Origin of the sequence: Actinomyces respiraculi, assembly GCF_014595995.2 — a bacterium.
Lineage (GTDB): Bacteria > Actinomycetota > Actinomycetes > Actinomycetales > Actinomycetaceae > Actinomyces > Actinomyces respiraculi.
This window is the reverse complement of record NZ_CP063989.1, coordinates 173015-229172: the sequence shown is the minus strand read 5'-3', so window position 1 is coordinate 229172 and position 56158 is coordinate 173015. Positions and strand designations below refer to the sequence as shown.

The following is a 56158-nucleotide window of genomic DNA, read 5'->3' as shown; positions in this document are numbered from 1 at the left end:
GCCATGCCCTGTTCGAGGCCGTCCCAGATCGCACGGAAGACGCCCGCGGGCATGTCCTCGTGGCGCACGACGTTGTGCGGGCGGCCGACGAGGCCACCACGCGGGTAACCGGACAGCCGCATGAAGGTGGAGTTCGCTCGGCGGATGCGGCCCCGCGCGTCCGTGGTGGAGAAGAAGATCTCGTCAGCGAGGTAGGTGCGCTCGCCCACGGGGGCGAGGGTCTCGGGGGTGCGTCCTGCGGCGGCGTCGGCCATGAGGACCTTCCTTGGCGAAGTGGGATGTCGGACCTGGCTTGAGGTTACCCGGCGGCGGTCGGCACCGCAGGAACACGGCGTTCCGACGGCGCCCCGACGTCCCAGCGGCCGCGCAGACGGGCACCGCTGCCCTTGACCGGATGCTGGACACTACTCAGGCTGGCCTCATGACAGTCCGCTCCACCAGCCCTCTCGTACGCCGACGCACCCTGCTGACCGTGCCGCCGCTGCTGACCGTGCTGGCCGCCTGCGGGCAGGCCCCCAACCAGATGGGCACTGCACTCGACCCCGCCACGGTGCTGTCCTCGCGGGCTGAGCCGCGTGTCCTGGCCCTGACGGACGCCCCGTACGTGGGGGCGGCCGTCTCCGCCTGCGACGAGCTCGGTGCCGTGATGCTCTCGCACCGCCTGTCCGAGGACCCGGCGAGTAACGCCGTCGTCTGCCCCGTCGGTGCCGGGTTCGCCCTGGCGATGCTCTACGCCGGGGCCACCGACCTGCCCAACGAGGTCACCCACCTGCTCGGCTTCGAGGCGGCCGCCTCCTACCCCAACGGCCTGCCAGCCGAGCGCGACACCTCGTGGTCTGCCCTCCAGCAGAGCATGCAGCGCCTCGACAGCCCCTCCGCACTGGAGGGCTTCGACCCCGAGGAGCTGCCGGAGCGGCCCCTCCTCCACGTCGCCGACCGCCTGCTCGTCGTGCGCCCTCAGGACCCGAAGGCGGGCGGCACGGTACGCCAGGACTACCTCGACACCGCCACGACCTGGTACGGCGCTGAGGTCATGGAGACTGACCTGGACCACGCCAAGGAGTCCCTCGACGCCTGGGCAAACCTCCACACCGGTGGCCTCGTGCCCACAAGCGCGATGACGGTCACCGAGGACACGCGCCTGGTCCTGCAGAACGCCGTGCTCCTGGCTGCCCGCTGGCAGCAGCCCTTCGACGCCGACGCCACCGAGGAAGGCGACTTCCACCGCGCCGACGGCACGACCTCCAGGGTCTCCTGCATGACGCAGATCGCGTGGTTCCCGGTCGTCTTCGGCGAGGGCTGGCGCGCCCTGCGCATGCTCTACGCCAACACCGACAGCACGCTCGCCATGGACCTCATTCTTCCCGACGACGTCGTACACCCGGCGGACCTGCCCGCCGAGACCTGGGCCGAGGCCAGTGCCCTGCTCGAGTCCGAGGCCCAGAGCACCGAGGCCCAGGTGCGGCTGATGCTGCCGCGCCTGGACCTGGCCCCCGGGCCGATCAACCTCAAGGACGTGCTCTCCAGCATCGGCGTCGAGCTGGGCAGCCTGCCACACATCGGCGACGAGCTGGGGGTGGGCGAGGCCATCCAGCAGGTGCGCCTGCGCGTGGACGAGGAGGGCACCGTCGGGGCGGCGCTGACCGAGGTCAACGTGGGGGTGTTGGCGGCGCCGCTGCCCGAGGAGGAGCCCATCGGCTTCTCCTGTGACCACCCCTTCGTCCTGCGGGTGGTTGACCGGGCCAGCGGGGTGTGCGTCTTCGAGGCCGCCGTCCTCGACCCGGCGGCCGAGTGAGGGACGCCGGGGGAACCGGCCGCGAGCAGGGCGGGTCCACTGGCCCGTCCTGCCCCTGCCGGTGGGGAGGCGCGCGTAATCTCGGTAGTGCCGCACACCCCTCGTTCAAGGAGACGCCATGACCGTTGAGATCGTTCGCCAGTCCAGCCCCGAGCTCGTCGAGGCGATGGGCCGGCTCATCCCCCAGCTCTCCCGCACGGCCCCCGCCCTCACGGCCGAGCGGTGCGAGGCCCTCGTGTCCCAGCCGGGCGTGTTCCTCTTCGTCTACCGCTCCTCGCGGCGGGCCGACGACGGCACCTACCCGATCCTCGGCATGCTCACGCTGGCGACCTTCACGATCCCCACCGGCCTGCGCGCCTGGGTGGAGGACGTCGTCGTCGACTCCTCTGCCCGCGGTCAGGGGGCCGGACGTGCCCTGGTCGAGGCGGCGGTCGCGCACGCCGGGCAGATGGGGGCGCGGACCGTGGACCTGACCTCGCGCCCCTCGCGCGAGGCGGCCAACCGCCTGTACAAGCGCGCGGGCTTCGAGCTGCGCGAGACGAACGTCTACCGCTTCACCGGCAAGTGAGCAGGTGAGCCCGGGCGCCGCTCAGACAGCGCCCGGCTCCCCGGTGGCCTCGTAGGCCAGGTACCGGTCCACGAGCGCGGCGACCGAGGGCGTCGTGTCGTCACAGGCGGCGACGACGTCTTGCGGGGCACCGCCCATGGCGACGGCGACGTCGGCGACAACGTGCATCGACATGTCGTTCCAGGAGTCCCCGACGGCGATCGTGCGTAGCGTCTCGCCCTCGTGAGCCCCGCCGGGGGCCATGATCATGGCGAGAAGCTCGGTGAGCCCCGCGCCCTTGGAGACGCCGGCCGGGATGAGGTCCATGAAGTCCTGGTTGCGCGCACCTGTGAGGTGGGCGCCCCAACGCTCGGCGATGATCGCCTCGATACGGTCCGCGGCCGAGGGGTCGCCCAGGTGCAGGGGGATGCCGATGACGGCGCGGCCCGCAAGGTCCGCGGTGGTGGAGTCGGTGAAGGCGGTCAGAAGCGCGGTGCCGTCGAGGTGCGTGTGACGCAGGCGCAGGTCACCGGAGATGGTCGTGCAGAAGATCGTGATGGGGTCCTCGGCGCTGAGCACGTCCAGGACCTCGTCGACGAGCCCGTCGGGCAGGCTGCGCGCCGCCAGAACGCGGTCGGCGGCGTCGAGAAGGACGGCACCGGTGTACAGGACGGCGTAGTCGTAGGCGATGCCCGTGCCGTCCAGGGCGCTGGCCAGCGCCGTGATGGAGCGGCCCGTGTTCACGACCACCAGGTGCCCGGCCTCCCGCCAGCGGGCGAGGGCTCGGGCGTCGGCGTCGCTGATGCGACCGTCGAAGAGAAGCGTGCCGTCCATGTCCGTGGACAGCACGAGCCGGGGGTGGGCCGGGGTGCCGAGGGTGTGGTCCGACGGCGGCCGCCCCGTGGGCCCCGGCGGCCGACGGTCACGCCCAGGCACGTCAGGACTCGGGGACATTGCGCTCGAGCTCGGCGATCCAGGCAGCGGCGGAGGCGTCCGAGGGCATGCGCCAGTCCCCGCGCGGGGACAGCGAGCCGCCGGAGACCACCTTGGGGCCGTTGGGCAGGGTGGAGCGCTTGAACTGCTGGGAGAAGAATCGCCGGAGGAACAGCAGCTCCCACGTCCTGATGGTGGCCAGGTCGTAGGAGACCTTCTCCTGCTCGGGGATCCTTGCGGGCCAGGTGCCGGTGGAGGCGTCGGCCCAGGCCTTCTGAGCCAAGAAGGCGATGCGTGAGGGGCGCGCACCCTGACGCAGGATGTGCCACAGGGTGAAGTCATGCAGGGCGTAGGGGCCGATCGTCGCCTGCGTGGACTGCATGGGCTCGCCCTCGCCCGCGGGCACGAGCTCGGGGCTGATCTCGGTGGCGAGGACGGCCAGCAGGGCCTGGCTCACCTCCTCGGAGAACAGCTCCTCGGAGGCGACCCAGCGGATGAGATGCTGGATGAGGGTCTTGGGGATGCCGGCATTGACGCCGTAGTGGGCCATGTGGTCCCCGACGCCGAAGGTGCACCAGCCCAGGGCGAGCTCGGACAGGTCCCCGGTGCCGAGCACGATGCCGCCGCGCTGGTTGGCGATGCGGAAGAGGAAGTCGGTGCGCAGGCCGGCCTGGACGTTCTCGAAGGTGACGTCGTAGACCTCCCGGCCGCGCTCGCCCAGCCCGTAGGGGTGGCGCATCTCGGTGAGCATCTGGGTGGCGGTGGGCCGGATGTCCAAGGTCTCGACGTGGCAGCCGAGCGCGGTGGCCAGACGCAGGGCGTTGGCCTTCGTCTCCTCACTCGTGGCGAAGCCCGGCATCGTCAGGGCGTGGATGTGCTCGCGCGGCAGCCCGAGCTCGTCCACGGCGCGGGCCGCCACGATGAGCGCCTGGGTGGAGTCGAGCCCACCCGAGACGCCGATGATGATCTTGGGGCAGCCGATGGCGCGCAGGCGCTGGACGAGACCGGCGACCTGGATGGAGTAGGCCTCGCCGCAGTCCTGGGCGAGACGGTCCGGATCGTCGGGCACGAAGGGGAAGCGGTCCAGCGAGCGCAGCAGCCCAATGTCCGTGCGCGGGGCGCTCAGGCGCTCCTCGGTGACAGTGACGGTGCGGAAGCTGCTGGTGCTGGCGAAGGTCGCCGTGGTGCGCAGCTCGGGGCGGGTGAAGGTCTCCCGGTTGTCATCGAAGGTGCTGCGGCGCAGGCGCTCAGCGACCAGTCCTTCGATGTCGACGTCGACAACCGTGGCGCGCGGTCCCTGGGGGAAGCGCTCGGTGGAGCCCAGGAGCTGGCCGTTCTCGTAGACGAAGGTCTGGCCGTCCCAGGCCAGATCGGTGGAGGACTCGCCCTCGCCGGCGGAGGAGTAGACGTAGGCGGCGAGGTTGCGGGCGCTGGAGGCGCAGGCCAGCAGCTCGCGGTCCCGGGTGCGCCCGACCGTCACGGGGGAGCTGGAGATGTTGACCAGGACGGTGGCGCCCGCGAGCGCGGCGAAGGTGGAGGGCGGGGCGGGCACCCACATGTCCTCGCAGACCTCGACGTGGAAGGTCAGTCCCGGCACGCTCTGGACATCGAAGAGGAGGTCGGGGCCGAAGGGGACGAAGGCCTCACCGGCGTCGTCGTCCTCGATCTGCCGCTCCGACGGCGGGGCCTGGACCCCACTCAGGCTGATCCACGTATTCGCCTCGACGCTGTCCCCGGGCGCGAAGTAGCGCCTTTCGTAGAACTCGCCGTAAGTGGGCAGGTAGGCCTTGGGCACGACGCCCAGGACCTCTCCCCCGGCGATGACGACGGCGCAGTTGTAGAGCCGGTTGCCCACGTGCAGGGGTGCGCCGACGACGATGACCGGGAAGAGCTCGACGCTGGCGGCGCGGATGGTCTCGATGGCGGCCAGGGCATCATCGAGCAGGACGTCGCTGAGGAAGAGGTCGTCCACGGAGTAGCCGGTGAGTCCCAGCTCGGGGAAGGCGGCCAGCGCCACGCTCTGCTCGCCCAGGGCGCGGGCCTGGGCGATGATCGCGGTGGCGTTGGCCGCCGGGTCCGCCAGGTGCACTGGCAGGGTGACGGCGGCGATGCGGGCGAAGCCCTGGTCGTAGGCGGAGTGGAAGACGATCGGCGGCCGGTCGGCGGCTGCGGTGCTCATGGGGCTAGTCTGACACGGGGCGCGACACGGTCACGGCCCGTGAGCGGGACCATGGCCGGGGAGGGAGGATGGGCGCATGAGTGCCCCCATCTCCGGCTCCTACCCGCCCGTCCCCTGCTCGCAGCCGGTCGGGCCCGATGATTTCACGGTCTTTGCACACCGGGGTGCCAGCGCGCTGGCGCCTGAGAACACACTGGCGGCCTTCCGTCGGGCCGGCGCGGAGGGCGCCGCCTGGGTGGAGCTCGACGTCGACGTCATCGGTGACGGCACCGTCGTCGTCATCCATGACTCCAGCCTCGACCGCACGACGAACTGCCACGGCTCCTACTACGACCTCACGGCCGCGGACCTGGCGGATGTTGATGCCGGCTCCTGGTTCACCACGCCCGACGGCGCCCGCCCCTACACGGGCGAGAGCCTGCCAACCCTTCAGGCCGCGCTTGAGGTGGCCGGCGAGGCCGGCATGGGGGTCAACGTCGAGCTCAAGTCCTGCGAGGCGGGCGCCGCCGCCTGCCGCCGCCTGGTCGACGGCGTCGACGCGCTGCTGGAGGCGCACGCCGAACGTTGGCCGTCCTTGCCGGTCATGCTGTCCTGCTTCAACCCGCTGCTGCTGGATCGGATGGCCAAACGCCGGCCCGGCACACCGCGCGCCCTGCTCACCAAGGACGGCCTGCTGCTGGACACCTGGCGCTCCTACGTCGAGGAGATCGGTGCCGTGGCGGTCAACCCCGCCAACCTGACGCTGGAGCGCGGCCGTGTGGAGGAGATCCGCTCCCTGGGCTACGGGGTCAACGTGTGGACGGTCAACACGCTCGAGCGTGCGCGGGAGCTGAGCTCCTGGGGGGTGACCGGGATCTTCACGGACCGGGTCCACGAGCTCGGCGCCCTGGGGCGCGGTGGGGGCCGGTCTCAGGCGCGGTAGACCTGCTTGAGTCCCTCGGAGTAGACGCGCATCTCCTCAACCATGCCGGTGCGCAGGAGCTCGGGGGCCTCGGTGCCCGCCGTCGTCGAGCACAGCCACTGCAGCTGGAGCCCATCGCTCAGGGCGGTCACCGTGCGGGCGATGACGGCCGAAGGGGCGTCGGCGCGCACGAGGCCGTTGGCCTTGCCGCGCTCGAAGGCGCGCTCGAAGCGCTCGATGGTCATGGACAGGTGGGTCGTGACCCAGCTGTGCGCGGGGTGCTCGGCGTCGAGGACGGCGACGGCGGTCGCGGTGTAGATGGCGACGAGACTGCGGTGGTGGGAGTTGTGCTCAACGACGCGTACGAAGGCGTCGAGCAGCTTCCAGGGGTCCTCGTCGAGATCGGGATCCTGGAGCAGGGTGGCGACCATGTCGCGGTCGCGGCGCTCCAGGACCTTGGCGAAGAGCTGCTCCTTGGAGGAGAAGTGGTGCAGCAGGCCCGCCTTGGAGATATCGGCGGCCTGGGCGACCTCCGCGAGGGAGGTGCCGGCAAAGCCACGGGCTCCGAAGAGTGCGACGGCCTCGTTGAGGATGCGCTCGTGCTTGTCCTCGCTGCCGGCACGGGGGCGGCCGGGTCCGCGTCGCTGTGTGGGTGCGGCGGGGGCGGGGTCGGCTGTGGCGGTCTCGTCAGCGGTCATGGCTCGCATTGTCGCACTCGGCCGGTTGTCTGATGTGCAGTTGGCCCCGGTCGTGGGGTTACGACGATCACGGCGCCCTGCCGTCGTCGGCCATCGTTGATGACGACGCGTCCGGGCGTCGACGGCGACGGCGACGGCGGGCGGCGCCGTCGACCACCATCGTTGACGACGACGGCGGTGCGGGGCCCCACGCAGGTGGGACCCCGCACCCGGATCAGACGGCGCTGGGGGCGCTGGGCGCCGAGGCCGCGGAGCGCGCCGGGCCCGGGCGGGCCGTGAGGACCAGCCCCTGGAGGACGTCCTCGGCCACGTCCGCGACGACCTCCTGGCCGTCAGCGACCTCACCGGAGAGGATGAGGCGCGCCAGACGGTCACCGATCTCGCGCTGGACGAGCCGACGCAGCGGGCGTGCGCCGTAGACCGGGTCATAGCCCTCGTCCGCAAGCCACTCCCGGGCCGCCGGCGTCACCGTGAGGGTCAGGCGGCGGTCCGACAGGCGCCGGGCCATGCCCTCCAGCTGCAGGTCCACGATCTGGCCGAGCTCGTCCTTGCTCAGCGAGTCGAAGACCAGCGTCTCGTCCAGCCGGTTGAGGAACTCGGGGCGGAAGGAGGTGCGCACCGCGCCCATGACGGCCTCGTGCCTCTCCTGCGGGGACATCAGCGGGTCCCCGAGGAACTGGCTGCCGAGGTTGGAGGTCAGGACGAGGATCACCTGGCGGAAGTCGACGGTGCGGCCCTGCCCGTCGGTCAGGCGGCCGTCGTCGAGCACCTGCAGGAGGATGTCGAAGACCTCCGGGTGGGCCTTCTCCACCTCATCGAGCAGGATGACGCTGTAGGGGCGGCGCCGCACGGCCTCAGTGAGCTGGCCACCCTCCTCGTAGCCGACGTAGCCCGGAGGGGCACCGACGAGGCGGGCCACGGAGTGCTTCTCCGAGTACTCGCTCATGTCGAGGCGCACGATGGCGCGCTCGTCGTCGAAGAGGAAGTCCGCCAACGCCTTGGCCAGCTCGGTCTTGCCGACACCGGTGGGGCCGAGGAAGAGGAAGGACCCGGTGGGGCGGTCGGGGTCGGAGACCCCGGCGCGCGAGCGGCGCACGGCGTCCGAGACCGCGGCGACAGCCGCCCTCTGGCCGACGAGGCGCTCACCGATGACCTGCTCCATGCGCAGGAGCTTCTCGGTCTCGCCTTGCAGCAGGCGGCCGACCGGGATGCCGGTCCAGGCGGCGATGACCTCGGCGATCTCAGTGGGGCCGACCTTCTCCGCGATCATCGGCTCGACGGCCCCCGCGACGGCACCGGCGTCGGCCGCCTCGGCCTCGGCGATCTGGCGCTGAAGGGCCGGCATCTCGCCGTAGCGCAGGCGGCCGGCCTCCTCGAAGCGGGACTCGCGCTCGGCCAGGTCCGCCTTGGTACGCAGCTCGTCGAGGGCGGCACGCAGCTCACCGACCTTGTTGTGCCCGGCCTTCTCCGCCTCCCAGCGGGCGGTGAGGGCGGTGAGGGCCTCGGTGGCGTCCGCGAGCTCGGCGCGCAGCCGCTCCAGGCGCTCGGTGGCGGCCGCCTTCTCGACGGCGTCAGCGGAGCCGGGCGTGTCGGCGTCGGCCCCCTCGGACTCCAGGAGGTAGGCCTCCTCCATGCGCATGCGGTCCACGCGGCGGCGCAGCTCGTCGATCTCGACGGGGCTGGAGTCGAGCTCCATGCGCAGGCGCGAGGCCGCCTCGTCGATGAGGTCGATGGCCTTGTCGGGCAGGTTGCGGTCCGTGATGTAGCGGTCCGACAGGCGGGCGGCGGCCACGAGGGCGCCGTCGGAGATCGTCACGTGGTGGTGGGCCTCGTACTTGGGGGCGATGCCGCGCAGGATGGCGACGGTGTCGGCCACACTGGGCTCACCGACGAAGACCTGCTGGAAGCGGCGCTCGAGCGCGGGGTCCTTCTCGATGTTCTCGCGGTACTCGTCGAGGGTGGTGGCGCCGACCAGACGCAGCTCACCGCGCGCGAGCATGGGCTTGAGCATGTTGCCGGCGTCCATGGCACCCTCCGAGCCACCGCCCGCGCCGACGACGGTGTGCAGCTCGTCGATGAAGGTGACGACCTCGCCGTCGGAGTCCTTGATCTCCTTGAGGACGGCCTTGAGGCGCTCCTCGAACTCGCCACGGTACTTCGCGCCCGCCACCATGCCGGACAGGTCGAGGGAGACCAGACGCTTGCCGCGCAGGGACTCGGGGACGTCGCCCGCGACGATGCGCTGGGCGAGGCCCTCGACGACGGCGGTCTTGCCGACGCCGGGCTCGCCGATGAGGACCGGGTTGTTCTTCGTGCGGCGCGACAGCACCTGGATGACACGGCGGATCTCGGCGTCACGGCCGATGACGGGGTCGAGGCGTCCCTCCCGGGCGGCCTCGGTGAGGTCGGTACCGTACTTCTCGAGGGTCTTGTAGGTGCCCTCGGGGTTGGCGGAGGTGACACGGCCGGAGCCACGGACCTCGGGCAGGGCCGCGCGCAGGGCGTCGGCGGTGGCACCGGCCTGAGCCAGCGCCTTGGCGGCGGGGTCGGTGGCCTCGCCCTCGGCGAGGGCGAGCAGCAGGTGCTCGGTCGAGATGTACTCGTCGTCCAGGGCCTTGGCCACGTCCCCGGCCCTGTCGAGGGCGGCGAGCAGGGCGCGCGAGGGCTGGGGGCGGCCGGTGGTGGCTCCGGCGGAGCTCGGCAGACCGGTGAGCGTGCGGCGTGCGGCGGCACCGACGGCGGTGCGGCCCGCATCGCCGACGGCGGCGGCCAGCAGCGCCGGGGCGACGCCGTCGGCCTGGGACAGGAGCTCGGCCAGGAGGTGGACGGTCTCGATCTGGGGGTTGCCGGCCGCGGCTGCGGCCTGCATGGCACCGCTGACCGCCTCCTGCGAGCGAGTGGTGTAGTTGGTGTCCATACGGACCTCCTTCGGGCTGGGTGTCGTCTCCGACCGACTCAACCCTCGCAGAGTTGAGTCTATTCCACTCAACCCTTGTGACCGTCGGCTCCGGCGGCGTCCACGGGGCCGTGGGCCCGTCGCCCGGCGACGCGAGCCGACCTCACGGCGGCCGCCTCACCGCGTGGATGACGCAGGCGCCCAGAACTGGCACGATTCTGCCGAGGCCGCCGTCGTCCGACGTCGTGCCACCCGACGGAAGGAGACTGACATGGGACGTGACGACCTGGCGAAGAAGGCCGGCGAGGCCCTGAGTTCCGACAAGGTCGAGGAGCTGAGCGACCAGGTGCTCGATGCCGCAGCCGGTGCCGCCAAGAAGGCGACCGGCGGCAAGTTCGGCGACCAGATCGACGCCGCCCGCGACACCGTCGACGGCAAGATCGGCACCGACTGAGCCGACCCGCCGACTGTCGGCGCCGTGGCCTTCCGGTCACAGGAACGAGGGCCCCGCACCGTGTGGTGCGGGGCCCTCGTGCGCTCGCGGTCAGCCGTCCGCAATTGCTGCCCGCGGCGTCTCCTGGACGCCTCCTGCTCGCCTACTGCGCGTTGAGCGCGGCGGTCGGAGGCGTGCGTGCGGCCCGTACGGCCGGGTACACCCCAGCCAGGGCGCCGATGACGATGGTGGCTCCCAGGCCGCCGGCGACGGCGATCACCGGCAGGGAGAAGGGCCAGCCGTTCGCACTCGCCATCCCGGCGGTCACCCCGATGCCGATCACGCAGCCCAAGGTGCCTCCCAGGGTTGACAGCAGCAGCGCCTCGGCCATGAACTGCACGAGGATGTGGCCGCGCATGGCTCCCAGGGAGCGTCTGAGCCCGATCTCCCGACGGCGCTCAAGCACCGAGATGATCATCGTGTTGGCGACCCCGATGCCACCGACGAGCAGGGCGATGGAGCCCACGCCCAGCAGCAGGCTGGTGAAGGCCTGGTCGGCCGCATTCTTGGCCTCCAGCGCGTCCGAGGGGCGCGAGACCTTGACCTCGTTGGCGCTCTGGGGCGAGATCGACGGTGCGAGCAGGTCGCGCACCTGGTTGACGGCGGAGTCCGCCGTGCGGGTGTAGAGCGTCGTCGGATTGCCCTCGTGCCCCAGCAGGCTCGTGGCGACGCCCTGGCCGATGAGGGCCGCGTTGTCGAGCTCGGGAGCCAGGACCACCGGCTTGAGGATGCCCACCACCGTGAACCAGCGGCCGCCGAGCCACACCTGGGTGCCCGGGGTGACGACACCCAGGCGCCGGGCCGCCGTCTGCCCCAGGACCGTGGCCGGGTACTGGCTCGTGGCCTCGTTGAGCCAGGTACCGCGGTCGATCTGTCCGGCGACGACGTCGAGCAGCGACAGGTCCGCCGCCATGGTCGTGATACCGCCGGAGGCGTTGCGGTCGATGAGCGGGCTGCGGTAGACCAGCGAGTTCTTGACGACACCGGTGCTGGAGGCGCTCTCCACCTTGTCGATGAGCCGGACCTTGCCGACGGCATCCTGCGGCAGCGGGGAGGAGTTGCCGAACAGGTCCTGGCCTGCGGTCGTCGTCAGCAGGTTGGTTCCCAGCGAGTCGAGCTGGGCGGTCAGCTGTGCCCGGCTGGAGGCCGAAATGCCGACCACCGCGATCATCGCGGCGATGCCGATGGCGATACCCAGGGCGGACAGGAAGGCGCGGGTCGGACGGGCCTTGATGCCGGTGCCTCCCAGGCGCAGCACGTCCGACAGGCGCAGCCGTGAGCGCCGCAGCGACCGGGACGCGGAGCGGTGCGAGGCCTCGACAGCCTTGGCGGGCTTGTCAGCCGTGGCGACCGTGACGGCCGCGTCGTCAGCGGAGCGGTCAGGACCGGGCAGCGACGCCATGAGCGACCTCCTTCTTGCTTGAGTCCCCCACGATGCGGCCGTCGCGGATGGCGATCTGCCGGGGCAGCTTGGCGGCCAGCTCGTTGTCGTGGGTGATAACGATGATGGTGGTGCCCTGCTCGTGGAGCTCGTGCAGCAGCTCGACGATCGAGGCCCCGGAGGTGGAGTCGAGGTTGCCCGTGGGCTCGTCGGCGAGCAGCAGCGGCGGGTCTCCGACGACGGCGCGGGCGATGGCCACGCGCTGACGCTCACCACCACTCATCTGGTGAGGGCGGTGGTCGAGCCGGTGGGCCAGGCCGACGCGCTCCAGGGCGATGCGGGCGCGTCGGCGCCTCTCGGCGCGGGGGATACCGCTGTACAGGAGGCCGTCGGCCACGTTGTCCACCGCGTTGACGCCGTCGGCCAGGTGGAACTGCTGGAAGACGAAGCCGATGCGGCTCGAGCGCAGGGCCGAGAGCTTGGCGTCCGACAGGGAGCCGACGTCGAGGCCGTCGATCTCGACGGTGCCCGAGCTGGGCCGGTCCAGGGTGCCGATGAGGTTGAGGAGGGTGGACTTGCCTGAGCCCGAGGGCCCAACGACGGCGACGAACTCGCCGTAGTCGACCTCCAGGCTCACGCCTGCACAGGCGGCGACGGGCGGTTCCCCGTAGGTTCGTCGCACGTCACGCAGGGACAGGATGGAGCTCATGTCTGCGGCACCACCACTCGGTCCCCCTCGGCGATGTCGTCGCCGGAGACCTCGACGCGCCCGCCTGCGAACAGGCCGATGGTGACGGGCACCTTGCGGGTCGTGCCGTCGGACTCGACGATCTCGACACCGAACTGGTCGGGGGTCAGGGCCAGCAGAGCGCCCACCGGCACCGACAGGACGTCCTCGCGCGTCTCGCTGGGCAGGGCGACAGTGACCGAGACCTCCTGGAAGCTGGCGGTCGCGGAGGTGTCGTCGAGCGTGACGGTGATGGGGATGACCCGCTCCTTCGTCTCGGAGCCGCCCGAGTCCGAGCCCGAGCCCGACTCCGAGCTCTTCTTCTCGATGGGGGTGCCCACCTCGCTGATCGTGCCGGTCGTGCTCGTGGCGTCGGGCAGCGTGATGGTCACGGCGGTGCCGACGACGGCGAGCCGCTGGTCGGAGAGCTTGACGTTGGACTCGACCACCTGGGTGGTGGAGGTGACGTCACAGATCTCGCTGCCGGCACCGATCTGGTCCCCCAGCCGGGCACTGACCGTTCCCACGCGCAGGTCCCCGGGGACGAAGACCATCCGCCCCAGGGGGATGGTTCCGGTCTGGGCCAGCCCGACCGCCTTCTGCCACTTCATGATGGCGTTGGTGGTGTACCAGGTGAAGCGGTTGTCGGGTTCGTAGTCGAAGTAGCCCATACCCCGGAGGATGGTCTCCAGCTGCCGGATGTCCTCACCGTTCTCCATCCCCGCCTCGAAGCTGCGCCAGGCGGGAATAGCGCCGTGCATGAGGTAGGCGTACTCACTACCCGTGCTGTAGATGACATCTCCGTGCGTGAGCACCGTGCCGGAGCTCGGCACCTGGACGAGGACGCCGTCGAAACTGGACTTGAGCTTGTGCGGATCGGCGTAGCGCAGGGTGCCGGTGACAGAGGTCTCGCCCTTGAGGTCGCCCCGGGTGATCGTGTCCGTGGCGCCCGTGAAGGCAGTGGCCGTCGGCGTCGGCTCGGGGGCGAAGGGTCCGGTCTTGGTGGCGAAGGTGCCTGCGCCCGCGCCCGCGGCCAGGACCGCGACGGTCCCCAGGGTCAGGAAGGTCCGGCGCCGGGTGCGGCGCGCCCCGCCCAGCTCGGCCTCCGAGCCGGTCGAGGCGTCGTCGCCCTGCGTGGAGATGGTGGTCGTGTTCATGTATGTGCCTGTCTCAGTGTGTCCTCGCGGCCGCTGGGCCGCGTACGTCGTCGATTGCGCGGGGGCTCCGCGTCACTTGTCCCCGAGGTCGGAGAAGCAGCGGTTCATCACGTCCTGGGGGATCTCCTCGTTGAGCTGGAGGCCCTTGCCGACCTCCGGGTCGGGGACGTCGTAGCCGGCGTCACGAAGGCACTGGGCGGCCTTCACCATGTCCTGCTGCGTGCTGGGGTCGGAGAGGTCCTCCGCGCCCGGGGCGGGGCCGACGACGTCCTCGCACTCCTTGACGGCCGCGTAGGCGGCGTCGTTCTCGGGGAACTTCATGTTGCCGTCGGCGTCGGGGTCGGAGACGTCGATGCCCTTGTCACGCAGGCACTGGGCCATCCGCAGCAGGTAGTCGTCGGCGCTGGCGGCGGAGGCCGAGGCCTGGGCGGTCTCCTCCGTCTTGGAGCCGGAGCATCCGGTCATGAGCCCGACGGCGCACGCGGTGCAGGTGAGCAGGGCGGCGGCGCGGGTGATGATCCGGGTGTTGAGGCTCGTCTTCATAGGAAAGGGTCCTTTCGGCAGAGTAGGGGCAGTGCCCCCTTGGTCGAGACGCAGCCAACCGGCCACGGTGTTGTCGGAGCGTTCAAGGATTCGCTTATGTCGCCGTAACACGTGGCGCCGGCGTCGAGGCTGGGCGACAAGGCGGGCCGCAAGCGGGTAGACAAGGGCGCATCACCTCGACCGGGGCGCACCGGGCCCGGCCCTGCGGTGCGAGACCGACCAAGACCACAGCGAAGGAGACAGGACAATGCGCGTGCTCGTCGTGGAGGATGAGGAGTACCTCGCCGAGGCCGTGGCCACGGGGCTGCGGCGTGAGGCGATGGCGGTGGACGTCGTCGGCGACGGGGCCAGCGCCCTGGAGCAGGTGGCGACCAACGACTACGACATCATCGTCCTGGACCGTGATCTTCCTATCATCCACGGCGACGAGGTCTGCCGACGGGTGGTCGACGAGTACCCCGAGGTCCGCATCCTCATGCTCACCGCGTCCCGGACCCTGGACGCGCGTGTGGGCGGCTTCGAGCTGGGGGCGGACGACTACCTCACCAAGCCCTTCGAGTTCCCCGAGCTGGTGGCGCGGCTGCGGGCCCTGGGGCGGCGCAGCCAGCCCGCACGCACCCCGATCATCGAGGCGCACGGGGTGCGTCTGGACCCCTTCCGTCGGGAGGTCACCCGCGACGGACACTTCATCCGCCTGAGCCCCAAGGAGTTCGCGGTCCTCCAGGTCCTCATGGAGGCTGAGGGCGGGGTCCTCAGCGCCGAGACGCTTCTGGAGAAGGCGTGGGACGCCAACGCGGACCCCTTCACCAACTCCACCCGGGTGACGATCTCCCACCTGCGCCGCAAGCTCGGTGAGCCGTGGGTCATCCAGACGGTGCCCGGCGCGGGCTACAGGTTCACCGCATGAGCGGGCAGGAGGTGGTGGCCGACGACGGACGGCACGCGGCCCAGCAGGCCACCGCGGACCCGGGCAGGAAGGAGCGCTCGCGTCGCCCCAAGCGCCTGAGCATCCGCACCCGCTTGACGCTGACCTACTCCGGCCTGGTGACGGCGGCCGGCGCGGTGCTCATCGCCCTCGTCTACGTCTACACCCGCTACGTCACGCTCCGGATCGAGGTCAGCGCGCTCGTCGGCGACGCCGCCGTCACCCCGGCCCTGCCGACCGGCGAGGCCACCCAGGTCGACACGAACATCTTCGAACTGCTCGGCTCCATCTTGCGTTCGGCCGTCGGCGTACTGGCGCTGCTCGTCGTGCTCTCGGGAACCGTGGGCTGGGTCCTGGCGGGGCGGATGCTGCGGCCGCTGTCGTCGATGAACACGGCCGCTAAGCACGCCGCCTCGGGAGACCTCAGCCAACGCCTGGCCCTGGCCGGACCGCGTGACGAGATCCACGACCTGGCGGACACCTTCGACCACATGCTGGCCTCCTTGGAGCGCTCCTTCTCCGTGCACCGGCGCTTCGCCGCCAACGCCTCGCACGAGCTGCGCACGCCGCTGGCGACGACCCAGACCATGATCGAGGTGGCGCTGTCCGACCCACGTGCCTCGGCCGAGGACCTGCGCCGGGTCCTGGGCCGGGTGCTGGAGACCAACCGCTCCAACCGGGAGACGATCGACGCCCTGCTGGACCTGGCGGACGCCCAGTCGGGCAGGCTCGCCCGCGAGGACGTGGACATGGAGGCAACGGTCCGTGACGCCCTGGGGCTCGTCGCCCCGCAGATCGCCGAGCGCAGGCTGAGGCTGTCCACCCACCTGCTGCCCGCCCGGGTGCCCGGCGACCCGGTGCTGCTGCGTCAGAGCGTGGCCAACCTGCTGCGCAACGCCGTGCGCTACAACACCGACGGCGGGCGCATCACGGTGGGGATGGCGCACCTGGCCGACGGCGTGCGGCTGACGATCCGCAACGATGGCGCCCCGGTCCCGCCCGAGAGCATCGAGTCCCTGCGTGAGCCCTTCGTGCGCGGCGAGGGCCGGGGCCGTACCCGGGGCTCGGGGCACGGCCTGGGCCTGGCCATCGTCACCGCGGTGGCCACCGCCCACGGCGGCCGGCTGAGCCTGAGCGCGAACCCCACAGGCGGGATGACGGCCGTCCTGGAGATTCCCGGCGAGGAGGCCCAGTCCGAGCCGCAGCCCTGAGCGGCCTAGGCCTGTGCGGCGGAGCGGCCCGCGGCCCCGGGGAGCCGTCGTCCGGCGGCGAGGACCTGCACCTCGCCGTCGGCGGCGGCGGCGAAGATCCGCTGGACCGCCGCCTGACGCAGCCGCAGCAGGCGGTTCTCGCGCTCGAGCTCCTCGACCTGGCGCTCAAGGTCGAGGACACGGCGGATCCCCTCGAGGTTGACGCCCTCCTGGCTCAGGGCCTGGACGCGGCGCAGACGCTCGACGTCGCGGTGCGAGTAGCGCCGTCCGTGGCCGGAGGCGCGGGCCGGGGAGACCAGACCGAGGCGGTCGTACTGGCGCAGGGTCTGCGGGTGCATGCCCGCGAGGTCCGCGGCCACGGAGATGACGTAGACCGCCCTCTCCTCGGCATCCTCCGCGAGGAAGGACATGCCCTGTCCGGTGCGACGGCGGCTCACGTCCTTGCCTCCTCACGCAGCGCGGCACGCGGGTCGGTCTCACCCATGGCAGCATCGAAGGCCTCCAGGGCCTGCCTCGCCTGGGCCGAGAGCTTGCGCGGCACCGCCACCTGCACGGTGACGAGCAGGTCCGACGTGCCCTTGGGCAGCGTGATGCCCTTGCCGCGCAGGCGCATCACCGTGCCGGACGGGGTGCCGGCCTTGATCTTGACGCGCGTGCTCGTACCGTCCAGCAGGGGAACCTCGACCGTCGCGCCGAGGGCCGCCTCTGTGAGGGTGACGGGCAGGTCCATGCGCAGGTTCGTGCCGTCGATGGAGTAGACGGGGTGCTTGTCGACGTGGACCGTGATGACCATGTCCCCGTTCTCCCCGCCGGCCTGGCCGGGGCGGCCCTTGCCGCGCAGGCGGATCCGCTGGCGGTCGTGCACACCCGCCGGGATGCGGGTGGTGATGGTGCGTCCGTCGGCCGTCAGCTCGACCGTGTCTCCCTCAACGGCCTGGCGGAAGCCCAGGCGCACGTCGGTGAGGACATCGGGGCCCTTGCGGGGCTCGGGCTGGGAGCTGAAGCCCCCGAAGCCCCCGAAGCCGAAGGGGCCGGGCTGCCCGCCGCGGCGGGTGGGGCTGGGTTGGCCGCCGAACTGGCGCAGCAGGTCGTCGATGTCGATGTTCTGCGCGCCGGCACCACCGCCGAACATCGAGAAGATGTCCTCGAAGCCTCCCCCGCCGGCGCCACCGGCGGTGAAGCGGGGGCCGCCGCCCGCCATGGAGCGGATGGCGTCGTACTGCTTGCGGTCCTTGGCGTCGGACAGGACCGCGTAGGCCTCGCCGACCTCCTTGAACTTCTCCGCGGCGACGGCGTCGTCCGGGTTGCGGTCCGGGTGGTACTTCTTGGCGAGCGAGCGGTAGGCCTTCTTGATGGTGTCGGAGTCGGCGTCCTTGGCGACGCCGAGGACGGCGTAGAAGTCCTTGTGCATCCAGTCCTGGCTGGCCATGTCACCACCTCCTGTGTGATGTGCTCGTGGTTTCGACTCTCTGTGTGTCGTGAAGGAAGGGACGGGGGTTGTCGTGCGGGGCCCGCTCGAGCGGGCCCCGCACGTGGGGAATCAGGCCGGGTTGGTGACCTGGACGCGGGCGGCGCGCACGACCTTGTCCCCCAGGCGGTAGCCGGGCTGGAGGACCATCGCGACGGTCGGCTCGCTCACCTCGTCGGACTCGGTGGCCATAAGCGCCTCGTGGAGCGTCGGATCGAAGACGTCGCCGACCTCGCCGAAGCGCACAAGCCCGAACTTCTCCCCGAGGATCGACTCGAGCTTGGCGGCCGTCGTCGCGAAGGGGCCCGTGAGGTCACCGTGCTGGTCGGCCAGCGCAATCTCGTCGAGGACGGGGATGAGCGCCTCGACGACGCTGGCGCGACCGGTCTCGCGGTGGCCGGCGGCGGCCTCACGCGAGCGACGCACGAAGCCCTGGTACTCCTGCTGGAGGTTGTACAGGTCCGCGCGGGCCCGGGCGAGGTCATCCGTCAGCTGAGCGGCCTCGGCCTGGGCGGCGGCCAGCGGGTCCACCGGGGCCTCACCGTCGGTGCTCTCGTCACCGTCTGCGGCGGGGGCCGCCTCGACGGCGCCGGACTCATCCAGCTCGGCGCCGTCGAAGGCGGACTCCACGGCCTCAGCGAGGGCGGGGTCGATGGGCTCGTCCTGCCCGGGGGCCGGGGTGCTCACTTGGAGCCCTCGGTGCCCTCGTCGTCGACGATCTCGGCGTCGACGATGTCGTCATCCTCGGTCGGGGCCTCGGAGGCGGCGGAGGCCGCAGTGGCCTGCTCCTGGGCATAGATGGCGTCGCCGATCTTCTGGGCCACCGAGCTCAGCTTCTCCTGGGCGGAGCGGACGGCGTCGATGGAGTCACCCTCGAGGGCCTTCTTGAGCTCGTCGACCGCGCCCTGGACCTCACTGTGGACATCCTCGGGGAGCTTGTCCTTGTTGTCCTTCAGCAGCTTGTCGATGGAGTAGGCCTGCTGCTCGGCGGCGTTGCGGGTCTCGGCCTCCTCGCGGCGGCGCTTGTCCTCCTCGGCGTGGGCCTCGGCCTCCTTGACCATGCGGTCGATGTCCTCCTTGGGCAGCGCGGAGCCGCCGGAGATCGTCATCGACTGCTCCTTGCCGGTGCCACGGTCCTTGGCGGAGACGTGCACGATGCCGTTGGCATCGATGTCGAAGGCGACCTCGATCTGCGGGATGCCGCGGGGGGCCGGGGCGATGCCGGTGAGCTCGAAGGTGCCCAGCGGCTTGTTGTCGCGGGCGAACTCACGCTCACCCTGGTAGACCTGGATGAGCACGGAGGGCTGGTTGTCCTCGGCGGTGGAGAAGACCTCGGAGCGCTTGGTCGGGATGGCCGTGTTGCGGTCGATGAGCTTGGTCATGACGCCGCCCTTGGTCTCGATGCCAAGGCTCAGGGGGGTGACGTCGATGAGCAGGACGTCCTTGCGGTCACCCTGGATGACACCGGCCTGCAGGGAGGCGCCCAGCGCCACGACCTCGTCCGGGTTGACGCCCTTGTTGGGCTCCTTGCCGCCGGTGAGCTCGCGCACGACGTCGGAGACGGCCGGCATGCGGGTGGAGCCGCCGACGAGGACGACGTGGTCGATCTCCGACAGGGAGACGCCGGCGTCCTTGATGACGTTGTGGAAGGGGATCTTGGTGCGCTCGATCAGGTCCGCGGTCATGTCCTGGAACTGGGCGCGGGTCAGGCGCTCGTCGAGGTGGATCGGGCCGGCCTCGCTCATGGACAGGTACTGCAGGTTGATGTCGGTGCTGGTCGCGGTGGACAGCTCCTTCTTGGCCTGCTCGGCGGCGTCCTTGAGGCGCTGCATGGCGATCTTGTCCTTGGACAGGTCCACCCCGCTCTTGTCCTTGACCTGCTTGACGAGCCAGTCAACGATGCGGGCGTCCCAGTCGTCACCGCCGAGGCGGTTGTCGCCGGAGGTGGAGCGGACCTGGATGGTGGAGAAGCCGTCCTCGTCCTTGCCGACCTCGAGCAGGGAGACGTCGAAGGTGCCGCCACCGAGGTCGAAGACGAGGATGAGCTCGTCCTCCTGGCCCTTGTCCAGGCCGTAGGCGAGCGCCGCAGCGGTGGGCTCGTTGACGATGCGGTCAACGGTCAGGCCCGCGATGGTGCCGGCCTCCTTGGTGGCCTGGCGCTCGGCGTCGTTGAAGTAGGCGGGGACGGTGATGACCGCGTTGGTGACGGGCTCACCGAGGTAGGCCTCGGCGTCGGCCTTGAGCTTGGCGAGGATGCGGGCGCTGATCTCCTGGGCCGTGTAGGTCTTGTCGTCGATCTTGACGTCCCAGTCGGTGCCCATGTGGCGCTTGACGGAGGAGATGGTGCGCTCGACGTTGGTGACGGCCTGGCGCTTGGCGATCTCGCCGACGAGGACCTCGCCGGACTTGGAGAAGGCGACGACGGAGGGGGTGGTGCGCCCGCCCTCGGCGTTGGGGATGATCGTGGGCTCGCCGCCCTCGAGGACGGCGATGGCGGAGTTGGTGGTTCCAAGGTCAATGCCGACGGCGCGTGCCATGTGGTGCTCCTAGATGAAGAGAGTTGAGTCGTATGCGCTCAGAATTGTTCTTGAGCCGAGTCTTGTCAACTTCGGACGTCGCAATCTTGAGTCTGACTGGCTCAACTTTATGGCCCCCGAGGTTATTCCCGGGGCTTCCGCGCGAGCGTGTCCTGTCGGCATCGTCCTGCCGACCGATCCTGCGAACCCAGCGCTATGGAACAGTGTGCGCATGGAGCCCATCGTCACCGCGCGCGACCTCGCCGTCGGCTACGGCACCGAGCCCGTGTGCTCGCCTGCCACCTTCACCCTCGAGCGCGGCCAGGCCCTCTTCCTGGTCGGGGTCAACGGCGCGGGCAAATCCACCCTCCTGCGCACCGCCTGCGGCCTGCTTCCCCCGCTCGGAGGGCAACTCACCGTCCTGGGTCACACGCCCGACCCCCGCTCCACCGCCTTCCGGACCGCCGTCGCCCGCGACCTCGGCGATGAGTCCTTCTTCCCCTTCCTCACCGTGCGCGAGCACCTCGAGCTCGTCCAACTCGGTCACGGTGCCACCGCTGACTTGGAGGCCGTCATCACCGGGCTCGGCCTGTCCGCCATCGCACAGGCCCTGCCCAACCGCCTCTCCTCCGGCCAGCGCCGACGCGCGGTCCTGGCCTCCGTGCTCTTGCGCCCGCGCCGTCTGCTCGTCCTCGACGAGCCCGAGCAGCGGCTCGACCACTCCACCCGGGTGATGCTCGCCGGGCGGCTCGTTGCTGAGCGGGAGGCGGGCGGCACACTCCTTGTCGTCTCCCACGACCCCGCCCTCGTGGACGCTGTGGCCACGCACGTCCTGCTCGTCGGCGAGGACACGCGCCCGCTGACGGTGGACGAGGGGGTCGAGGCCATCGAGGAGGGTGCCCTGTGAGTACAGACGGCGACGCCCGCCCTCACGCCGTCGGCACACATCCGGGTGGCACACATCCCGGCGGCGATCCCGACGGCGGGGCACCGGACCTGCTCGTCATCGCCCGCTGGACCCGGCAGGCACAGCGACGACGCCGTCGGTTCACCCGCCCCCTCAGCCACCACCTCGGTAACGCCTACAGCATCATGCTGTCCATCCTCGTGCTCGGCACCGTCGTGTTCCACCTGCTCGTCGACACGGGCGTGGACGGCATGAGGGGGCTGCCCGGCCTGGAGACGGAGGCGGCGCTGCCGCTCGACACCGACAACCTCGTCGCCTGCGCGCTCCTCGTCCTCGGCGCCGTCGCCGTCGGGGCACTCAGGCGGCTGGGGCCCGTCTTCCTACGCCCCGAGCAGGTGGCCTGGTGGCTGGCGCTGCCCGGGGGCCGACGGCGGCTGCTCACCCGGGTGCTTGTGCGCGCTGTGCTCGCCCCGACCATCGTCGGGGCCTTCGGCGTCGGGACCCTGGTGACCATCCTGCTCGGGGGCGGGGTGGCCGGCCTGCTCACCTGGGCGCTGCTGGCCGCCGGGACCGCAGTCGCAGCCGTCACCGCGGCGGCCACCTCCCAGATCACGCGCACCCGCGCCCTGCCCGCCCGTCTCGCCCTCCTTGTCGTGGCGACGGCACTGCTCGGCGTGGCGCTCATCGCCGGGCCCGGGACACCAACCGTTGCCCTGGGCGGGCTCGGCGTCGTCCTGCTCGTCTCGGCCACCACCGCGCTGCTGCTCGTCACCCGCGGGATCGAGGCCGTCCCAGACGCCGAGCTGGCCAAGACGAGCCGACGCGCCTTCGGGGTGGGCGTGGCCACGCTGTCGATGGACACCCGTGAGATCGGCCGGCTCATGGCGCCCGAGCCGCTGCAACCCCGGCGCTCGGCGCGGATGCCCCTGGCGCGGGCCGGGCGTCGGCTGACGGGCCGGTGGGGTGCCGCGACGCGCACCATCCTCGGTGTCGCCCAGGCCGACGCGCTACTGCTGGCCCGCCAGCCCTGGCGGCTGGTGCAGGTCGCGGTCGGCGCCGGCCTGAGCGCCCTGCTGCTTGTGCCCGGGATGCACTGGGTGGCCAACACGGCCGTCATGCTCGCCGCTGCGGTCCTCGCGGCCCTCGCAGTGGGCGACCCGGCCCGGCGGGCGGCCTTCGAGGGCGGGCCGGACGCCTCGTGGCCGACCTCCCCCAGGTGGGTGCGCGCCGGTCACCTTGTCGTGCCGGTGGCCTGCCTCATGGTGTGGGGCGCGGTGCTCGGCGCGGTGCTCACGCTGGCAGGCGCCGGGCAAGCAGGCGCTGCCGGTTGGCTCCTCGGGGCCGGGCTGCTCGCCGGCGTCGGGTGGGGCGGCGTTGCCGTGCGCTCGGCCATGCGCACGGCCCCGGACTGGTCGGAGTTCATCGCCACCCCCATCGGCCCGATCCCGGACGGGTTCCTGCGCTCCTTGTCCCAGGGGCCGGACGCCGCGGCCATCGTCGCCTGGCCTCTCGTCATGGTCCTGCTCGGCGCGGGCGCGGGCCCCAAGCTGGTGCTGGCGCAGGCCGTGGTGAGCGCCTTCGCCGTCGTCCTGGCCCTGTGGACGGCCGAGGGCGACTGAGCGCTCAGACGTCCTCGGTCAGAACCTCCTCGACGTCGACCACCCCGGCCCGCATGGCGGTGAGGACGAGCTGGACCCGGTCGCGGCTGCCCGTTTTGGCCAGCAGGTGGGACACGTGCGTCTTGACCGTCGTCATTGACAACCACAGCCGGTCACACAGCTCCTGGTTCGTCAGCCCCAGCGCAATGAGCCGCAGCACCTCGCGCTCCCTCTCGGTCAGCCCGTCCACCAGGCTCGGCACCGGCCCGACCCCGCCCGCGGCGGCGTGCACCGAGGCCGTTCCCCGGCGCACCGCCGTGAGCAGGCGCCGCGTCGGGCCCGGCGAGATGACGCTGTCACCGGCGTGGACGGTGCGGATCGCGGCGAGCAGGTCCGCGGGCGGGGTGTTCTTGAGCAGGAAGCCGGCCGCCCCGGCCTCGATCGCCCCGAGGACATAGCCGTCGGTGTCGAAGGTCGTGAGGATGACGACCCGCCCCTGGGCGCCCGCCGCCACGAGCCGCCGGGTCGTCTCGATGCCGTCCATACCCGGCATCTGCACATCCAGGAGCAGCACGTCCACCGGGTCGCTCTCGGCCCGGCGCAGCGCGGTGGCGCCGTCGGCGGCCTGCCAGATGACCTCCATGTCCTCCTGGGCGGACAGGATCATCGCCAGGCCTGCGGTGAGCAGGGGCTCGTCGTCGGTGAGGGCCACACGGACCGGGACCCCGGCGCTCATGCCGCGCCTGCGCTCACGGGCACGACGGCGTGCACCCGCCACCCGCCGTCGGGACGGGTGCCTGCGGTCAGGGTGCCGCCGACGGCGTGGACACGCTCGGTCATCGACACCAGTCCCAGCCCGCCGCGGTTGGCGCCGCCGTCGGAGTCACGGCGTCCGGCGGTGTTGCTCACGGTGACCTCCACCCGGTCCTCAGTGACATCGACCTCGACGGCGACCGCGGCGCCCGGTGCGTGGCGCACGGCGTTGGTCAGGGCCTCCTGCACCACCCGGTAGGCGCAGGCGCCCACCGGCTCGGGGGTGGCGGCGCCGACGGCGAGACTGAGGGTGACCGCGGTGCCCGCCTCGCGCACCCCGGTCACGAGGCCCGGCACGTCGTCAACACCCGGCGCACCCGGCACGTCGCCCATACCCGGCGCACCCGGCACGTCGCCCATACCCGGCGCACCCGGCACGTCGCCCATACCCGGCGCACCCGGCACGTCGCCCATACCCGGCGCACCCGGCACGTCGCCCATACCCGGCGCACCCGGCGCACCGGGCTCAGCTGTGCCGCCCTGAGCGCCGCCCTGGCCGTCGGGACGGGCGTCCGGTTCGTCGTCGTCACTGCGCAGGACGTCCACGAGGGCGCGCACGTCGTCAACGCCCCGCCGGCTCGTCTCCCCGATGACCGCGAGCGCCCGCTCAGCCTCCTCGGGCCGGGCGGACAGGACGGCGCGCGCCCCCTCGGCCTGCATGCCGATGACGGACAGGGAGTGGCCGAGCAGGTCGTGGACGTCGCGGGCGATGCGGTTCCTCTCCTCGACGACGGCCAGGCGCCGCTCGGTCTCCTGCTGGGCCGCGAGCAGCGCCAGGCGCTCACGCACCTGTTCCCGGCGTTCGCGGGAGCGTCGCCGCAGCAGTCCCGTCAGGGCGGCAGCGGCAACGAAGACGAGCGCAACAGTGATGAGAACCCCCATCCGGGCTGTCTCCATCTCCAGCCCCGCACCCCGGTAGCCCGCGAGGACAATGCCGACGGCGGCGCCCACGGCGTGGGCGGCGAGCAGGGGCCAGGCCCAGGGGCGCGGCACGCGGCTCGTCGTCGTCTCCACCGCGATGAGCCCGGCCCCGATGACGAGGAGGGACAGAGAGTCGTAGGCCGCCAGGTGGATGAGGCAGACCAGGCCGATCAGCAGGACGCTCGCCGTCGGCAGCACGCGGCGCAGGAGGGTGGCCAGGGCGCAGACGGTGACAAGGACGGCGAACAGGGCCGGCGACCCGGCCACGCCGACGCTCACGGAGGTGGAGGTGTCCAGGGGGTCCGGGAGGTTCCAGGCGCTGACGTACACGAGCAGGGCGGCGGCGATGAGGTCCGGCCAGCCGGGCCGGGGCAAGCGCCCAAGGCGCGCGAGCAGCCCACTCTCCTGGGGGCTGCGATGAGGCTGGGTCATGTCCGCCACCGTACCGACGGGCGGGCGAGGGCTCGTCCTACCCGGGTATGACGGCCGCGCACCCCGCGCCCGCCGAAGATCGGACCGGGGCCTGACGACTGCCGACCCCGCGGAAAGAAGTCTTAAGGCCATGGCACAGCACACGTTGACACCACGATCCCAGACCGGACTCCACAGCCCCGTGCGGCCCGCACACGGCAACCTCGCCGTCGTCACCCACGGCCTGACCAAGACCTTCGGGAAGGGTGCCGACGCGCGCACCGTCGTCAGCGACCTGGATCTGGCGGTCCCGCACGGTACCGTCTACGGCTTCCTGGGACCCAACGGCTCGGGCAAGTCCACGACGATGAAGATGGTCCTGGGCCTGCTGGCCCCCACCCGTGGCGACGTCGCGCTCCTGGGGCAGCCGCTCACCCGCGTCACGCGCCCCGCCCTTATGGCGCGCACGGGCTCGATGATCGAGCATCCGCCCGGCTACGGCCACCTCACCGGGGCGGAGAACATGCGGATCGTGGCCCGGATGCTGTCGCTGTCCCAGGCGCAGGTGGACCGGGCCCTGGCCCTGGTGCGCCTGAGCGAGCACCAGGACCGGCAGGTGCGCACCTACTCGCTGGGCATGAAGCAGCGCCTGGGCATCGCCATGGCGCTGGCCCGTGAGCCCGAGCTGCTGGTCCTGGACGAGCCGACCAACGGCCTCGACCCGGCCGGCATCGAGGAGGTGCGTCACCTGCTCGTGTCCCTGGCCGGTGAGGGGGTCACGGTCATGGTCTCGAGCCACCTGCTGGACGAGATCGACCGGATGGCCTCGGTCCTGGGGGTGCTGGCCTCCGGGCGCCTGGTCTTCCAGGGCACGCGCGCGGCGCTCATGGAGCGCTCGCTGGCGGACCTGCGCGTGGTGACGCCCGACGTCGACACCCTGTCCGGCGAGGAGGTCGGGCGGCTGCTGGCCGGGCTGGTCGCGGCCCCCGGTGAGGCCAGGCGCAGCAGTGACGGTCTTGTGGTGCCGGGGCTGCCCGCCGACGGCGCTGCCGAGCTCGTGCGTCGGCTCGTGGCCGCCGGAGTGGCGGTGCACGAGGTCCGGCGCGAGCCGCAGAGCCTGGAGGACGTGTTCATGTCCCTCACCGGTGGGACGGGGGTGCTGTGATGACGACGTCGCCCTCCCTGTCCGCGTCCCCGGGCGCCGTCGGGGCCGTTGGTGCTGGGGCTGGTGCTGGGGCCCTCGCCGTCGGCACCCGACTGCCCTGGACGACGGCCGTGCGCCTGGAGGTGGCCAAGATGCGCCGCCTGCGGCTGTGGCCGCTGTCCCTGGCCCTGCTGGGCGTGAGCCTGGCGCTGTCCCTGCCCCTCTCGGCCTCCGCGCGCGACAACCTCCTCAACACGGTGACAGACCCCTGGCCAAGCCAGCTGCTGCTCGTGTCGATGACGGCGGCGCTCGTCTCCCCGCTGCTCGTGTCGGTCCTGGCAAGCCGGCTCGTCGACGTCGAGCACACCGGTGGGGGCTGGAACCTGTCGGCGACGATGGGGCTGACGCCCGGACGCCTGTGCCGGGCCAAGCTCACCGCCCTGGCCGGGGTGCTGGCGCCCGTCGTCGGGCTGCAGGTGGCGGTCCCCGTGCTGGCCGGGCAGATGCTCGGTGCCACGTGGGCGCTGGACCTCGCACCGTGGCTGACCTACGCGGTGAGCCTGTTCGTCCTCGACGTCGTCGCCTGCGGGCTGTACCTGCTGCTGGCAGCACTGGTGGACAACCAGATCATCTGCGTCGGAGTGGGATTCCTCGGCTCCTTCATCTCCCTGTTCGCCCTGCTCATGCCGCCGTGGCTGGCGCATGTCGTCCCCTGGGGCTACTGGGCGGCCATCACCCCGACGGCGACCAGCGGGGACCTCAGCGACGGCACCTACCAGGTGATCTACCAGGACCCCAGCTGGCCGTGGGTCATCGGGTTCCTCCTCCTGGCGGCCGCCATCTTCGCCGTCGCCACCGCACGGCTCGACCGGATCGAGAGGTAAGACATGAGCACGTCCACGTCCCTTCACCGCACACCCCGCCGGGCCGGTCTGCTCGACCTCATGGCGGTCGAGGCGATCAAGCTGCGCCGCTCCCTCGTGTGGGTCTTCACGCTCCTGCTGCCGGTGCTCGCAGTGGTCACCGGCAGCGTCAACTACGCCGGCAACGAGGAGGTCCTGTCCCAGGGATGGAGCTCCTACGCGAGCCAGGTGACGCTGTTCTACGGGCTCCTGTTCCTCTCAATCGGGGTGGCGCTCGTCTGCGCCGCCGTGTGGCGCCCCGAGCACCGGGGGACCTCCTGGAACGCCATGCGCACCAGCCCGGCCTCCGTGGTGCAGGTGGTCGTCGCCAAGACGCTCGTCATGATGGTCCCGGTCCTGGTGATGCAGATCGTGCTCGTGGTCCTCACCTGGGTCTCGGGCACGCTGGTGCTGGGGCTGGAGGGGGCCATGCCGACGGTGGTGGTCGCGTCCGGGGCGCTGACGGTCGTCGCGGCGCTGCCGCTCGTGGCCCTGCAGTCCCTGCTGGCGATGGTCCTGCCGTCCTTCGGTGCGCCGGTGGCGCTCGGGCTGGTGGGCACGGTCCTGGGGATCGGGCTGAGCGCGAGGGCCCAGGCGCTGACACAGCTGTGGCCGTACTCGCTGGTGACCCAGGCCCAGTCCCTGGGCTCGACGGCGCTGGAGGGCTCCGGCGGGCTGGACTGGGCCGGTATCAGCCCGGTCCTGCAGGGTGCCGTGCTCTCCGGGGTGCTGTGCTGGGGCCTGCTGGTGACAGTGGCCGCCCGCCGCACGTGGCGCTGACGGTCGGGGGCCCGCGGCCCACGTTGACGCCCGGCGGCCCGCCACCTCCCAGCGGAGGTGGCGGGCCGCCGTCGGCCACGTTGAGTGCGACCGGACCTGCCCGGGCCAGGTCCTCGGGCACCGGGACACCGCCGTGCCAGTCGCCGACGTCCTCGGGCACCCCATCAATGCTCGGAAGGCCACCACCCCTGCGCGGCGCGGCGCACCCATCACCACACATCCCCCGGCCGAGACGGTGCCCCACCAGCCCTGCGCGGCGCACCTGGGCGGATCGGCCGCCCAGGTGGCGCATGCCCCTCCCCCGGTGTCCCCGCCTCAGACCAGGCCGGCCTCGTAGGCGGCGATGACGAGCTGGGCGCGGTCGCGAGCCCCCAGGCGCGCCAACAGCGCGGTGATGTGGGTGCGGCACGTCGCCCGGGTGATGCCCAGCTCGGCCTCGATCTCGGCGTTGGAGCGGCCGCGGGCGATGAGCCGCAGCACCTCGGTCTGACGCGGTGTCAGCCCCTCGATCCCACCGCCCCCGGCGGGCACCGGGTCGATGAGCCGGGCGAGGGCCCGGGGGCTGAGCAGCGTCTGACCGGCATGGACGGTGCGCACAGCGTCCACCACGGCCTGGGGCTCGGCGTCCTTGAGCAGGAAACCGGAGGCCCCGGCGCGCAGAGCCCCCAGGACGTACTCGTCGACCTCGAACATCGTCAGGACGAGCACGCGCGTGCCCGGCAGAGCGGCCCGGATGAGCCGAGTCGCCTCGATCCCGTCGGTCACCGGCATGCGGATGTCGGTGAGGACGACGTCGGGGACGAGGCTCGTCGCCAGCCGCACGGCCTCGGCACCGTCGGCGGCCTGGGCGACGACCTGGATATCCGGCTCGGCGTCGAGCAGGGCGGTCAACGAGGCCCGCAGCAGCGCCTGGTCCTCGGCCACGAGCACCCGCACCGTCACCGCTCGGCCCCCGCGTCCAGGGGGATCCGGGCACTGAGCCGGAACCCGGGACCTGCCCCGGTAGCGGGGCCGTCCCCGGCCCCGACGGCACTGCCCGCCTGCGGCCCGGCGCTCAGCCTCGCCCCGGCTCGCCCGGCCCGCTCCGCCAGGGCGGCCAAGCCGGTGCCGGTGCCGGGCCGCGCCTCCCAGCCGGGGGCGGGGCCCGTGTCAATGACCTCGACGCTCAGCGCCTCGCCGTCGGACAGCACTGAGACATCGACCGCGACGGGCCCGGCGTGCCGGGCGACGTTGGCCAGCCCCTCGCGCACCACGGCCAGGGCCAGCTCCCTGACGGCGGGGACGGCGGCACCTGGATCGACGCGCGTGCGGACCTCAAGGCCGAGGGCCCGGGCCCCTTGAGCGGCCTGCTCGACGGCCTCGGCCAGGCGGGGCGTGCCAGGGACCGGGGCGGGACCCTGGCCGCGCAGGACGGCCAGCATGGATCGCAGGTCCGCCGTCGCGGCCCGCGAGACCTGCTCGACCTCGGCCAGGGCGGTGCGCAGGCCCTCGGCGTCGGCCTCCAGTCGTTGGGCGACGGCGACGCGCACGGTGATCGCCCCGAGGCTGCCGGAGACGAGGTCGTGCAGATCCCGGGCGATGGCCAGCCGGTCCTCCACCACGGCCGCACGGGCCGCCTGCTCGGTCAGGGCCACCTCGTAGGCGGCCCGGTCGCGCCGTCGCAGCCACAGCAGCCCACCGATGAGGAGCACGAGGACAGCCCACGCAAGAGCCTGGACCCAGGCCGCCTGCTCTGGCCCCGGGGCGACTCCGACCATGAGGAGAGCGGCGAGGCCGAGGACGGCGGCCGTCCGACGCAGGCGGGAGCGAAGGGCAACGGGCATGCCCCGCAGTGTAGGGACAGGCAGGCGGTGTCCTCATCGGACCGGAGTCCGAGGGTCCTGGGTCCGAGGTCCGCGCCGGTCGTTCGTCCCAGGCGCCGATGCGCCGGTCGGGCCCCGGCCACAGCCTGGTCCCATGAGCAACACCGTTCCACGCCCAGGCGGCGCCGGTCCTGGCGGACCCGGCCGCACGCAGCGCCGCAGCCTCCGCCCCGACCAACCGAACCGCCCCGCCCTGCTGCGGGCCCTGCACGCCGAGACGCTCAAGCTCGCCGCGCTGCCCGGAGCCTGGGTGGGGGCGGCTCTGACCATCGCCCTGCCAACAGCCCTCGTCCTGCTCAACACCCGGGGCATGGCGGACGAGCTCGCCGCCGACCCCGGCTCCCACCTGCACGAGCTACAGCCCGACATGGGGGTCATGGAGGCGATCTTCGGGGCAGTGGGCATCATCGTCCTCGCCACCGTGTGCATGGCCGCGGAGCACACCGCCAACACTCAGACGCTCGGCTCGGCGCGCCAGGTGAGCACCACCCTCCTCGTCGAGCCCAGGCGCTGGGTCACCGTGGCCGCCAAGGTGCTCCTCGTGCTGGCCACAACGGCGGCGCTGGCCGCCCTGACATGCGCGCTCACCTTCACCATCACCACACGGGCGCTGGGCGGGTGGTCGCCGACCTTGTGGCCTGTGCCCTGGGGGCGTGTGAGCGGGCTCTACGCCTGGTGGGCCGTCAACGCGCTCGGAGCGATGGGCCTGGCCAGCCTCACCCGCGGGGCGCTCGTACCCCTGACCTGGTGCGTGACCACCACCGCGCTGGTCTCCCCCAGCTTCCTGCTGTCCAAGGCGACGGACCTGGCCGCCTGGCTGCCCGACGCCGCCGCCCACAGCCTGATCCTCACCGGCTACAGCGGCCACGCGCTACCGGCCGGCAAGGCGTGGGCCGCGCTGGCCGCCTGGGCGCTGGCCGGGCTCGCACTCACCCTCATTCCCTGGACACGAAAGGACGCCTGAGGATGATCACCATCGAGAACCTCACCAAGCGGCACGGCTCGCGCACAGTGCTCCACGACCTGAGCCTGGTGGCCCGCCCCGGCAGGGTCACCGGCTTCGTGGGGCCCAACGGGGCGGGCAAGTCCTCCACCCTGCGCTGCCTGCTCGGCCTGGACCGGATCGACGGCGGCACCGCCCTGCTGGGCGGGCGCCCCTACCGCGAGCTGCGCCACCCCCTGCGCACGGTCGGAGCGGTGCTCGACGGAGCCGGCGCCCACCCCTCCTCCACGGGACGCGCCCACCTGCGCTGGGTGGCCGCCGGATCGGGCATTGCCCAACGCCGGGTGGACGAGGTCCTCGAGCTCGTGGACCTGGCCGGAGCGGCAGAGCGCCGCGTGCGCACCTACTCTCTGGGCATGGGCCAGCGACTGGGCCTGGCCGCAGCCCTGCTGGGAGACCCGCAGATCCTCATCCTCGACGAGCCCGTCAATGGCCTGGACCCCGCCGGTATCCGCTGGATTCGCACCCTCATGCGCGAGCGGGCCCGTGCGGGCGGCACCGTCCTGGTCTCCAGCCACGTGCTCTCCGAGCTGGCCGAGGTGGCCGACGACATCACCATCATCTCCCAAGGCAGGGTGCGCGCCAGCGGCACGCTGGCCGAGGTGGCCCAGGGCCACAGCGACCTGGAGGAGGCCTTCTTCGCGCTGACCTCCCCGGGAGCCGGGCTGTGAGCGCGCTGAGGGCGGAGGCACTCAAGGCGGTCTGCCTGCCGGCGCTGCGCTGGGCGCTGGCGCTCACGGTGGCCGCCTCCGTCCTCATGCTCATCGCCCTGCGCCAGGACGCGCCTGCCGCGAGCTCGCTTCCAGGTCAGGCCGTCGCCTCGGGGTTGTGGATCTGGGCGGGGCTGGTCCAGACAGGTTTCCTCGCCATGGGCCTGCTCATGGCCACCAAGGAGCACACAAGTGCGCTGGGCCGCACGACGCTGCTCGTCGCGCCCGGACGTGGCGGCGTCTGGTCTGGACGGCTGGTGGTTCTCACCGCTGCGGTGCTGCCGGTGGCCGTGGCGCTCGCGGCCACGGCTCTGGCCGTGCTCGACCAGCACCCGGCCCGGGCCTCGGTGGAGGCGGCGGCGCGCACCGGGGCCTGGCTCGTGGCGGTGGCGCTGCTCGCCGTCGGAACGGGTGCGGTCCTCAGGCACGTGCTCGCCACAGCCGCGACGCTCCTGCTGCTCGTCGTCGTCGCACCGGCGACTGCCCGGGCGCTGGGATCCTGGGCGACGTGGCTGCCCGGTGTGGCGGCCCAGGACTGGGTGCGCGAGGGGGCCTGGCGCGATGGCGTCGTCGTGCTGGCATGGGTGATGGCGGCGCTGGCCACCGGGGGCCTGCGCCTGTTGCGCTCCGACGCCTGAGGCAGGTCCACCGAGCCCTGAGCTTTCAAGCCGACACCTGCTCCCAGGGGACAGCTCTCGGCTTGAAAGCTCAGGGCTCGGCCATGCGCGACGTGCAAGGGTCGGGCGGGCGGCGCCGCCGGCCCTGTCTCACTTCTCATCCCTCAACAGCGAGGACCCATCGGATATAATCGCCAGGACCGGTTGCCTGTCCGTCGGTCCCTTTCACTCCCCGGTGGAAGATCCTCTCCTGAACGGGACACCATGTCTCTCAGCAGCCCTGAATTCGTGACGCTGGCCGGGAGTCGAGTGCGTGCGACAACGCTGCTCACATGCCTCGTCTCCCTGAGCCTTATGTGCGTGTCCGTGGCGGCCTCGGCGGGGGACTCCGTCGGCCCGCTCTCCCTAATGGCGATGGCGGTCCTCACCGCGCTGGGCTGCCTGTCGGGCCCCTACCCGAAGACCGTTGGGGTCGCGATCCTCCTCGTGGTCGTGCTCGTCGGACTCGCTCGCACACAACCGGTGCAGGTGAGTCTCACGATCTTCGTCCTTCCGCTTCCCATCGGCGTGCTCGCCTTCCGGGGACAGATGCGTCCGGCCGTGCTCCTCGCGGTGACCGACGCGGTCACCACCGGCCTGTTCGCCACCGCCGAGGCGGCTTCGGTCACCGACGTCATCGCCAACCTCCTCCTGTGGAGCATGCTCGTCGCCCTGACCTTCATCGTCGGTCTGCTGGGCAACCGCGCTCTCAGCCATAGTCAGTACATCCTCACCGCGCTCCAGAGGGCTCGGGCGCAGGATCGCAGGATCGTCGCCGCCGAGCTCCACGACTCGGTCACTCGGCTCGTCGCCGGGATCGCCATCCAGGCGGAGAGGACCCGGCTCGCCCACTCCGATGATCCGGCCCTCGCCGAGGCGATGACGACCATCAGCGGCCAGTGCCGGGTCATTGCCGCCAATCTGCGCTCCATGCTCGCGGTCCTGGGCGCTCGCGCCGACGCGGACGACCCGGCCCCGGTCACGGAGCACAACGGCGTCTGGCGCGGCGCATCGCCCTCCGAGCGGCTTCAGACGGAGTCGGCCCTGCTCCGGGCGGAGGGATTCGAGGTCGTCGTCGAGGGCTGCGTCCCCAGGGGGCTCGCCCCCGCTCTGAACGAGCTCCTCGGTCGTGTCATCGCGGCGGCCCTGACGAATGTGCGCAGGCACGCCGACCCGGGCATTCCCGTACGGATCATGCTCGGCGTCGAGAACGGCGTCGTCGAGCTCGTCGTCGTCAACGGCGTGCCCGCGGCGCCCCGCGCCGCCAACTCCGCGCGCGCCGGCCTGCGCTCCCTGAGCGACCGGGCGGATGCCGTCGGCGCGACCCTGACGAGCAACCGGAGCGCGGACGCCTGGGTCCTCCACCTCGCCATGCCCCTGCTCATGCCCGCCGAGCCCCTGGAGGCGCACCCATGACCGCTGACAACCCCGCCCGGATCATCATCGTCGACGATGAGCCGATCATCCGGGACGGCCTGACGATGTACCTCGACAGCGCGGAGGAGATCGAGGTCGTCGCCCGCCTGTCCAACGGCGCCGAGGCTCTGAACTACCTTGCCTCGCACCGCGTCGACCTGGTCCTCATGGACGTGCGCATGCCGGTCATGGACGGTCCCACGGCTCTGGCGCGGATGACCGCCGAGTACCCGGAGGTTCCCGTCCTGCTGATGACCTCCTTCGACGACGAGCAGATCGTCTACCGGGTCCTGTCGCAGGGGGGCCGCGGGTACCTTCTCAAGAGCGCTTCCTCGGAGGAGATCCGGGCCGCGATCCGTGCGGTCCTGGCAGGCGGGGTGCCCGTCTCGCCGTCGGTCAACGCGGGGATCGTCCGCGAGGCGGTCACGCAGCACGCGCGTCGTCCTGAGCCTCGCGACTTCGGCCTGTCGGAACGGGAGGAGGAGGTCCTGCGCCTCCTGTGCCGGGCGGCGCCCAACAGGGAGATCGCCCACCAGCTCTGCCTCTCGGAGTCGACGGTCAAGGCCTACGTCTCATCAATCATGATGCGGATGGGCTGCTCCTCCCGCCTCCACATCGTCGTCACCGCCTTCGAGCACGGACTGGTGTCGCCGGGGCGCTGAGCGGAGCCGCCCCCACCCATCCGACAGTCCTTGCAGGACTTTGACCTCGGACGGCCCGTCGCACCGACGAAGGTCGATAAGGATGCCGCCGGAAGCCGTACGTTCCGCTCTTCTCCGGGCTCATGCGACGACGGAGGATCGCATCGGCTGCACAGCCGCCCCGCATCCTGAAGGAGCCCGCCCATGATGAAACCCCGTACCGCCCTGCTCTCCTGCCTCCTCGCCCTGTCCCTCGCGGCCCCCACCGCCGCCCTTCCCGCCGACTCCGCCACGTCGGCCGCCCATGCTCCCGACCCCACGACGAGCTCGGCGCCCGCCTCGCCACCGACGCGCCCCCAACCCCTCGACAGCTTCCTGTGCCGGATCGCGCCCTGGATTGTCTTCGCCTGCTCCCGCTGATCTCCTCCTCGAGAACGAGGGGCGGCTGTGCTTTCGTACGGCCGCCCCTCGTCCTTCGTCCGTACTGGCCGTCTGACGTCGGCCGCACTATGGGGAGGTCACGGACGACACCCGTCCGGACTGCACCAAGAGGTACTCATCGTGGAGACCAAGAGGAATCCGTGGTTCATCTCAATGCTCGTCGGCGTCGCGATCTTCATGTTCGGGCTCACGGTACTCGGCAGCCCACTCCTTCTCGGGGTCGGTGACATCATCGCGCTCGTATCCGGTCTCGTGGTCCTGTTCCAGGCGCTCACATCCAGCCGCTCCTAGTCCTTGAGGTCATCGACGGCAGTGCCTTCGTGGAGGCGGGAGCCGACGGATGAGCGTACTGCCGATCGGTGAGCCGGGCTGATCGTGGTCGTGCCGCCGGTCGCACGACCGACGGCACGACACCGATCTCAAAGGAGAAGTCATGTCCCCCACACCACCCCCCGTCGACATGGTCGAGCTCGACGATCAGGAGATGTCCACCGTCGACGGCGGCACCAGCCTTCCCTGTGCGACGGCCGTCGTCACCACCCTGACGACCTGCTTCAGCGACACGGTCCTGTGGGGCTCGTGCCGCATGGGCACCCGCGGCTGCTGCTGAGAGAAAGGAGACGAGCTCATGACCACCACGACCCGAACCCCGTCCCCCGTCAGCGAGGTCGACCTGACCGAGCTGACCGACCTCGAGCTCCAGTCCGTCGCCGGTGCCGCCGGCTCGGGCTGGGTCTACACCTTCGGATGCTGCTGGTGCCTCCCCTGGTACTCCAGCCTCACCAAGTGCGGCGCCATCTGCTCTCAGGGCACGTGCCAGTAGGCCCATCCGGGCCGCGTCGGTGATCGCGCGCCGGTCCCCTGCGCGGCCCTGCGGCAGTCCCACGGCGAAGCCAACCACGCGCAGACAGGAGCAGCCCATGATCACCTTCGAGACGATCCCCTGGTGGCGGACCCTCACGATCCCCGAGCGCCTCGCCCTGCCCGGTGGCCCTGCCGACGTCGACGAGCTCCGGGCCGCCGAGCGAAGCGCGCGCTGGCGGGATCTCGCGGTCTTCCAGCGCACCTCTCTGAGCCCCGATGAGGTCCTCGCCCCCCTCGGCCTGGACGACCGCGTGCTCGCCGAGCTCCTCGGCGAGCCGGACGAGTCCCTGCGCACCCGCGCCGGGCTCGCCCGCCCCGAGTGGTTGGCGAGGGCCGAGGGCTGGTACCGCACCTGGGCGGCCCGGCCCGCGGGGAACGACCCCGACCATGAGCTCTACAACCTCGTGGCCCCCTTCGTCGAGGGCGCCGTCGCCGAGCTCCTGGACCGGCTGCGGGAGGCGGTCACCGAGCCGCTGCTCCTGAGCACCCTTTTCGCCGAGTCCCTCGTGAACTCCCTCCCCAGTGCAAGCCTGTCGTCGATCATCACCCCCTGTCTCGTCCAGGACATGCATGACCAGCGCCACCACGCGGACGGCCTCCTGCAGGAGGTCCCGGACGATGATGCCTACAGCGCCTACGTCGCCCTCCTGAACGAGGACCCCACGAGGACCCGTATCCTCGTCGACTACCCGCTCCTCCTGCGCGCAGTGGTGGGACGACTCGAGATGTGGGTGGAGAACCGTCTCGAGTTCGCCGCCCGCCTGGAGCGGGACCTTGGGCGGATCGTCGAGGAGCTCCTGGGGGGACGGCGCCCCGCACGGCTCACCGCGACCTTCGACGCAGGGGACTCCCACCGGCGCGGTCAGGCCGTCGCCATCATCACCACCGATGTGGGCCGCTTCGTCCACAAGCCGCACGAGCCGGCGATGGAGACGCTCTTCGATGAGCTGCGGGACCTCGTCACATGGGAGGCGCCGTCCCGGATCCGCACCGCCGCCCTTGTGCCGGGCGAGGGCTACTTCTGGCAGGAGTTCGTCGATACGGCCGAGGTGACGGTCGAGACCGCCCCTGCCATCGCCGAGGGGCTCGGCGCTCTCACCGCTCTCCTCCACTGCCTGCGCTCGAACGACTTCCATCACGAGAACGTGGTCCTGTCCGCGCACGGCCCCGTCCCGATCGATCTCGAGTCGGTCCTGCACACAAGCCAGGACTACCGGGCCGAGGACGGCACGACCAGGAACGTCGGCGCAACCGCCCTCAACTCCTCCTGCCTCGGCGTGGGTATCCTCCCCCACCCCCTGCTCGTCCCCGGGGCGCAGGCCAAGGGCGGGGCGGCGGATATCTCCGTCATCGGCTACACGCCCGGTCGCGCCGGCGGGGTGCGCATGCCTCACCTCGTCGGCATGGGCACCTCCGACATGCGCATCGAGTACAAGCAGGCCGTCTTCGACTCGGAAGCAACCTCCACGGGGCGAGAACTGCTTCACGGCCAGCAGGCGCCCTTCCTGCGGGGCTTCCGCGCCGCTTACGAGGCGGTGCGCTCGAGCGCCGACGCCCTCCTGGACCGCGTGTCCCACGCTGATGCGGCGAGCTCGCGCTACATCGCCAGGCCCACGATGGTCTACGGCAAGATCCTCGCCGAGTCCTACCACCCGGATTTCATGCGGGACGCGCTCGATCGGCACCTCGTCCTGGGAAAGCTGCTCGCGCACTTCATCGGGCGCCCCCATCGCAACGCCCTCATCGCCGCGGAGACCGCCGACATGCTCGTCGGCGACATCCCGGTCTTCTCCCTGGACCTGACCACCGGTGCGCTGAGGGCGTCGAACGATACGACGCTCGTGGGACGGATGCGCCCCCCGGCCCGGAGCCTAGAGATCTTCCTGGGCTCCCTGGGGCGGGAGGACCTCCGGCTCCAGGAGCACGTCATCCGCCTCTCCTTCGGCTGCCTGCCCGCCTCGTCCCCGCGCAACGACCCTGCGCTGCCCCCATGGCCGAGCGGGGGCGGCCTGTCCGACGACAAGCTGGAGGCCGCCGCCGCTCTCATCGATCGGCTCGAGGGCCTCGTCATCGGGGACGACGGACTCGGCACTCTCACCCTCTCCGCCCCGGCGCCCTTCCAGTGGATCATCACCCCCGGGGGCATCGACCTGTACTCCGGTTCGACCGGTGTGGGACTGGCGGCCCTCGCCGTCGCCGAGCTGACCGGATCGGCGCGCGCCGCCGATCTCGCCGCGGCGGCCCTGGCCGCCGCCCCGCGCTTCGCCGGGCTCGTGTCCAACGACGAGGAGGCCGTGCACAAGAACGTCCGGGACCTGTCCACCGGGGCCTACGGGCAGGTGTCCGGAATCGCACTGCTGACCGCGGAGGCGCACCGGCGCAGCCCCGACCCCTCCCTGCGCGAGGCGTGCGGGAGCACCGTGCGGATGCTGGGGCAGATGGGCGTCGCCGACCGCTTCCACGACATCATCTCCGGCAACGCCGGTGGGATCCTCGCCGCCGCCGCGACCGAGGACGTCGTTGGCCACGAGGAGGTCGCCCGGACCGTGCGCATCCTCGCCGACCACCTACTCGAAGCGGCCGTGCGCGACGACCACGGACCGTCCTGGCCGCAGGCCGACGACGGCACCAGCCTCCTCGGCTTCTCCCACGGCGCGACCGGTATCGCCTTCGCCTTCACCGTCGCCGCAGTCCTCCTCCACGACGAGTCCCTCCTCGAAGCGGCGGCGCAGGCGCTGGAGTGGGAGGCGCCCCGGATCACCGCCGACGGCGACTGGCCCGACCTGAGGCCCGAGGCGGCCGGCGACGGCGTCATGCGCGCCTGGTGCCACGGTGCACCCGGAGCGGGCTACGGGCGCGCGCTCATGCTCGCCACCCACCCCGGACTCGCCTCCCCGGGGCTGCACCGAGAACTGCGACTCGCGGCCGCCGCCACGCAGGAGACCCTGGACGCCCTGCTGACGGGCGCCCGGGACATCGGCAACGACTCCCTGTGCCACGGCATCGTCGGCAACATCCTGTGCCTGGAGGCCATGCTCGAGGTCCTCGCCGACCGCGACGAGGCCCTGGCCCGCACCGCGCCCTACTGGGAGCACCTGCTGCGGCGGGGAGGGCTCTGGCGCTCGGGGGCCCGTGACGGCGTCGCCGTGCCCGACCTCATGATGGGCGTGTCCGGGATGGCCTGGGGGCTCGCCTTCTCCGCCCGTCCCGCCCCGCGCCTGGACCTCATGAGCCTGGACGTCCGCTGATGGCCACGAGGACTCTGCTGCGCACCGAGGATGCGCGTCCCCGCGTGTACGAGGTGATCGCCTTCGCCCTGTCCCTTCTCATCGCTCTCGGCCTGGCGGCCCTGCCCCTTGAGCCCGAGTACCGGCTGGAGGTCGCCGAGGCCGTTCCCGGTCGCGTCGTCGTCTCCGCGGGCAGCGGAGGGGTGGACCTCGAACCGGGCGATGCGGTCGGCCTCGTGCTCCAGGGCGCCTCGCCCGACGGCGCAGGGGCCACCGTTGAGGCCGTCTCCGCCCAGCGCATCGTCCTGGCCACCGACGGGCCGGTCGATGCCGGTCGTCATGACGTCGTCGTCGTCCGAGCGCCCGCACGGCCGGCACTGGCCGCGCTCGTGGGCAGGATCCTCCGATGAGTGCGCCCACGAGGCCCTCCCGGCCGAGCCGTCCCCTGGGGGCGTCGGCGCGGCGCCGGTCCCTGCCCGTCGTGCTCCAGGCCACCACGACAGAGTGCGGCCTGGCCAGCCTGGCGATGGTAATGGCCCGCGATGGCCATTGCGTACCGCTGCACGAACTGCGATCGCGGGCCGGCATCGGACGGGACGGGGCCTCCCTGCTCGTCCTCAAGCGTCTCGCCGAGGAGGACGGCTACACCGCCCGGGCCTTCCGCGGCGGCCTCGGCTCCGTCGTCGACGGCCTCGGCCTGCCCCTCGTCGCCGCCTGGGACGACGCCCACTTCGTCGTCATCGAGCGCACCGTGCGCGGCGGTCTGAGGGTCATCGACCCGGCGATCGGCCGTACCACGATGACGATGCAGGAGGCGTCCACCCATTTCCGCGGCGTCGTGCTGCGACTCGAGGCGACTCCCGCCGTCGAGCGCCGCCACCCCCGCCGACAGAGCGCGCTCGGCTTCGTCGCGTCCTTCGTGCCGTCCATCGGCCCCAAGCTCGTCGTCATCTTCGCGCTGTCCATCCTGACGGCGTTCATCGCCATGCTGCCCGCCGCCCTGACGTCCTACCTGGTCGACTCGCTCGGCATGACGATCGGAAGTCGGCCCTACACCGTGATGGCGGTGGTGGTCGCCGGCCTCTCCCTGCTCCACTTCACCTCCTCGGCACTGCGCAGCGGGGTCATCATGTGGTTCGAGAAGCTCGCCGACGGGGAGATGACGGCCTCCCTCCTCGGGCACCTCATGCGCCTACCGCTGCTGTTCTTCCAGGCGCGGCCCGCGGGCGATGTTCTCATCCGGTTCTCCTCCATCAGCTATGTGAGGGACTCCCTGTCGGGGCGGATCCTGCCGATGCTCGTCGACCTCGTCTTCGTCATCGTCTACTCGACGCTCATCCTCACCTGGTCGCACACCCATCTGCTCGTCCTCGGCGTTCTGGCCGCCGTCCAAGCGGTCGCCATCCTCCTCTACGGCCCCCGGGCGAAGGAGCTCGCGGACCAGGAGGTCAACGAGATGTCGCGGACCCAGTCCGTCATGGTGGAGGCGCTCGGCGGCATGGAGACCACCAAGGCCCTGGGCACCGAGGAGCAGGTGCTCGCCGGCTGGGGCGGCACCTACCAGCGTCAGCTCAACCTCTCCGCCCGGCGCCAGCGCCTGGACAACCACCTCGCCGCGTTCCTATCGACCGTCGGCTTCGCCGGGCCGGCCATCCTCCTCCTCGTCGGAGTCCACGAGGTCCTCGCTGACCGCCTCTCCCTCGGTCAGATGCTCGCCGTCAACGCCATCGCGGCAGCCGCCCTCACCCCCATCCAGCAGATCGGCATGAACCTGCAGGTCATCCAGACGGTGAGGGTGCACCTCAACCGCCTGCACGATCTCCTCGACGAGGAGGTCGAGGACACCCACCCCGAGGGGATCCCCGCCGATCTCGGCCGGGAGCTCGTCCTGGAGGAGGTGTCCTACTCGTACACGAAGGATGGGCAGGAGGTGCTCTCCGAGGTCGGCCTGACCATCCGGCCCGGTGAGTTCCTCGCCATCGTGGGCCCCTCCGGCTCCGGCAAGTCGACGCTGTCACGGATCTGCCTGGGACTCGTGGAGCCGACACGGGGGCGAGTCCGACTGGGCGATACGCCCCTGTCCGACGTCGATCTTCGCTCCCTGCGACGCCAGTCGGGCATCGTCACCCAGGGCTCCACCGGATTCGCCGGCTCCATCCGGGCCAACGTGCGGGTCGGGCGCAGCTGGGTCACGGATGAGGACGTCGTGCGCGCCCTCGAGACCGCCGCCCTCGGCGAGGAGGTGTCCCGCATGCCCCTCGGCCTGGACACCCCGCTCGGGGAGTCGGGCCAGGGCCTGTCCGGCGGGCAGTTGCAGCGGCTCGCCATCGCCCGCGCTCTCGCGGGGAGTCCGGGCCTCATCATCTTCGACGAGGCGACGTCGGACCTCGACGGTCCGGCGGAGGCCACGGTGTACGCGAGCCTGGCCGCCCTCGAGGCCACCCGGGTGGTCATCGCCCACCGGCTGTCCACCATCGCGCACGCCGACCGCATCCTCTTCCTCGTCGACGGGCGCGTGGCCGCCCTTGGAGCGCATGAGGAGCTCCTTGTCACCTGCCCCGACTACGCGGGCTTCGTCCGCTCCCAGATGGTCCGGGAGCCGGATCATTCGTTCCCGGCCGTGACCGGCCACTGATACCAGCGAAAGGAAAGAGAAGATGACACCGTCCGCAGTCATCGCCGGATCGGGGAAGGAGGCGCCCGTCGTGGCCGGTTCCGTCACGGCCGGCGAGGCCGACGCCCCGCGCCTGACCGCGACCGGGCTGTCGAAGAACTACGGGGCCTTCCGCCTCACCGACGTCGGCATCGACGTGCACGCCGGCAGGGTCCTCGGCTTCTTCGGGCCCAACGGCTCGGGCAAGACGACGACCCTCGCGATCCTCGCCGGCCTCGTACGGCCGGATGCGGGGAGCATCCACCGGGTCGCCGGACCGTCCGGCGCTGGACGCCAGCCGATGTCCGTCCTCCTGGACTCCTTCGGGCACAACCCCTTCCTGACCGGTCGAGAGCACCTGCGGACCGTCGCGCGGCGCTTCGGACACCCGGCCTCACGAGTCGACGAGGTCCTCGAGGAGGCCGGCATCGCCTCCGCGGCGCGACGCCGTATCGGCAAGTACTCCCTCGGTATGCGTCGACGCCTGAGCATCGCCGAGGTCCTGCTCGTCGACGCCGAGGTCGTCCTGCTCGACGAGCCGACCAACGGGCTCGACCCCGATGGGATCGTGTGGCTGCGGCGCGTGATCCGCCGGATGGTGGCCGAAGGACGCGCCGTGCTCCTGTCCTCCCACATGCTCAACGAGGCCGAGGGTCTCATCGACGACGCCGTGTTCCTCCTCGAGGGCCGCGTCGAGTGGGCAGGGCCGTACCAGGACGTCGTCACCGCCGTGGCCGAGCGCTACGTCGGACTGCGCAGCACCACGAATGTCTTCGAGCTCGCCGAACACCTAGCCGCCCGCGGGGTCGACGTGCTGCAGGCCGGCCCCGACGAGCTGGCCGTCAGGGTCGAGCAGGTCCCGCAAGCCAGGAAGGCGGTGGCCGAGCTCGGCCATGGCGCGTCCATCGTCGACCTGGGGCGTCCGAACCTCGACCTCGTCTACCACCTCATCCGCTCGCACGGTCTTCGCAACCAGGAGGTCTCCTAATATGAACGAGTTCCGCTCCCAGCTCGGAGGCGTGGTCCGCGACCGCGCCGTGCTTCTCACCTCGGCCCTCATCGGGGTGTTCCTCTGGGGGCTGTGCGCCCTCATCACGGCCAATGTGGCGCGCGGCTACGGCGCCGGGCAGACGACCGACGTCGCCATGGGGTACCTGTACTCCTACGTGGGCCGCTCCGGGTACCTGCTGCCCTTCCTCATCGGCGTGCTCGTCGCGACCCAGATGTTCCGCCACCACACGGTGGCCCGGCTCGTCTTCTACGGCTCCTCGAGGCTGCGCATGTACACCAACCAGGCGGGCTCCGGCCTGGTGGTCGCTCTCATCGTCGCCGCGGTGGTGGTCCTCGGGGGCGTTGCTGCCATCGCCGGGGTCCTCACGGCGATCGGGGAGGAGACGGCGCTCGATGATGGGACCTACTGGCTCATGTCCCTGCGAACGATCGCCGTCTTCGCGCTGTGGGCCCTGATCGGTTTCGGGCTCGGGATGCTGGTGCGCAACCAGGTGGCGGCTGTCGTCATCGTGTTCGTCTTCGCAATGCTCATCGAGCCGACCGTCACCGCGATCTGCAACGAGTCCGAGAGGATGCAGAGAATCGGGCAGTACCTGCCCGGCGGGGCCAATTGGTCCGCCGTCTGGCCCGTCGAGGCGGGGTCGACCAACACCTCCGAGATGGTCCAGGCCGGGCTGAGCTGGCAGGGCGGACTGGGAGTGCTCGCCGCCTACGCGGCGGTGCTGCTCATGGCCGGCTATGCGGTGAGCCTGCGGAAGCGGGACATCACTGCCTGAGGATCCAGGGCCCTGGGCTCCGGACTCGGCGAGGACCCGGGCGCGCAGGACGTCGAGGGTGGAGCCGGCGGGCGGGCGGCACGATGCGGTGGACGTGACCGGCCGGGACGGGCCAGATCCGGCTGATGGCGTCGATGAGGCAGCCGGTGCGCCCGCGGATGTCCTCCTCGGTCCAGGCGTCCGGGTGGGCCGTGGTGACGGCCCGGGTGGTGAGCAGGAGCGTGGCGTCATCGATGGCCCGGCGTTTGTCCGGCCAGGCGCTGTTGGACAGGGAGGAGTTGAGTCGCTGCGTCATGAGCGTGAGGTTGCCGAGGGTGTGGAGGAGATGGTCGCGGCGCCGGGCCGCGGCGTCATCGGCGGCGATACGGCCGTCCGGATCCCAGCGCAGACGCCATTGCTTCGGCAGGAGGTGCTCGGCGGTGCCGACACCCCGCACGACGGGGGTCTCGGAGCGGCGGTGTCCGTGGGGGTAGCCGCGCTGTTCGTCTTCGACGGCCTCGAGGAGCATGCGCAGGCGGGCGCGGACGAGGGTGGTGTAGACGCGCTCGTCGACAAGCGCAGTACGCAGCTCGACGTCGTCGGGCCAGTAGGAGACGGTGGCGATCTGCGAGGCCAGGAGCTCCTCGATGGCGTCCCCCATGGCGGTGGGCTGCTCGGCGGCGGTGCGCAGAATCTGGTCGACGACGAAGCGGTTGGCGTCCTGCGACAGTTGAGCATCTCGAGGGCGGTCAGCTCGTCGGCGGGACGGGTGGAGGCGGCATGGAGTTCGGCGTAGCGGGCGGCCGCGACGGCCATGTCCTCCAGGACCGCCGTCTCCGCGCCATCAGTGGCGAGGGTGTGGCGCTTGAAGACGGCGAAGGTGACGCGGGCGGGGATGACGGTGCGGGTGCGGGCGGTGAGCCACCAGTTGAGGAAGGCGACGGAGCGGAACTGCATGGTGCGTCCCACCCCGATCTCCTCCTCCCAGAAGGGGGTCTCGAAGGGGGACCAGTAGCGCTCGTAGAGCTCCTCGGTGCTGCGGGCGTGGGAGTCGAGGCCCTGGAGGAGGAAGTTCTTGACGAGGCCCATCGCGGTGAGCGGGGTGCCGCGGGCGTTGAGGGTCTCGACGATGGCCTGGGCGTCTTCCTTGGTGTCGAGGCGGATGGTGACGAGGACGAGGCCCTTGGTGATGACGCCACGCAGGATGGTGGCCCGGCGCTCGAGGTCGGCCCGAGTGCGGCCCCGGTCGGGGCCGGGGCTGTCGGCAGCGCCGTCGGGTTCGGCACCATCGGGTTCGGCGAGCCAGGCGGCGATGGCCTGACGGAGGTAGGCGTCGGCCCGGGCGAAGGGGGAGTCGCGTGCGGCGGCGCCGTGGATGCTGCGGGCCGATGATAGGCCCGGGGTCCGCGCGGCACGGCACCGCGCACGGCTCAGCGTCGCGGGCCTGACCCAGGCATGCCAAGTCACCACACGTACCGTCAGCTCGTGGGAGCGGGAGGGCGCCCCGGCCGCTAAGGCCTCCCCTCTGGCGGCGACGGCGATGCCGGAGGCCTTCTTCCCGCGAGCGCCGGCGGAACCCGTCGCGCAGGAGGCCGTCTTCTTCCGTGCGCAACGGCGGGCCGGCGCCCCGTTGCTCAAGCGATCGACGTCGGTGGCATTCCTGAGCGCGGACTCCTACGGGGAGGTCACGCAGCGGCTGCACCTGCCGACCATCGACGTCCCGGTACTGGACGGCGACTCCCCGGAAGCCGCAGCCGGTGAGCTGCGCCGCGCCTGGCGCGTGGGGGCCTGGCGCGTGGGGACGGGACGCGCTGCCGAACCTCACCCAGCTCGCCGAGGCCCACGGCGTACACGTCGTGGGCCTGCCGGATCCGGAGGAGGAGGTGGACGCCTTCAGCTTCTGGTCCGATGGTCGCCCCTTCGTGGTCCTGGCACGGTCGAACGGCGGAGCGCGCGCTTCGACCTGGCGCACGAGCTCGGGCACCTCGTCATGCACTCCGACACGCGCAGCGGCGAGCACGTGACGGACCGTCGTCTGGAACACGAGGCGAACCGTTTCGCGGTCGAGCTCCTGGTGCCGCGGCAGACGCTTCGGGCGTGCGTGACGTCGTCGGTCGGCCTGGAGGCGCTGCGCACCAGGGGCGCGTCACCCGGGTCGTGGGCCGCATCGATAGGGCAGCGCCCCGAGGACGTCCGCGCCCTCACCTTCGGCCAGATGATGCTGGCGGTGTAGACGTCCAGACCCAATCCACCCCGCTCAGGCGGGCCGGTAGGTGAAGCGCTCCCAGCCCATCGCCTCGATATCGGCGGCCATGCGCTCGCACTGGGCGTCCCAGCCGGGGGCCGCCACTGGGAAGGTGCCGCTCGTGCCCCGCCCACGCGCCTGCTGCAGCGCGTAGACGCGCGCCCCGGCCTCGTGGACCCGGCGGGCGACCTCCACGGCGTCGTCGGCGGTGACGTCACCGGGCACGGCAGTGGTGCGCACCTCCATATCCGTGCCGGAGGCGAGCAGGACCTCAAGCGAGTCCCACACCTTCTGCGCGGCGTTCGGCCTGCCAACCACCTGCGCGTAGTGCTCGGGCAGGGCCTTGACGTCAAGACCCACCCAGTCGACGAGCCCGTCCTCCACCAGGTCCCGCAGGCGGCGCGGGTACATGCCGGCCGTGTGCAGACCCACCTGGAAGCCCATGTCCTTGACCTCGCGGGCGGCGTCGGCCAGGCAGTCCTGGCGCAGGGCCTCACCGCCGGTGAAGACGACGCCGTCGAGCAGCCCCCGCCGTCGGCCGAGCAGGTCACGGACCTCCTGCCAGGCGACGGCGCCGGGGGTGCGGGTGTCGATGAGGTCGCGATTGTGACAGTAGAAGCAGTTCCAGGGACAGCCCTGCGTGAAGATGGTCGCGGTGAGGTGGTCCGGCCAGTCCACGGTGGACATGGGAACGAGCCCCGCGATGACGAGGCAGTCAGCGGGGCGGGCGTTCGACGTCGGAACAGCGGCGGCGTGAGTCATGCTGCGATGAGGCCGACCCACCGTCGTCGGCCCCGGCGGTGGGGACGACGGCGGGGGCGTACCGCTCAGGCGCTCACGGCCGTCAGACGGGAGGTCGCCCGGCCGTGCCCGGTCGCAGCGCCCTCGGTGAACATCGTGCGCTCGGCGTACTCGCCCTTCTTGCCGATGTTGAAGGACTGCACCGGGCGGAAGTAGCCCATGACGCGCGTCCACACCTCGCACTCGACGGGCTCGGAGCCGGGGTGCAGCGCGGCGCACGTGGGGCAGGTCTGGTGCTCGCCGGCGAGGTAGCCGTGGGTCGGGCAGATCGAGAAGGTCGGCGTGATGGTGATGTACGGCGAGCGGAAGGCCGTGAGCGAGCGCCGCACGAGCTCCTTGCACGCCTGGGCCGAGGAGATGCGCTCGTTCATGTACAGGTGCAGGACGGTGCCGCCCGTGTACTTGGTCTGCAGCTCCTCCTGCATCTCCTGGGCGAGGAAGGGGTCGTCCGTGTAACCGACGGGCAGCTGGGAGGAGTTCGTGTAGTACGGGTTGGAGTCCGTGCCGGCCTGGAGGATGCCGGGCAGACGCTTGCGGTCCTCCTTGGCGAAGCGGTAGGTGGTGCCCTCCGCCGGCGTGGCCTCCAGGTTGTACAGATGGCCGGTGGCCTCCTGGACCTGAACCATGCGCTCGCGCACGTGGTCAAGCAGGCGCACGCACATGTCGTGCCCGCGCGGGTCGGTGAGGTCGTAGGCGTCGGCCGTGAAGTTGCGGACCATCTCGTTCATGCCGTTGACGCCGATGGTCGAGAAGTGGTTGTCGAGGGTGCCGAGCCAGCGCTTGGTGAAGGGGAACAGGCCCGCGTCGATGTGGTGCTGGATGACCACACGCTTGAGCTCGAGGGTGTCGGAGGCGATGTCGATGAGGCGATCGAGGGCGGCGACCAGGCCCGCCTCGTCGCCGGCGTGGAGGTAGCCCAGTCGCGCCATGTTGATGGTGACGACGCCGACGCTTCCGGTCTGCTCGGCGGAGCCGAAGAGACCGTTGCCCCGCTTGAGCAGCTCGCGCAGATCGAGCTGGAGACGGCAGCACATGGAGCGGATCATGCCCGGGTCGAGCTCGGAGTTGATGAAGTTCTGGAAGTAGGGCAGGCCGTACTTCGCGGTCATCTCGAACAGCAGGTCCGCGTTACTCGAGTCCCAGTCGAAGTCCTTGGTGATGTTGTAGGTGGGGATGGGGAAGGTGAAGACGCGCCCGTCGGCGTCACCTTCGGTCATGACCTCCATGAAGGCGCGGTTGATCATGGCCATCTCCTCGGCGAGCTCGCCGTAGGTGAAGTCGCACAGCTCGTCACCGATGAGGGGGTGCTCATCGGCGAGGTCGGCGGGGCAGGTCCAGTCGAAGGTGAGGTTGGTGAAGGGCGTCTGGGTGCCCCAGCGCGAGGGGACGTTGAGGTTGAAGATGAGCTCCTGCATGCACTGCAGGACCTCCTCGTAGGTCATGGCGTCCAGGCGGACGAAGGGCGCCATGTAGGTGTCGAAGGAGCTGAAGGCCTGGGCGCCGGCCCACTCGTTCTGCAGGGTGCCCAGGAAGTTGACGATCTGGCCGACGGCGCTGGAGAAGTGGCGCGGCGGGTTGCAGGCGATCTTGCCGGGCACGCCGTTAAAGCCCTGCTGGAGAAGGGACTTGAGGGACCAGCCGGCGCAGTAGCCGGCGAACATGTCGAGGTCGTGGATGTGGATGTCGCCAGTGCGGTGGGCGTCGCCGGCGGCCTGGGAGTAGATCTGGCTCAGCCAGTAGTTGGCGATGACCTTGCCGCTGGTGTTGAGGATCATGCCGCCCAGTGAGTAGCCCTGGTTGGCGTTGGCGTTGACACGCCAGTCGGAGCGGTCCAGGTACTCGGTGATGGTGGCGACGGCGTCGACGACGGGGCGCGAGCCGTGGGCGACGGCGGAGTCGGCTGAGCCGTGGGCTACGAGCTCGGGGTGGGCTGCTGCGAGGTGCGCGTCGGTCACGGGTCTCTCCATCGGTGCGGGGGTGGATCGTGGTTGTGCGGCGGTCGTCGGAGCGGGCCCTGTGCAGCGGCTCGGGGTGGTCCGGGGCGGCGTCGTCGGTCACGACACTACAACCGAAGTACACGGTTGTGACACATCATCCGGTGGTCAGAATGACCGTTGACCACAAGATGTTGTGGTGTAGCAAGATGCTCTCACAGGAACAGGCAGTCCTTTTCGCCTGTATTCCGCGGCAGGGGGAGGCGGCAACCCTGGGGTCGCATAAGTGATGGGCATCACATGATGGTGTCCTGGCGTGTCCGCGTGTCGCACCCAGGACAACGTAGGTGGCCACGGACAACGTGCTGCTCCGGTGTACTGAGCGGACAGCCCGGTTGAGGCACACAGGTGGTCCATCCAGCAATAGGTTGTCCTGCTGCACGCACGTCGCCCGACGGCGGGCTGTCCACCGGCGGCGGGCACGTTGTCCTGCTGCACGCCGTCGGCGGCGCTCACGTCACGTCAGCACACGAGAGGTCAGCACAACGTCCGATTCTCGACACTCGCCCGTGGTACCTTCCGATCACCGACACTCGTCCGAGAGGAAGAACCATGGCCGCACACGCCGCGCCTCAGCGCCTTCACCGCGAGGAGTCCGACGTCGCAGCACGGCTGGCCGCGCACGGACTCGCAGGTATCGACCTCCCCGCGATCTGTGTCGAGGGCTTCAAGGCGGCCCTCGCCCAGCACTCGCCGTTCGACCCCGTCACAGCCTTCGGGTACCAGCGTTGGGCCAAAATCGTTGAGGCCCTCCGAAGGGCACTGGATCAACGCAGCTGGCAGTCATTCGACGACGAGGGCGCCGCTCGGTCACTCTCGCCGCACGGACAGATCGTCATCGCGGCCGTTGGCGGCGACGAGGCGACCGGGACCGGGCGGCAGCCGTCGAACGCCCGGGCCAAGGGACGGGTGCTTGAGCGCGAGACCCGTGACAATGCCGAGGCTCTCAGCCTCTCACCCACACAGCAGGTCCTGTTTGACAGCAGGTTCCTCGGCGAGGACGCAGTACTCCGGGGGCGCCAGACGTGGATACTTCTGTACTTCTGGGACAAGGCCGCCCATAGCATCCGGTGCGAACTCTCCCTGCCCGTAGACCTGGAGGACGGCAAGGTGACACGGTGGGCCGAGCGCATCATTCTGCCCCCGGCCTCTCTGACGGACGTCGTCCTGGACGAGGCCCTCTCCGGCCAGCCGGACGACGATGTCGACTTCGAGATCCGGGCGATCTGATGCCGATCGACGGCGCACGGATCCGCGCGGCGCGGCACCGCTCCCGACTCAGCGCCGCCGGCCTGGCCAAGGCCTGCGGCGTGAGCGAACGTTCCGTTGGCTCATGGGAGCGGGCGGGCGCCCCGACGGCGAAGGTCCCCCTCCTGGCGGCGGCGACGGCCATGCCGGAGACCTTCTTCTTGCGCGCCCCGGCGGAGCCCGTGGCGCAGGAGGCGATCTTCTTCCGCGCACGACGTCGCGCGGGCGCCTCGTTGCTCGGGCGATCGACGGCGGTGGCCTTCCTGGGAGCGGACTTCTACGGGGAGCTCATGCAGTGCCTACGCCTGCCTGCCGTTGACGTCCCGGCACTGGACGGCGCCTCCCCGGAGGAGGCTGCCGCTGAACTACGCCGCACCTGGCGCGTGGGCACGGACGTGCTTCCGAACCTGACCCGGCTCGCCGAGGCCCACGGGGTGCGCGTCGTCGGCCTGCCGGACCCGGAGGAGGACGTGGACGCCTTCAGCTTTTGGTCCGAGGGGCAGCCCTTCGTGGTCCTGGCGCGGTCGAAGACGGCCGAGCGCGCGCGATTCGACTTGGCGCACGAGCTCGGGCACCTCGTCATGCACTCCGACACACTTGACGAGCGCGTGACGGACCGCCAGCTGGAACACGAGGCGAACCGTTTCGCAGCCGAGCTCCTGGTGCCGCGGCAGACGCTTCGGGCGAGCGTGACGTCGTCGTCGGTCGGCCTGGAGGCACTGCTGGACCTCAAGACACGATTCGGCGTGTCCGCACGGGCGATGGCCTACTCGCTCAAGGACGCGGGCCGTCTGTCCGACTGGGCGACGCGCCAGGTCCTCGTCGAACTCGAGCGCCGGGGCTTTCGCGCGGGAGAGCCCGGCAGCCACCTGACTTGGGAACGGTCGCGGGTCTTCGACGCACTGCCGGAGATGCTGCGCGCGAGGGGCATGTCGCCGGGGTCGTGGGTCCGCGCGATCGGGCAGCGCCGCGACGACGTCCACGCCTTCACCCTCGGCCAGATGATGCTGGCGGTGTAGGGGCCCGGACGACGGCCGCCATGGCGCAGTGACGACGAGGAGGAGCTACTTCCGGCGACGTCCTGAAGGTCCTGCGCGCCTGAGACCCCCTCTCACCACCGCCCCCAACTCCCTCGGTTTGCTGTCGGGAGTGCGGTGTTGTGTCGTTGTGGTGTCGTGGGGCATTGGTGGCGGTTCTGCCTCAAGGGCGTTGGTGGCGGTTTGGGGGTTTGTGGGGGTGGGGTTTCTGGTTGGTCGTGGTGGTGGTGTGCTCCGGCACCCTGCCGTGCTGAGCCCGTGACGGTTTGAGCCTGGTGCCGGCATCCGTCGGCGGTCGGCCGGCGAGGCTGGGGGCGTGCCCCGCGGGGTGGCGGCAGGGGGGTGTGCACGCTCATGTGACGGTTGTTAACGGTTGCACTGGGGTTTGCGGTGGTGGCCCAGGCTCCCATGTGCGCGGGCGGCCTTCGTGCACATGGGAGCCGGCGCGCTGGAGGGCACCGGTCGACAAACCCTAGCAATGGCGCCGTTGCCGACGGCTGTCGAAAACTGTGAGCGTGCAAGCCCCACCCCCGGGCCCCGTGGCGCCCGCGCGCACCGTGCTGGTGTGATCACCAGGATCTCCTCCAGGGCGCTCTCACCGCGGCGGACTTGGGCACACACACAGCAACAACCCCCGAGCGCCGCCAATGTCCTGAGGCTCGAAACGCCGCCAATGTCCTGACACAGAACTGCCACCGACGTCCTGAGACACCACAACGGCGTTTGGCCGTACGTTGGAGAGCAATCCGAGGAGTTCGAGGCGGTACGGCACACGAGGCGGTACGGCACACTGGCACCCGTGCCGTCCTCTCCCGTTCCGTCCCCCGCGCCGCACCCGCCGGCACGCGACCTCACGGGCCTGCTGGAGTCCATCGGCGCGCGCGACGGGCGCCTCATCCACCTTGAGCGCACCCCCGCCCGTCCCGGGCGGCACGGCCACTGGCCCGTCTGGGCGGATGCGGACCTTCTGGCCGCCTACGCGCGCCTGGGCGTCACTCGCCCCTGGTCGCACCAGGAGCACGCCGCCAACGCCGTGCACGGCGGCCGCCACACGGTCCTCGCCACCGGCACCGGCTCGGGCAAGTCACTGGCCGCCTGGCTGCCGGCCCTCTCCGACGTCCTGGCCGCCCAGCGTTTAGACGGCGACGCCCCGTCCGCACGAATCTCCTCCTACGGGCAGCGCCCCACCACCCTGTACCTGTCCCCCACCAAGGCCCTGGCCGCGGACCAGGCCGCCGCTCTGGAGCGGCTCGTCCACGAGCTCGAGTCCCTCCAGCGCGAGGCCGGCACCCCCGCCGGGTCGGTGCGCACCGTGCGCACGGGCACCTGCGACGGCGACACCCCCCTGCCCGAGCGGGACTGGGCCCGGGCGCACGCCGACGTCGTGCTCACCAACCCCGACTTCCTGCACTTCTCCCTGCTGCCCGGCCACGAGCGGTGGAACCGCTTCCTGCGGTCCCTGCGCTACGTCGTCATCGACGAGTGCCACGCCTACCGCGGTGTCCTTGGCGCGCACGTCGCCCTCGTCATCCGCCGCCTGCTGCGGCTCGTGCGGCGGCTGCGCCCGGACGGCCTGGGGCCCGTCGTGCTGTGCGCCTCGGCGACCGCCGCCGAGCCCGCACTGACAGCGGCGCGCCTCATCGGGCTCGAGGAGTCCGCCGTCGTCGCTGTCACCGACGACGGCGCCCCCACCGGTGAGCACACCCTCGCTCTGTGGCAGCCGGCCCTGCGCGACCCGTGGGCAGCCTGGGAGGGCAGCGAGCCGGGCGGGCCGGGCGCCGTCGGCACACCGGAGATGACAGCCGGGCCGGACTCCGACGACCCGACCGAGGATCCGTCGGCGCGGCGCTCGGCCGTCGTCGAGGCGGCCGAGCTGCTCGTCGACCTCATGAGCGTGGGTGCGCGGGCGCTCGTATTCGTGCGTTCGCGTCGCAGCGCGGAGGTGGTCGCCGAGCGCGCCCGTCACAGCCTGGGCCTGAGCATGCCCGAGCTGGTGCCGACGGTGCGCGCCTATCGGGGCGGCTACCTGCCTGAGGAGCGGCGCGCGCTCGAGCGCGACCTGCGGGCCGGCGCCCTGCGCGCCCTGGCCACCACCAACGCCCTCGAGCTCGGCATCGACGTCACGGGACTGGACGCCGTCCTCATCGCCGGCTGGCCGGGTACGCGCGTGAGCCTCGGCCAGCAGGCCGGGCGCGCCGGCCGGGCGGGCTCGCGCGGGGTGGCCGTGCTCATCGCCTCCGACAACCCCCTGGACAACTACCTCGTCCACCACCCCGAGGAGGTCTTCGCCGCCCCCGAGGCCACGGTCTTCGACCCGGCGAACCCCTACGTCCTGGCCCCGCACCTGTGCGCCGCCGCCAGCGAGTCGCCCCTGCGCGTCGAGGACCTGGCCCTGTTCGGGCTGCCGGACGAGTCCTTCCTTGAGGACCTGGCCGCGCGCGGCGCGCTGCGTCGTCGGCCCACGGGATGGTTCTGGAACACGGGCCTGCCCGGCCGCGCCCAGGACCTCACCAGCCTGCGGGGCGACGGACCACCGGACGTTCCGGTGGTCGAGGCCGCCACCGGCACCGTCATCGGCACGGTGAACGGGGCCGCGGCCGACTCCACAGTCCACGAGGGGGCTATCTATGTCCACCAGGGACGCAGCTACGTCGTCGACGCGCTCACCGAGGAGGCCGCCGTCGTCACCGAGAGGCGGGCCGTCGGCTACCGCACGCGGGCCCGCGAGCACACGAGTGTGCGCATCATCGCCGAGCGCGAGCGCCAGCAGTGGGCCGACGGCGTCACCTGGTCCTTCGGGTCCGTGGAGGTCACGAGCCAGGTCGTCGGCTACATCACGCAGGCGCTGCCCGGCATGGAGGTCATCTCCCAGCACGGCCTGGACATGCCTGAACGCGTCCTGCCGACGGCCTCGGTGTGGTGGACGGTTCCCGCCCGGCTCACCGAGGCCGCGGGGCTCACGCCCGCCGAGCTGCCCGGGGCTCTGCATGCGGCCGAGCACGCGGCCATCGGGATGCTGCCACTGCTGGCGACCTGCGACCGCTGGGACATCGGCGGGCTGTCCACGGCCGTGCACCCGCAGACGATGGTGCCCACCGTCTTCGTGCACGACGCCCAGGCGGGTGGGGCCGGCTTCGCCGAGCGCGGGTACAGGGCCGGGCGCGAGTGGCTGACGGCGACGCTTGCCGTCATTGAGGGCTGCGGCTGCGCGGCCGGCTGCCCGTCCTGCGTGCAGTCGCCCAAGTGCGGCAACAACAACGAGCCCCTGGACAAGGCCGGGGCGGCCGTGCTGCTGCGGCTGCTGCTGGCCGCCGAGGTCGCGCGCGGCGCGGCACCTCAGTGACTCGCCGATCAGCCGGTCAGCGACGGCTGAAGACCTCAGCAACCTGTGGGTTCTGGTCGAGGTAGCCGTTAAGGACGTCGCGGGCGACGTTGACGGAGTCGACCAGCGGGTGCGAGGCGAGGGCGCGCCACGCCAGGGTGCGGTCACCGCTGAGGGCGGCGTCGACGACGAGCTCCTCACAGCCCTTGACCGTTGTCACCAGCCCCAGCTCGGGGCCGCCGAGGGTGGCAACCCTCTGGGGGTGGACACCCTCGGCGTCCACCACGCAGGGCACTTCGATGACGGCGTCCTCACGCAGCTGGGGGATGATGAGGCCTGCGCCGTCAGCCGCGTCGGCGTTGCCGACGTCGAGAATCATGCGCGCGCTCGCCCCGGTGGACACGGCCGTCATGAGGTCGAGGGCCACCTGCTGGTAGCCCCCTCCGGCGATGTCCTCCTCACGGCGCCCTGCGCGCTCGGACTCGTCGCGCGACTCGGCCATGTAGGTGGCCTCGCGCTCGCTGTGGGCCTCGATCCACAGCCGGCCGGCACTACCCGGCTCCTTCTCGGCGGCCTCGTAGAATGCACGCTGCTGGCGCTCGAGGAACTCTCCGCGGGTGTGCTCCTCGGCCAGGATCCGGGCCACGGACTCGCGGTTGAGGTAGTAGTAGAAGAGGTACTCGTTGGGGAGCATTCCGAGCGTGCGGATCCAGTCGACGCCGATGGTGCGGGCCTCCTCGATGTGGTCGAGGGCAGCGTCGTCGGCGATGAGCCCCGGCAGGCGCTCCTGTCCGCCGAGACTCAGGGACCGCAGCCAGCCGAGGTGATTGAGGCCCACGTAGTCGAAGTCGACGGTGTCCCCGGCCGCGCCCCCGATCACCGAGACACGGGCCGGGTCCGCGCCGAGGGCGGCGGTCACGCGGCGCACGAGGCCGATCGGGGTGTCGCAGATACCGACAACGCGCGCACCGAGGACCGTGCGCATCGCCTGGGTGATGATGCCGGCGGGGTTGGTGAAGTTGATGACCCAGGCCTCGGGGGCAAGGTCCCTCACCGCGCGTGCGAGCGCCATGGCTGGCGGGATCGTGCGGAAGGCGTAGGCATAGCCGCCCACGCCGACCGTCTCCTGGCCGAGGACGCCGTGGGCAAGGGCGACACGCTCGTCGACGACACGGCCGTGGGCGCCGCCGACGCGGATCGCAGAGAAGATGAAGTCGGCCCCGGCGACGGCCTCGCGCAGGTTCGTCGTCGAGGTGATGGTGGGGGCCTGCGGATAGTCGAGGTCGGTGAGCACGGCGCGCATGACGTCGAGGCGGCGCTGCGAGGAGTCGTACAGGCACAACTCGTCGACGATGAGCCCCGGGTAGGTGCCGGTACCGGCGCGCGCCTGGGCCAGGACCTCGGCGACCTGGGGGACTCGGAACCCGCCTCCACCGGCGATGACGAGCTTCATGCGAGCACAACCTCCGTGCTGGTGCCCGCCAGCGTGTCCAGCGGAGCGGTTGAGGGATCGGCCGTGGTGATGACGGCCTGAAGGTCGGTGACGGGAAGGACCGGCAGGAGGCCCGACCCTGGGAACTTATCGGCTGTCGCGACCAGGACGGTGCGCTCGGAGGCGGCTCGGATGGCGTGCTTGATCGGCACCTCGGTGCCGGTGGAGTCCATGACGGTGCCGTCCGTGCGCAGCCCGGAGGTGCCCAGGAAGGCGATGTCGGCGCGCAGCTGGGCGAGGGCCTGCTGGGTGAGCGCGCCCACGAGTGAGAGGTAGGAGGAGCGCAGCAGCCCGCCGAGGACGATGAGCTCGACGTCGTGGTCCCCGCGCAGCTCATCGACGACGGCGAGGGATGCGGTGACGACGGTGATGGAACGGCCTCGCAGGTGGCGGGCGACAGCGGCACAGGTCGTACCGATGTCGAGGACAACGACGTCGCGGTCCTTCACCATGGCGGCGGCCGCCGCGCCGACGCGGTCCTTCTCGTCTGCGGCGCGGGCGGCCACCTGGGGGAAGGGCAGGTCGTCGGCCTCGGGGGCGCCACCCCCGCGCACGCGCTGCAGCAGCCCCGCCTTGTCCATCTGGTTGAGGTCCCGTCGGATCGTCGAGGGTGAGACCTCAAGGTGCTCGGCGAGCTCGCCGACGGAGGCGCCGCCGTGCGCGCGCACCATCTGGAGGATGACGGACTGGCGTTGCTGAGCGATCATGATCATAGAGTAGCGTGATTCGATCGCTATTTCAGTCAAAGCTGAGCAAAATCATCTATATATGTGCAGAAGCGTTGTAGACTAGGACCCACGCCTTGTGATGCAGGTCGCTCAGGCGGGAAAGGGGGAGCCATGATGGCCCAGGCAGCCGCCCCGGGTGGTGCACCAACCGCCCTCCTGCCGATGGCGCCCAGCACGGCGCACCCCGTCGTCGCCGTCGGCCCCGT

Annotated in this window: 53 protein-coding genes (2 of these 53 cut by a window edge); 31 read left to right on the top strand and 22 right to left on the bottom strand. The window is 71.4% G+C overall.

The window, feature by feature from the left end; translation table 11 throughout:
• Window positions 1–254: the 5' end (the start) of a PAS domain-containing protein gene (locus tag ID810_RS00975; RefSeq protein ID WP_188232604.1), read on the bottom strand. 1252 nt of this gene lie to the left of the window's left edge; 254 of the gene's 1506 nt are visible here — the first part of the coding sequence; it begins with the start codon at window positions 252–254; its stop codon lies beyond the left edge, outside the window.
• A gap of 167 nt (window positions 255–421) precedes the next feature.
• On the opposite strand from ID810_RS00975, the gene ID810_RS00970 reads away from it, so the two are divergent.
• Window positions 422–1795, top strand: a complete 1374-nt coding sequence (locus ID810_RS00970; RefSeq protein WP_243856643.1) for a serpin family protein — start codon at window positions 422–424, stop codon at window positions 1793–1795.
• A gap of 118 nt (window positions 1796–1913) precedes the next feature.
• Window positions 1914–2363, top strand: a complete 450-nt coding sequence (locus ID810_RS00965; RefSeq protein ID WP_166857070.1) for a GNAT family N-acetyltransferase — start codon at window positions 1914–1916, stop codon at window positions 2361–2363.
• A gap of 21 nt (window positions 2364–2384) precedes the next feature.
• Here the strand turns inward: ID810_RS00965 and ID810_RS00960 are convergent, their stop codons facing one another.
• Window positions 2385–3191 carry an HAD-IIB family hydrolase gene (locus ID810_RS00960; protein ID WP_243856641.1) on the bottom strand — a complete coding sequence of 269 codons (807 nt, stop codon included), beginning with the start codon at window positions 3189–3191 and terminating at the stop codon, window positions 2385–2387.
• An 88-nt stretch (window positions 3192–3279) separates the two neighbouring features.
• On the bottom strand, window positions 3280–5454 hold the full coding sequence (locus tag ID810_RS00955) for an NAD(+) synthase (RefSeq protein WP_166857066.1): 2175 nt from the start codon (window positions 5452–5454) through the stop codon (window positions 3280–3282).
• A gap of 76 nt (window positions 5455–5530) precedes the next feature.
• Between ID810_RS00955 and ID810_RS00950 the strand changes: the two genes are divergently transcribed.
• Complete coding sequence (locus tag ID810_RS00950) at window positions 5531–6376, top strand: glycerophosphodiester phosphodiesterase family protein (RefSeq protein WP_166857064.1); 846 nt, start codon at window positions 5531–5533, stop codon at window positions 6374–6376.
• On the opposite strand, the gene ID810_RS00945 is transcribed toward ID810_RS00950, so the two are convergent.
• Window positions 6364–7053, bottom strand: coding sequence for a TetR/AcrR family transcriptional regulator (locus ID810_RS00945; protein WP_188232603.1), 690 nt, complete (start codon window positions 7051–7053; stop codon window positions 6364–6366). The two genes, ID810_RS00950 and ID810_RS00945, sit on opposite strands and share 13 nt — an antisense overlap.
• A gap of 214 nt (window positions 7054–7267) precedes the next feature.
• A complete protein-coding gene (locus tag ID810_RS00940; RefSeq protein ID WP_166857060.1) occupies window positions 7268–9970 on the bottom strand; it encodes an ATP-dependent Clp protease ATP-binding subunit in 2703 nt (900 codons plus the stop codon).
• A 250-nt stretch (window positions 9971–10220) separates the two neighbouring features.
• Between ID810_RS00940 and ID810_RS00935 the strand changes: the two genes are divergently transcribed.
• Window positions 10221–10403 (top strand): Rv0909 family putative TA system antitoxin, encoded by a 183-nt coding sequence (locus ID810_RS00935; protein WP_166857058.1) that lies wholly within the window; start codon window positions 10221–10223, stop codon window positions 10401–10403.
• A gap of 142 nt (window positions 10404–10545) precedes the next feature.
• On the opposite strand, the gene ID810_RS00930 is transcribed toward ID810_RS00935, so the two are convergent.
• From ID810_RS00930 to ID810_RS00915, 4 genes are all read right to left on the bottom strand, one after another.
• Window positions 10546–11844 carry an ABC transporter permease gene (locus ID810_RS00930; protein WP_166857056.1) on the bottom strand — a complete coding sequence of 433 codons (1299 nt, stop codon included), beginning with the start codon at window positions 11842–11844 and terminating at the stop codon, window positions 10546–10548.
• Entirely contained in the window at window positions 11822–12532 is a 711-nt protein-coding gene (locus ID810_RS00925; RefSeq protein ID WP_166857054.1) for an ABC transporter ATP-binding protein, read from the bottom strand. The genes ID810_RS00930 and ID810_RS00925 overlap by 23 nt, the downstream gene beginning before the upstream one ends.
• A complete protein-coding gene (locus ID810_RS00920) occupies window positions 12529–13707 on the bottom strand; it encodes a peptidoglycan-binding protein (RefSeq protein WP_166857052.1) in 1179 nt (392 codons plus the stop codon). Before ID810_RS00920 ends, ID810_RS00925 begins: the two co-directional genes overlap by 4 nt.
• A gap of 72 nt (window positions 13708–13779) precedes the next feature.
• On the bottom strand, window positions 13780–14250 hold the full coding sequence (locus ID810_RS00915) for a hypothetical protein (RefSeq protein ID WP_166857050.1): 471 nt from the start codon (window positions 14248–14250) through the stop codon (window positions 13780–13782).
• Window positions 14251–14497: 247 nt separating this feature from the next.
• Here ID810_RS00915 and ID810_RS00910 point away from each other — a divergent pair, with 247 nt between their 5' ends.
• The gene (locus ID810_RS00910) at window positions 14498–15157 is read left to right on the top strand and encodes a response regulator transcription factor (protein ID WP_166857049.1); all 660 of its coding nucleotides are present in this window, start codon (window positions 14498–14500) and stop codon (window positions 15155–15157) included.
• On the top strand, window positions 15154–16386 hold the full coding sequence (locus tag ID810_RS00905) for a sensor histidine kinase (protein ID WP_166857047.1): 1233 nt from the start codon (window positions 15154–15156) through the stop codon (window positions 16384–16386). The genes ID810_RS00910 and ID810_RS00905 overlap by 4 nt, the downstream gene beginning before the upstream one ends.
• A gap of 5 nt (window positions 16387–16391) precedes the next feature.
• Here ID810_RS00905 and ID810_RS00900 read toward each other — a convergent pair whose 3' ends face one another.
• From ID810_RS00900 to dnaK, 4 genes are all read right to left on the bottom strand, one after another.
• Entirely contained in the window at window positions 16392–16823 is a 432-nt protein-coding gene (locus ID810_RS00900; RefSeq protein ID WP_279586946.1) for a heat shock protein transcriptional repressor HspR, read from the bottom strand.
• Complete coding sequence (locus ID810_RS00895) at window positions 16820–17815, bottom strand: DnaJ C-terminal domain-containing protein (protein WP_166857045.1); 996 nt, start codon at window positions 17813–17815, stop codon at window positions 16820–16822. Before ID810_RS00895 ends, ID810_RS00900 begins: the two co-directional genes overlap by 4 nt.
• A gap of 111 nt (window positions 17816–17926) precedes the next feature.
• Window positions 17927–18541 (bottom strand): nucleotide exchange factor GrpE, encoded by a 615-nt coding sequence (locus ID810_RS00890; protein ID WP_166857043.1) that lies wholly within the window; start codon window positions 18539–18541, stop codon window positions 17927–17929.
• Complete coding sequence (gene dnaK, locus ID810_RS00885) at window positions 18538–20391, bottom strand: molecular chaperone DnaK (RefSeq protein WP_166857041.1); 1854 nt, start codon at window positions 20389–20391, stop codon at window positions 18538–18540. The genes ID810_RS00890 and dnaK overlap by 4 nt, the downstream gene beginning before the upstream one ends.
• Window positions 20392–20602: 211 nt before the next feature.
• Here dnaK and ID810_RS00880 point away from each other — a divergent pair, with 211 nt between their 5' ends.
• Together ID810_RS00880 and ID810_RS00875 are read left to right on the top strand one after the other, a co-directional pair.
• Window positions 20603–21277 (top strand): ABC transporter ATP-binding protein, encoded by a 675-nt coding sequence (locus tag ID810_RS00880; RefSeq protein ID WP_166857039.1) that lies wholly within the window; start codon window positions 20603–20605, stop codon window positions 21275–21277.
• Complete coding sequence (locus ID810_RS00875; protein ID WP_166857037.1) at window positions 21274–22896, top strand: DUF6297 family protein; 1623 nt, start codon at window positions 21274–21276, stop codon at window positions 22894–22896. The genes ID810_RS00880 and ID810_RS00875 overlap by 4 nt, the downstream gene beginning before the upstream one ends.
• Window positions 22897–22900: 4 nt before the next feature.
• Here the strand turns inward: ID810_RS00875 and ID810_RS00870 are convergent, their stop codons facing one another.
• Entirely contained in the window at window positions 22901–23611 is a 711-nt protein-coding gene (locus tag ID810_RS00870; RefSeq protein ID WP_166857035.1) for a response regulator, read from the bottom strand.
• Window positions 23608–25041: a histidine kinase gene (locus ID810_RS00865; RefSeq protein ID WP_166857033.1), complete on the bottom strand. Its 1434-nt coding sequence runs from the start codon at window positions 25039–25041 to the stop codon at window positions 23608–23610. The genes ID810_RS00870 and ID810_RS00865 overlap by 4 nt, the downstream gene beginning before the upstream one ends.
• Window positions 25042–25171: 130 nt before the next feature.
• Between ID810_RS00865 and ID810_RS00860 the strand changes: the two genes are divergently transcribed.
• The 3 genes from ID810_RS00860 to ID810_RS00850 are packed head-to-tail and all read left to right on the top strand — an operon-like array spanning window position 25172 to window position 27846.
• On the top strand, window positions 25172–26185 hold the full coding sequence (locus ID810_RS00860) for an ABC transporter ATP-binding protein (protein ID WP_166857031.1): 1014 nt from the start codon (window positions 25172–25174) through the stop codon (window positions 26183–26185).
• Window positions 26185–27048, top strand: a complete 864-nt coding sequence (locus ID810_RS00855) for an ABC transporter permease (protein WP_166857029.1) — start codon at window positions 26185–26187, stop codon at window positions 27046–27048. Before ID810_RS00860 ends, ID810_RS00855 begins: the two co-directional genes overlap by 1 nt.
• A gap of 3 nt (window positions 27049–27051) precedes the next feature.
• On the top strand, window positions 27052–27846 hold the full coding sequence (locus tag ID810_RS00850) for an ABC transporter permease (protein ID WP_166857027.1): 795 nt from the start codon (window positions 27052–27054) through the stop codon (window positions 27844–27846).
• A gap of 315 nt (window positions 27847–28161) precedes the next feature.
• Here the strand turns inward: ID810_RS00850 and ID810_RS00845 are convergent, their stop codons facing one another.
• A complete protein-coding gene (locus ID810_RS00845; RefSeq protein WP_166857025.1) occupies window positions 28162–28788 on the bottom strand; it encodes a response regulator in 627 nt (208 codons plus the stop codon).
• On the bottom strand, window positions 28785–29669 hold the full coding sequence (locus ID810_RS00840; RefSeq protein ID WP_166857023.1) for a sensor histidine kinase: 885 nt from the start codon (window positions 29667–29669) through the stop codon (window positions 28785–28787). The genes ID810_RS00845 and ID810_RS00840 overlap by 4 nt, the downstream gene beginning before the upstream one ends.
• Before the next feature lie 133 nt (window positions 29670–29802).
• Here ID810_RS00840 and ID810_RS00835 point away from each other — a divergent pair, with 133 nt between their 5' ends.
• The 14 genes from ID810_RS00835 to ID810_RS00770 all read left to right on the top strand — a co-directional run bounded on the left by ID810_RS00835 (window position 29803) and on the right by ID810_RS00770 (window position 43106).
• Entirely contained in the window at window positions 29803–30672 is an 870-nt protein-coding gene (locus ID810_RS00835; RefSeq protein WP_166857021.1) for a hypothetical protein, read from the top strand.
• Between the two features lie 2 nt (window positions 30673–30674).
• Entirely contained in the window at window positions 30675–31382 is a 708-nt protein-coding gene (locus ID810_RS00830) for an ABC transporter ATP-binding protein (protein ID WP_166857020.1), read from the top strand.
• On the top strand, window positions 31379–32059 hold the full coding sequence (locus ID810_RS00825; RefSeq protein WP_166857017.1) for a cupin: 681 nt from the start codon (window positions 31379–31381) through the stop codon (window positions 32057–32059). The genes ID810_RS00830 and ID810_RS00825 overlap by 4 nt, the downstream gene beginning before the upstream one ends.
• A gap of 288 nt (window positions 32060–32347) precedes the next feature.
• A complete protein-coding gene (locus ID810_RS00820) occupies window positions 32348–33493 on the top strand; it encodes a sensor histidine kinase (protein ID WP_166857015.1) in 1146 nt (381 codons plus the stop codon).
• The gene (locus tag ID810_RS00815) at window positions 33490–34155 is read left to right on the top strand and encodes a response regulator transcription factor (RefSeq protein WP_166857013.1); all 666 of its coding nucleotides are present in this window, start codon (window positions 33490–33492) and stop codon (window positions 34153–34155) included. Before ID810_RS00820 ends, ID810_RS00815 begins: the two co-directional genes overlap by 4 nt.
• 183 nt (window positions 34156–34338) lie before the next feature.
• A complete protein-coding gene (locus tag ID810_RS00810) occupies window positions 34339–34554 on the top strand; it encodes a hypothetical protein (RefSeq protein WP_166857011.1) in 216 nt (71 codons plus the stop codon).
• A gap of 141 nt (window positions 34555–34695) precedes the next feature.
• Complete coding sequence (locus ID810_RS00805) at window positions 34696–34866, top strand: hypothetical protein (protein WP_166857009.1); 171 nt, start codon at window positions 34696–34698, stop codon at window positions 34864–34866.
• 142 nt (window positions 34867–35008) lie between these two features.
• On the top strand, window positions 35009–35185 hold the full coding sequence (locus ID810_RS00800; protein ID WP_166857007.1) for a chromosome condensation protein CrcB: 177 nt from the start codon (window positions 35009–35011) through the stop codon (window positions 35183–35185).
• Window positions 35186–35203: 18 nt separating this feature from the next.
• Window positions 35204–35398: a mersacidin/lichenicidin family type 2 lantibiotic gene (locus ID810_RS00795; protein ID WP_166857005.1), complete on the top strand. Its 195-nt coding sequence runs from the start codon at window positions 35204–35206 to the stop codon at window positions 35396–35398.
• 97 nt (window positions 35399–35495) lie between these two features.
• Window positions 35496–38687 (top strand): type 2 lanthipeptide synthetase LanM, encoded by a 3192-nt coding sequence (gene lanM / locus ID810_RS00790; protein WP_166857003.1) that lies wholly within the window; start codon window positions 35496–35498, stop codon window positions 38685–38687.
• Window positions 38687–39076 (top strand): hypothetical protein, encoded by a 390-nt coding sequence (locus ID810_RS00785; protein ID WP_166857001.1) that lies wholly within the window; start codon window positions 38687–38689, stop codon window positions 39074–39076. Before lanM ends, ID810_RS00785 begins: the two co-directional genes overlap by 1 nt.
• Window positions 39073–41301 (top strand): peptidase domain-containing ABC transporter, encoded by a 2229-nt coding sequence (locus ID810_RS00780; RefSeq protein WP_166856999.1) that lies wholly within the window; start codon window positions 39073–39075, stop codon window positions 41299–41301. Before ID810_RS00785 ends, ID810_RS00780 begins: the two co-directional genes overlap by 4 nt.
• 22 nt (window positions 41302–41323) lie before the next feature.
• Window positions 41324–42307 (top strand): ABC transporter ATP-binding protein, encoded by a 984-nt coding sequence (locus ID810_RS00775; RefSeq protein ID WP_166856997.1) that lies wholly within the window; start codon window positions 41324–41326, stop codon window positions 42305–42307.
• 1 nt (window position 42308) lies between these two features.
• Window positions 42309–43106: a hypothetical protein gene (locus ID810_RS00770; protein WP_166856995.1), complete on the top strand. Its 798-nt coding sequence runs from the start codon at window positions 42309–42311 to the stop codon at window positions 43104–43106.
• Here ID810_RS00770 and ID810_RS00765 read toward each other — a convergent pair.
• Complete coding sequence (locus ID810_RS00765; protein ID WP_166856993.1) at window positions 43096–43746, bottom strand: HNH endonuclease family protein; 651 nt, start codon at window positions 43744–43746, stop codon at window positions 43096–43098. The two genes, ID810_RS00770 and ID810_RS00765, sit on opposite strands and share 11 nt — an antisense overlap.
• Before the next feature lie 119 nt (window positions 43747–43865).
• Here ID810_RS00765 and ID810_RS00760 point away from each other — a divergent pair, with 119 nt between their 5' ends.
• Both ID810_RS00760 and ID810_RS12615 read left to right on the top strand, forming a co-directional pair.
• Window positions 43866–44477 carry a hypothetical protein gene (locus ID810_RS00760; RefSeq protein ID WP_166856991.1) on the top strand — a complete coding sequence of 204 codons (612 nt, stop codon included), beginning with the start codon at window positions 43866–43868 and terminating at the stop codon, window positions 44475–44477.
• Window positions 44461–45318 carry an ImmA/IrrE family metallo-endopeptidase gene (locus ID810_RS12615; protein WP_342355777.1) on the top strand — a complete coding sequence of 286 codons (858 nt, stop codon included), beginning with the start codon at window positions 44461–44463 and terminating at the stop codon, window positions 45316–45318. The genes ID810_RS00760 and ID810_RS12615 overlap by 17 nt, the downstream gene beginning before the upstream one ends.
• Window positions 45319–45342: 24 nt before the next feature.
• On the opposite strand, the gene ID810_RS00750 is transcribed toward ID810_RS12615, so the two are convergent.
• Window positions 45343–46092, bottom strand: a complete 750-nt coding sequence (locus ID810_RS00750; RefSeq protein WP_166856986.1) for an anaerobic ribonucleoside-triphosphate reductase activating protein — start codon at window positions 46090–46092, stop codon at window positions 45343–45345.
• A 65-nt stretch (window positions 46093–46157) separates the two neighbouring features.
• Window positions 46158–48098: a ribonucleoside triphosphate reductase gene (locus ID810_RS00745; RefSeq protein WP_166856985.1), complete on the bottom strand. Its 1941-nt coding sequence runs from the start codon at window positions 48096–48098 to the stop codon at window positions 46158–46160.
• A 579-nt stretch (window positions 48099–48677) separates the two neighbouring features.
• On the opposite strand from ID810_RS00745, the gene ID810_RS00740 reads away from it, so the two are divergent.
• From ID810_RS00740 to ID810_RS00730, 3 genes are all read left to right on the top strand, one after another.
• Window positions 48678–49355, top strand: coding sequence for a hypothetical protein (locus ID810_RS00740; protein WP_166856983.1), 678 nt, complete (start codon window positions 48678–48680; stop codon window positions 49353–49355).
• Window positions 49356–49435: 80 nt separating this feature from the next.
• Window positions 49436–50392 carry an ImmA/IrrE family metallo-endopeptidase gene (locus ID810_RS00735; protein WP_166856981.1) on the top strand — a complete coding sequence of 319 codons (957 nt, stop codon included), beginning with the start codon at window positions 49436–49438 and terminating at the stop codon, window positions 50390–50392.
• Window positions 50393–51209: 817 nt separating this feature from the next.
• Window positions 51210–53753 carry a DEAD/DEAH box helicase gene (locus tag ID810_RS00730; protein ID WP_166856979.1) on the top strand — a complete coding sequence of 848 codons (2544 nt, stop codon included), beginning with the start codon at window positions 51210–51212 and terminating at the stop codon, window positions 53751–53753.
• 16 nt (window positions 53754–53769) lie between these two features.
• Here the strand turns inward: ID810_RS00730 and ID810_RS00725 are convergent, their stop codons facing one another.
• Window positions 53770–55185: a family 4 glycosyl hydrolase gene (locus ID810_RS00725; RefSeq protein WP_166856977.1), complete on the bottom strand. Its 1416-nt coding sequence runs from the start codon at window positions 55183–55185 to the stop codon at window positions 53770–53772.
• Window positions 55182–55931 carry a DeoR/GlpR family DNA-binding transcription regulator gene (locus ID810_RS00720; RefSeq protein WP_166856976.1) on the bottom strand — a complete coding sequence of 250 codons (750 nt, stop codon included), beginning with the start codon at window positions 55929–55931 and terminating at the stop codon, window positions 55182–55184. The genes ID810_RS00725 and ID810_RS00720 overlap by 4 nt, the downstream gene beginning before the upstream one ends.
• Before the next feature lie 132 nt (window positions 55932–56063).
• Here ID810_RS00720 and ID810_RS00715 point away from each other — a divergent pair, with 132 nt between their 5' ends.
• Window positions 56064–56158: the beginning of a carbohydrate kinase family protein gene (locus ID810_RS00715; protein ID WP_166856974.1), read on the top strand. 937 nt of this gene lie beyond the right edge of the window; only the first 95 of its 1032 coding nucleotides appear in the window; its start codon is at window positions 56064–56066; the stop codon falls past the right edge of the window.

Bases quoted from the DNA above. Each gene is read 5' to 3' on its own strand.
- ID810_RS00835 (WP_166857021.1), top strand. From the start codon at position 29,803: ATGAGCAACACCGTTCCACGCCCAGGCGGCGCCGGTCCTGGCGGACCC.
- ID810_RS00920 (WP_166857052.1), bottom strand. From the start codon at position 13,707: ATGAACACGACCACCATCTCCACGCAGGGCGACGACGCCTCGACCGGC.
- ID810_RS00780 (WP_166856999.1), top strand. From the start codon at position 39,073: ATGAGTGCGCCCACGAGGCCCTCCCGGCCGAGCCGTCCCCTGGGGGCG.
- ID810_RS00740 (WP_166856983.1), top strand. From the start codon at position 48,678: ATGGCCGCACACGCCGCGCCTCAGCGCCTTCACCGCGAGGAGTCCGAC.
- ID810_RS00870 (WP_166857035.1), bottom strand. From the start codon at position 23,611: ATGAGCGCCGGGGTCCCGGTCCGTGTGGCCCTCACCGACGACGAGCCC.
- ID810_RS00810 (WP_166857011.1), top strand. From the start codon at position 34,339: ATGATGAAACCCCGTACCGCCCTGCTCTCCTGCCTCCTCGCCCTGTCC.
- ID810_RS00770 (WP_166856995.1), top strand. From the start codon at position 42,309: ATGAACGAGTTCCGCTCCCAGCTCGGAGGCGTGGTCCGCGACCGCGCC.
- ID810_RS00915 (WP_166857050.1), bottom strand. From the start codon at position 14,250: ATGAAGACGAGCCTCAACACCCGGATCATCACCCGCGCCGCCGCCCTG.
- ID810_RS00940 (WP_166857060.1), bottom strand. From the start codon at position 9,970: ATGGACACCAACTACACCACTCGCTCGCAGGAGGCGGTCAGCGGTGCC.
- dnaK (WP_166857041.1), bottom strand. From the start codon at position 20,391: ATGGCACGCGCCGTCGGCATTGACCTTGGAACCACCAACTCCGCCATC.
- ID810_RS00745 (WP_166856985.1), bottom strand. From the start codon at position 48,098: ATGGAGAGACCCGTGACCGACGCGCACCTCGCAGCAGCCCACCCCGAG.
- ID810_RS00950 (WP_166857064.1), top strand. From the start codon at position 5,531: ATGAGTGCCCCCATCTCCGGCTCCTACCCGCCCGTCCCCTGCTCGCAG.
- ID810_RS00860 (WP_166857031.1), top strand. From the start codon at position 25,172: ATGGCACAGCACACGTTGACACCACGATCCCAGACCGGACTCCACAGC.
- ID810_RS00775 (WP_166856997.1), top strand. From the start codon at position 41,324: ATGACACCGTCCGCAGTCATCGCCGGATCGGGGAAGGAGGCGCCCGTC.
- ID810_RS00785 (WP_166857001.1), top strand. From the start codon at position 38,687: ATGGCCACGAGGACTCTGCTGCGCACCGAGGATGCGCGTCCCCGCGTG.
- ID810_RS00855 (WP_166857029.1), top strand. From the start codon at position 26,185: ATGACGACGTCGCCCTCCCTGTCCGCGTCCCCGGGCGCCGTCGGGGCC.
- ID810_RS00850 (WP_166857027.1), top strand. From the start codon at position 27,052: ATGAGCACGTCCACGTCCCTTCACCGCACACCCCGCCGGGCCGGTCTG.
- ID810_RS00720 (WP_166856976.1), bottom strand. From the start codon at position 55,931: ATGATCGCTCAGCAACGCCAGTCCGTCATCCTCCAGATGGTGCGCGCG.
- ID810_RS00970 (WP_243856643.1), top strand. From the start codon at position 422: ATGACAGTCCGCTCCACCAGCCCTCTCGTACGCCGACGCACCCTGCTG.
- ID810_RS00800 (WP_166857007.1), top strand. From the start codon at position 35,009: ATGTCCCCCACACCACCCCCCGTCGACATGGTCGAGCTCGACGATCAG.
- ID810_RS00795 (WP_166857005.1), top strand. From the start codon at position 35,204: ATGACCACCACGACCCGAACCCCGTCCCCCGTCAGCGAGGTCGACCTG.
- ID810_RS00930 (WP_166857056.1), bottom strand. From the start codon at position 11,844: ATGGCGTCGCTGCCCGGTCCTGACCGCTCCGCTGACGACGCGGCCGTC.
- ID810_RS00905 (WP_166857047.1), top strand. From the start codon at position 15,154: ATGAGCGGGCAGGAGGTGGTGGCCGACGACGGACGGCACGCGGCCCAG.
- ID810_RS00725 (WP_166856977.1), bottom strand. From the start codon at position 55,185: ATGAAGCTCGTCATCGCCGGTGGAGGCGGGTTCCGAGTCCCCCAGGTC.
- ID810_RS00945 (WP_188232603.1), bottom strand. From the start codon at position 7,053: ATGACCGCTGACGAGACCGCCACAGCCGACCCCGCCCCCGCCGCACCC.
- ID810_RS00840 (WP_166857023.1), bottom strand. From the start codon at position 29,669: ATGCCCGTTGCCCTTCGCTCCCGCCTGCGTCGGACGGCCGCCGTCCTC.
- ID810_RS00815 (WP_166857013.1), top strand. From the start codon at position 33,490: ATGACCGCTGACAACCCCGCCCGGATCATCATCGTCGACGATGAGCCG.
- ID810_RS00935 (WP_166857058.1), top strand. From the start codon at position 10,221: ATGGGACGTGACGACCTGGCGAAGAAGGCCGGCGAGGCCCTGAGTTCC.
- ID810_RS00760 (WP_166856991.1), top strand. From the start codon at position 43,866: ATGGAGTTCGGCGTAGCGGGCGGCCGCGACGGCCATGTCCTCCAGGAC.
- ID810_RS00750 (WP_166856986.1), bottom strand. From the start codon at position 46,092: ATGACTCACGCCGCCGCTGTTCCGACGTCGAACGCCCGCCCCGCTGAC.
- ID810_RS00895 (WP_166857045.1), bottom strand. From the start codon at position 17,815: ATGGCCAGCCAGGACTGGATGCACAAGGACTTCTACGCCGTCCTCGGC.
- lanM (WP_166857003.1), top strand. From the start codon at position 35,496: ATGATCACCTTCGAGACGATCCCCTGGTGGCGGACCCTCACGATCCCC.
- ID810_RS00830 (WP_166857020.1), top strand. From the start codon at position 30,675: ATGATCACCATCGAGAACCTCACCAAGCGGCACGGCTCGCGCACAGTG.
- ID810_RS00865 (WP_166857033.1), bottom strand. From the start codon at position 25,041: ATGACCCAGCCTCATCGCAGCCCCCAGGAGAGTGGGCTGCTCGCGCGC.
- ID810_RS00925 (WP_166857054.1), bottom strand. From the start codon at position 12,532: ATGAGCTCCATCCTGTCCCTGCGTGACGTGCGACGAACCTACGGGGAA.
- ID810_RS00910 (WP_166857049.1), top strand. From the start codon at position 14,498: ATGCGCGTGCTCGTCGTGGAGGATGAGGAGTACCTCGCCGAGGCCGTG.
- ID810_RS00765 (WP_166856993.1), bottom strand. From the start codon at position 43,746: ATGGGGGACGCCATCGAGGAGCTCCTGGCCTCGCAGATCGCCACCGTC.
- ID810_RS00955 (WP_166857066.1), bottom strand. From the start codon at position 5,454: ATGAGCACCGCAGCCGCCGACCGGCCGCCGATCGTCTTCCACTCCGCC.
- ID810_RS00880 (WP_166857039.1), top strand. From the start codon at position 20,603: ATGGAGCCCATCGTCACCGCGCGCGACCTCGCCGTCGGCTACGGCACC.
- ID810_RS12615 (WP_342355777.1), top strand. From the start codon at position 44,461: ATGCTGCGGGCCGATGATAGGCCCGGGGTCCGCGCGGCACGGCACCGC.
- ID810_RS00965 (WP_166857070.1), top strand. From the start codon at position 1,914: ATGACCGTTGAGATCGTTCGCCAGTCCAGCCCCGAGCTCGTCGAGGCG.